Source organism: Streptomyces sp. NPDC001848 (genome assembly GCF_042891915.1).
In the GTDB taxonomy this organism is placed as follows: Bacteria; Actinomycetota; Actinomycetes; order Streptomycetales; family Streptomycetaceae; genus Streptomyces.
In genome coordinates, this window is record NZ_JBIATP010000011.1 from 192,033 (window position 1) to 247,061 (window position 55,029).

At 72.2% G+C, this 55,029-nt stretch carries 54 protein-coding genes and 2 pseudogenes (1 of these 56 cut by a window edge); 28 read left to right on the plus strand and 28 right to left on the minus strand.

Going from position 1 to position 55,029, the window contains the following annotated elements:
- Positions 1-148 precede the first annotated feature (148 nt).
- A complete protein-coding gene (locus ACFYZJ_RS23665) occupies positions 149-1,435 on the minus strand; it encodes a phosphoribosyltransferase family protein (protein ID WP_388571017.1) in 1,287 nt (428 codons plus the stop codon).
- Between the two features lie 12 nt (positions 1,436-1,447).
- Positions 1,448-1,759, minus strand: a complete 312-nt coding sequence (locus ACFYZJ_RS23670) for a dsRBD fold-containing protein (RefSeq protein WP_388571019.1) — start codon at positions 1,757-1,759, stop codon at positions 1,448-1,450.
- A gap of 134 nt (positions 1,760-1,893) precedes the next feature.
- Between ACFYZJ_RS23670 and ACFYZJ_RS23675 the strand changes: the two genes are divergently transcribed.
- Positions 1,894-2,265 carry a YchJ family protein gene (locus tag ACFYZJ_RS23675; RefSeq protein ID WP_388571021.1) on the plus strand — a complete coding sequence of 124 codons (372 nt, stop codon included), beginning with the start codon at positions 1,894-1,896 and terminating at the stop codon, positions 2,263-2,265.
- Positions 2,266-2,281: 16 nt separating this feature from the next.
- Here the strand turns inward: ACFYZJ_RS23675 and ACFYZJ_RS23680 are convergent, their stop codons facing one another.
- Positions 2,282-2,983 (minus strand): FadR/GntR family transcriptional regulator, encoded by a 702-nt coding sequence (locus ACFYZJ_RS23680; RefSeq protein WP_388571023.1) that lies wholly within the window; start codon positions 2,981-2,983, stop codon positions 2,282-2,284.
- Between the two features lie 130 nt (positions 2,984-3,113).
- Here ACFYZJ_RS23680 and ACFYZJ_RS23685 point away from each other — a divergent pair, with 130 nt between their 5' ends.
- The 4 genes from ACFYZJ_RS23685 to ACFYZJ_RS23700 all read left to right on the plus strand — a co-directional run bounded on the left by ACFYZJ_RS23685 (position 3,114) and on the right by ACFYZJ_RS23700 (position 7,015).
- The gene (locus tag ACFYZJ_RS23685) at positions 3,114-3,653 is read left to right on the plus strand and encodes a gluconokinase (RefSeq protein ID WP_388571220.1); all 540 of its coding nucleotides are present in this window, start codon (positions 3,114-3,116) and stop codon (positions 3,651-3,653) included.
- A gap of 134 nt (positions 3,654-3,787) precedes the next feature.
- Positions 3,788-5,185 carry a GntP family permease gene (locus ACFYZJ_RS23690; RefSeq protein ID WP_388571024.1) on the plus strand — a complete coding sequence of 466 codons (1,398 nt, stop codon included), beginning with the start codon at positions 3,788-3,790 and terminating at the stop codon, positions 5,183-5,185.
- Between the two features lie 13 nt (positions 5,186-5,198).
- A complete protein-coding gene (locus ACFYZJ_RS23695; RefSeq protein ID WP_388571026.1) occupies positions 5,199-5,960 on the plus strand; it encodes an SDR family oxidoreductase in 762 nt (253 codons plus the stop codon).
- Positions 5,961-5,983: 23 nt separating this feature from the next.
- A complete protein-coding gene (locus ACFYZJ_RS23700; RefSeq protein WP_388571221.1) occupies positions 5,984-7,015 on the plus strand; it encodes an L-idonate 5-dehydrogenase in 1,032 nt (343 codons plus the stop codon).
- On the opposite strand, the gene ACFYZJ_RS23705 is transcribed toward ACFYZJ_RS23700, so the two are convergent.
- The gene (locus ACFYZJ_RS23705; RefSeq protein WP_388571027.1) at positions 7,012-7,362 is read right to left on the minus strand and encodes a MerR family transcriptional regulator; all 351 of its coding nucleotides are present in this window, start codon (positions 7,360-7,362) and stop codon (positions 7,012-7,014) included. The genes ACFYZJ_RS23700 and ACFYZJ_RS23705 overlap by 4 nt on opposite strands.
- Before the next feature lie 59 nt (positions 7,363-7,421).
- Here ACFYZJ_RS23705 and ACFYZJ_RS23710 point away from each other — a divergent pair, with 59 nt between their 5' ends.
- Entirely contained in the window at positions 7,422-8,327 is a 906-nt protein-coding gene (locus ACFYZJ_RS23710; protein WP_388571028.1) for an NAD(P)-dependent oxidoreductase, read from the plus strand.
- Here ACFYZJ_RS23710 and ACFYZJ_RS23715 read toward each other — a convergent pair.
- From ACFYZJ_RS23715 to ACFYZJ_RS23735, 5 genes are all read right to left on the minus strand, one after another.
- Positions 8,281-8,916, minus strand: coding sequence for a cytochrome b/b6 domain-containing protein (locus ACFYZJ_RS23715; RefSeq protein ID WP_388571029.1), 636 nt, complete (start codon positions 8,914-8,916; stop codon positions 8,281-8,283). The two genes, ACFYZJ_RS23710 and ACFYZJ_RS23715, sit on opposite strands and share 47 nt — an antisense overlap.
- Positions 8,900-9,649 carry a molybdopterin-dependent oxidoreductase gene (locus tag ACFYZJ_RS23720; protein WP_388571030.1) on the minus strand — a complete coding sequence of 250 codons (750 nt, stop codon included), beginning with the start codon at positions 9,647-9,649 and terminating at the stop codon, positions 8,900-8,902. The genes ACFYZJ_RS23715 and ACFYZJ_RS23720 overlap by 17 nt, the downstream gene beginning before the upstream one ends.
- Positions 9,650-9,776: 127 nt before the next feature.
- Positions 9,777-11,327: an APC family permease gene (locus tag ACFYZJ_RS23725; RefSeq protein WP_388571032.1), complete on the minus strand. Its 1,551-nt coding sequence runs from the start codon at positions 11,325-11,327 to the stop codon at positions 9,777-9,779.
- Positions 11,328-11,462: 135 nt separating this feature from the next.
- A complete protein-coding gene (locus tag ACFYZJ_RS23730) occupies positions 11,463-12,422 on the minus strand; it encodes a hypothetical protein (RefSeq protein WP_388571034.1) in 960 nt (319 codons plus the stop codon).
- Between the two features lie 206 nt (positions 12,423-12,628).
- Complete coding sequence (locus ACFYZJ_RS23735) at positions 12,629-14,284, minus strand: FAD-binding dehydrogenase (RefSeq protein WP_388571036.1); 1,656 nt, start codon at positions 14,282-14,284, stop codon at positions 12,629-12,631.
- Between the two features lie 368 nt (positions 14,285-14,652).
- Between ACFYZJ_RS23735 and ACFYZJ_RS23740 the strand changes: the two genes are divergently transcribed.
- From ACFYZJ_RS23740 to ACFYZJ_RS23770, 7 genes are all read left to right on the plus strand, one after another.
- Positions 14,653-15,546, plus strand: a complete 894-nt coding sequence (locus tag ACFYZJ_RS23740; protein ID WP_388571037.1) for a DMT family transporter — start codon at positions 14,653-14,655, stop codon at positions 15,544-15,546.
- Between the two features lie 128 nt (positions 15,547-15,674).
- Entirely contained in the window at positions 15,675-16,193 is a 519-nt protein-coding gene (locus tag ACFYZJ_RS23745; RefSeq protein WP_388571038.1) for an NUDIX hydrolase, read from the plus strand.
- A 38-nt stretch (positions 16,194-16,231) separates the two neighbouring features.
- On the plus strand, positions 16,232-16,624 hold the full coding sequence (locus tag ACFYZJ_RS23750) for a YidH family protein (RefSeq protein WP_388571040.1): 393 nt from the start codon (positions 16,232-16,234) through the stop codon (positions 16,622-16,624).
- Entirely contained in the window at positions 16,621-16,944 is a 324-nt protein-coding gene (locus ACFYZJ_RS23755; RefSeq protein ID WP_388571041.1) for a DUF202 domain-containing protein, read from the plus strand. The genes ACFYZJ_RS23750 and ACFYZJ_RS23755 overlap by 4 nt, the downstream gene beginning before the upstream one ends.
- Positions 16,945-17,067: 123 nt before the next feature.
- Positions 17,068-17,979, plus strand: coding sequence for an MBL fold metallo-hydrolase (locus ACFYZJ_RS23760; protein WP_388571042.1), 912 nt, complete (start codon positions 17,068-17,070; stop codon positions 17,977-17,979).
- A 175-nt stretch (positions 17,980-18,154) separates the two neighbouring features.
- Positions 18,155-19,177: a phosphotransferase family protein gene (locus ACFYZJ_RS23765; RefSeq protein WP_388571044.1), complete on the plus strand. Its 1,023-nt coding sequence runs from the start codon at positions 18,155-18,157 to the stop codon at positions 19,175-19,177.
- A gap of 6 nt (positions 19,178-19,183) precedes the next feature.
- On the plus strand, positions 19,184-20,407 hold the full coding sequence (locus tag ACFYZJ_RS23770; RefSeq protein WP_388571046.1) for an acyl-CoA dehydrogenase family protein: 1,224 nt from the start codon (positions 19,184-19,186) through the stop codon (positions 20,405-20,407).
- A gap of 58 nt (positions 20,408-20,465) precedes the next feature.
- Here ACFYZJ_RS23770 and ACFYZJ_RS23775 read toward each other — a convergent pair whose 3' ends face one another.
- From ACFYZJ_RS23775 to ACFYZJ_RS23785, 3 genes are all read right to left on the minus strand, one after another.
- Positions 20,466-21,059, minus strand: a complete 594-nt coding sequence (locus ACFYZJ_RS23775) for a TetR/AcrR family transcriptional regulator (RefSeq protein WP_388571048.1) — start codon at positions 21,057-21,059, stop codon at positions 20,466-20,468.
- Positions 21,060-21,219: 160 nt separating this feature from the next.
- Positions 21,220-22,869 carry a class I adenylate-forming enzyme family protein gene (locus ACFYZJ_RS23780; protein ID WP_388571050.1) on the minus strand — a complete coding sequence of 550 codons (1,650 nt, stop codon included), beginning with the start codon at positions 22,867-22,869 and terminating at the stop codon, positions 21,220-21,222.
- On the minus strand, positions 22,866-23,630 hold the full coding sequence (locus ACFYZJ_RS23785) for an SDR family oxidoreductase (RefSeq protein WP_388571052.1): 765 nt from the start codon (positions 23,628-23,630) through the stop codon (positions 22,866-22,868). The genes ACFYZJ_RS23780 and ACFYZJ_RS23785 overlap by 4 nt, the downstream gene beginning before the upstream one ends.
- 292 nt (positions 23,631-23,922) lie before the next feature.
- Between ACFYZJ_RS23785 and ACFYZJ_RS23790 the strand changes: the two are divergent.
- Positions 23,923-24,339, plus strand: a pseudogene (locus tag ACFYZJ_RS23790) (DUF1343 domain-containing protein); the annotation flags it as partial.
- A gap of 81 nt (positions 24,340-24,420) precedes the next feature.
- On the plus strand, positions 24,421-25,767 hold the full coding sequence (locus ACFYZJ_RS23795; protein ID WP_388571054.1) for a serine-threonine protein kinase: 1,347 nt from the start codon (positions 24,421-24,423) through the stop codon (positions 25,765-25,767).
- 91 nt (positions 25,768-25,858) lie between these two features.
- On the opposite strand, the gene ACFYZJ_RS23800 is transcribed toward ACFYZJ_RS23795, so the two are convergent.
- A complete protein-coding gene (locus ACFYZJ_RS23800) occupies positions 25,859-28,660 on the minus strand; it encodes a penicillin acylase family protein (RefSeq protein WP_388571056.1) in 2,802 nt (933 codons plus the stop codon).
- A 278-nt stretch (positions 28,661-28,938) separates the two neighbouring features.
- Here ACFYZJ_RS23800 and ACFYZJ_RS23805 point away from each other — a divergent pair, with 278 nt between their 5' ends.
- Positions 28,939-29,541, plus strand: a complete 603-nt coding sequence (locus ACFYZJ_RS23805) for a hypothetical protein (protein WP_388571058.1) — start codon at positions 28,939-28,941, stop codon at positions 29,539-29,541.
- 102 nt (positions 29,542-29,643) lie between these two features.
- Here ACFYZJ_RS23805 and soxR read toward each other — a convergent pair whose 3' ends face one another.
- Positions 29,644-30,108 carry a redox-sensitive transcriptional activator SoxR gene (soxR, locus tag ACFYZJ_RS23810; protein ID WP_388571059.1) on the minus strand — a complete coding sequence of 155 codons (465 nt, stop codon included), beginning with the start codon at positions 30,106-30,108 and terminating at the stop codon, positions 29,644-29,646.
- 115 nt (positions 30,109-30,223) lie between these two features.
- On the opposite strand from soxR, the gene ACFYZJ_RS23815 reads away from it, so the two are divergent.
- Positions 30,224-30,685, plus strand: a complete 462-nt coding sequence (locus tag ACFYZJ_RS23815) for a MaoC family dehydratase (protein WP_388571222.1) — start codon at positions 30,224-30,226, stop codon at positions 30,683-30,685.
- A 37-nt stretch (positions 30,686-30,722) separates the two neighbouring features.
- Here the strand turns inward: ACFYZJ_RS23815 and ACFYZJ_RS23820 are convergent, their stop codons facing one another.
- From ACFYZJ_RS23820 to ACFYZJ_RS23830, 3 genes are all read right to left on the minus strand, one after another.
- Positions 30,723-31,349, minus strand: coding sequence for a TetR/AcrR family transcriptional regulator (locus ACFYZJ_RS23820; protein WP_388571061.1), 627 nt, complete (start codon positions 31,347-31,349; stop codon positions 30,723-30,725).
- Between the two features lie 69 nt (positions 31,350-31,418).
- On the minus strand, positions 31,419-31,706 hold the full coding sequence (locus ACFYZJ_RS23825; RefSeq protein ID WP_103839144.1) for a YiaA/YiaB family inner membrane protein: 288 nt from the start codon (positions 31,704-31,706) through the stop codon (positions 31,419-31,421).
- 60 nt (positions 31,707-31,766) lie between these two features.
- On the minus strand, positions 31,767-32,918 hold the full coding sequence (locus ACFYZJ_RS23830; RefSeq protein WP_388571064.1) for an acyl-CoA dehydrogenase family protein: 1,152 nt from the start codon (positions 32,916-32,918) through the stop codon (positions 31,767-31,769).
- A gap of 86 nt (positions 32,919-33,004) precedes the next feature.
- Between ACFYZJ_RS23830 and ACFYZJ_RS23835 the strand changes: the two genes are divergently transcribed.
- From ACFYZJ_RS23835 to ACFYZJ_RS23845, 3 genes are all read left to right on the plus strand, one after another.
- Positions 33,005-33,646, plus strand: coding sequence for a TetR/AcrR family transcriptional regulator (locus ACFYZJ_RS23835; RefSeq protein ID WP_388571066.1), 642 nt, complete (start codon positions 33,005-33,007; stop codon positions 33,644-33,646).
- Positions 33,647-33,724: 78 nt separating this feature from the next.
- Positions 33,725-34,507 (plus strand): ArsR/SmtB family transcription factor, encoded by a 783-nt coding sequence (locus ACFYZJ_RS23840; RefSeq protein WP_388571068.1) that lies wholly within the window; start codon positions 33,725-33,727, stop codon positions 34,505-34,507.
- Complete coding sequence (locus ACFYZJ_RS23845; protein ID WP_388571224.1) at positions 34,507-35,439, plus strand: DMT family transporter; 933 nt, start codon at positions 34,507-34,509, stop codon at positions 35,437-35,439. The genes ACFYZJ_RS23840 and ACFYZJ_RS23845 overlap by 1 nt, the downstream gene beginning before the upstream one ends.
- Before the next feature lie 13 nt (positions 35,440-35,452).
- On the opposite strand, the gene ACFYZJ_RS23850 is transcribed toward ACFYZJ_RS23845, so the two are convergent.
- The 7 genes and pseudogenes from ACFYZJ_RS23850 to ACFYZJ_RS23880 all read right to left on the minus strand — a co-directional run bounded on the left by ACFYZJ_RS23850 (position 35,453) and on the right by ACFYZJ_RS23880 (position 43,845).
- Complete coding sequence (locus ACFYZJ_RS23850) at positions 35,453-36,538, minus strand: Zn-dependent alcohol dehydrogenase (protein WP_388571225.1); 1,086 nt, start codon at positions 36,536-36,538, stop codon at positions 35,453-35,455.
- A 5-nt stretch (positions 36,539-36,543) separates the two neighbouring features.
- A complete protein-coding gene (locus ACFYZJ_RS23855) occupies positions 36,544-37,941 on the minus strand; it encodes an aldehyde dehydrogenase family protein (protein WP_388571070.1) in 1,398 nt (465 codons plus the stop codon).
- 97 nt (positions 37,942-38,038) lie between these two features.
- The gene (locus tag ACFYZJ_RS23860) at positions 38,039-39,259 is read right to left on the minus strand and encodes an MFS transporter (protein WP_388571072.1); all 1,221 of its coding nucleotides are present in this window, start codon (positions 39,257-39,259) and stop codon (positions 38,039-38,041) included.
- Positions 39,260-39,501: 242 nt separating this feature from the next.
- A pseudogene (locus ACFYZJ_RS23865) lies at positions 39,502-40,065 on the minus strand (SLC13 family permease); the annotation flags it as partial.
- 125 nt (positions 40,066-40,190) lie between these two features.
- On the minus strand, positions 40,191-42,431 hold the full coding sequence (locus ACFYZJ_RS23870; protein ID WP_388571074.1) for a molybdopterin oxidoreductase family protein: 2,241 nt from the start codon (positions 42,429-42,431) through the stop codon (positions 40,191-40,193).
- A 112-nt stretch (positions 42,432-42,543) separates the two neighbouring features.
- Complete coding sequence (locus ACFYZJ_RS23875) at positions 42,544-43,164, minus strand: TetR family transcriptional regulator (protein WP_388571227.1); 621 nt, start codon at positions 43,162-43,164, stop codon at positions 42,544-42,546.
- An 84-nt stretch (positions 43,165-43,248) separates the two neighbouring features.
- The gene (locus ACFYZJ_RS23880; RefSeq protein WP_388571076.1) at positions 43,249-43,845 is read right to left on the minus strand and encodes a hypothetical protein; all 597 of its coding nucleotides are present in this window, start codon (positions 43,843-43,845) and stop codon (positions 43,249-43,251) included.
- Between the two features lie 185 nt (positions 43,846-44,030).
- Here ACFYZJ_RS23880 and hmgA point away from each other — a divergent pair, with 185 nt between their 5' ends.
- The 3 genes from hmgA to ACFYZJ_RS23895 are packed head-to-tail and all read left to right on the plus strand — an operon-like array spanning position 44,031 to position 47,297.
- Positions 44,031-45,347, plus strand: a complete 1,317-nt coding sequence (gene hmgA / locus ACFYZJ_RS23885; RefSeq protein WP_388571077.1) for a homogentisate 1,2-dioxygenase — start codon at positions 44,031-44,033, stop codon at positions 45,345-45,347.
- 27 nt (positions 45,348-45,374) lie between these two features.
- Positions 45,375-46,124 (plus strand): GntR family transcriptional regulator, encoded by a 750-nt coding sequence (locus tag ACFYZJ_RS23890; RefSeq protein ID WP_388571079.1) that lies wholly within the window; start codon positions 45,375-45,377, stop codon positions 46,122-46,124.
- 12 nt (positions 46,125-46,136) lie between these two features.
- Positions 46,137-47,297 (plus strand): type ISP restriction/modification enzyme, encoded by a 1,161-nt coding sequence (locus ACFYZJ_RS23895; protein ID WP_388571080.1) that lies wholly within the window; start codon positions 46,137-46,139, stop codon positions 47,295-47,297.
- Positions 47,298-47,307: 10 nt separating this feature from the next.
- Here the strand turns inward: ACFYZJ_RS23895 and ACFYZJ_RS23900 are convergent, their stop codons facing one another.
- Entirely contained in the window at positions 47,308-48,021 is a 714-nt protein-coding gene (locus tag ACFYZJ_RS23900) for a TetR/AcrR family transcriptional regulator C-terminal domain-containing protein (RefSeq protein WP_388571081.1), read from the minus strand.
- Positions 48,022-48,084: 63 nt separating this feature from the next.
- Here ACFYZJ_RS23900 and ACFYZJ_RS23905 point away from each other — a divergent pair, with 63 nt between their 5' ends.
- The 3 genes from ACFYZJ_RS23905 to ACFYZJ_RS23915 are packed head-to-tail and all read left to right on the plus strand — an operon-like array spanning position 48,085 to position 51,046.
- Entirely contained in the window at positions 48,085-49,029 is a 945-nt protein-coding gene (locus ACFYZJ_RS23905; protein ID WP_388571083.1) for an ATP-binding cassette domain-containing protein, read from the plus strand.
- Positions 49,026-49,805 carry an ABC transporter permease gene (locus tag ACFYZJ_RS23910; RefSeq protein ID WP_388571084.1) on the plus strand — a complete coding sequence of 260 codons (780 nt, stop codon included), beginning with the start codon at positions 49,026-49,028 and terminating at the stop codon, positions 49,803-49,805. Before ACFYZJ_RS23905 ends, ACFYZJ_RS23910 begins: the two co-directional genes overlap by 4 nt.
- Before the next feature lie 44 nt (positions 49,806-49,849).
- Positions 49,850-51,046, plus strand: coding sequence for a CaiB/BaiF CoA transferase family protein (locus ACFYZJ_RS23915; protein ID WP_388571085.1), 1,197 nt, complete (start codon positions 49,850-49,852; stop codon positions 51,044-51,046).
- Between the two features lie 30 nt (positions 51,047-51,076).
- Here ACFYZJ_RS23915 and ACFYZJ_RS23920 read toward each other — a convergent pair whose 3' ends face one another.
- The 3 genes from ACFYZJ_RS23920 to ACFYZJ_RS23930 form a co-directional block, all read right to left on the minus strand.
- On the minus strand, positions 51,077-51,346 hold the full coding sequence (locus tag ACFYZJ_RS23920; RefSeq protein WP_388571087.1) for a hypothetical protein: 270 nt from the start codon (positions 51,344-51,346) through the stop codon (positions 51,077-51,079).
- A gap of 126 nt (positions 51,347-51,472) precedes the next feature.
- On the minus strand, positions 51,473-52,297 hold the full coding sequence (locus tag ACFYZJ_RS23925) for an anti-sigma factor domain-containing protein (protein WP_388571089.1): 825 nt from the start codon (positions 52,295-52,297) through the stop codon (positions 51,473-51,475).
- Positions 52,294-52,836, minus strand: coding sequence for a sigma-70 family RNA polymerase sigma factor (locus ACFYZJ_RS23930; RefSeq protein ID WP_388571091.1), 543 nt, complete (start codon positions 52,834-52,836; stop codon positions 52,294-52,296). Before ACFYZJ_RS23930 ends, ACFYZJ_RS23925 begins: the two co-directional genes overlap by 4 nt.
- Before the next feature lie 205 nt (positions 52,837-53,041).
- Here ACFYZJ_RS23930 and ACFYZJ_RS23935 point away from each other — a divergent pair, with 205 nt between their 5' ends.
- Both ACFYZJ_RS23935 and ACFYZJ_RS23940 read left to right on the plus strand, forming a co-directional pair.
- On the plus strand, positions 53,042-54,568 hold the full coding sequence (locus ACFYZJ_RS23935) for a DUF4331 domain-containing protein (protein ID WP_388571092.1): 1,527 nt from the start codon (positions 53,042-53,044) through the stop codon (positions 54,566-54,568).
- A 101-nt stretch (positions 54,569-54,669) separates the two neighbouring features.
- A protein-coding gene (locus ACFYZJ_RS23940) for a tetratricopeptide repeat protein (RefSeq protein WP_388571093.1) crosses the window boundary here: on the plus strand, positions 54,670-55,029 show its start. It continues 1,359 nt past the right edge of the window; only the first 360 of its 1,719 coding nucleotides appear in the window; it begins with the start codon at positions 54,670-54,672; its stop codon lies off the right edge, out of view.

Consider the following 55,029-nt stretch of genomic DNA (forward strand, 5'->3'; position numbering starts at 1 on the left):
GTGGGTGGCGCCGGGGACGACCGCGAGGTGGTTCTCGCAGCGCAGCCGGGCCTGGGCCTGCCGGTTGAGGTCGAGGACGAGCGGGTCGGCGCCGCGTGCACTGTTCCACGCTAAGGCGGTCGGCGACGCCGCGCGAAGGGGCCGGGCGCTACACGTGCGCGGGGGCCATGTGGTCGGTGAACCAGTCGCGGGCCAGGTCGGTGACCGCCTCCAGGGCGCCCGGTTCCTCGAACAGGTGGGTGGCGCCGGGGACGACCGCGAGGTGGTTCTCGCAGCGCAGCCGGGCCTGGGCCTGCCGGTTGAGGTCGAGGACGAGCGGGTCGGCGCCGCCGACGACGAGCAGCGTGGGTGCCGTCACCTCGGGCAGGCGCGCTCCGGCGAGGTCGGGCCGGCCGCCGCGGGAGACGACGGCGGCGATGCGCGTCCCCGGCTCGGCGGCCGCCCACAGCGCGGCGGCGGCACCGGTGCTGGCGCCGAAGTAGCCGACGGCGAGCCCTTCCGTCTCCGGCCGGGTGCGCAGCCAGGCGGTGGTGTCGGCGAGCCGCCGGGCCAGCAGCCCGGTGTCGAACACGTTGGCCCGGTCGCGCTCCTCGTCCTCGGTGAGCAGGTCGAACAGGAGCGTGCCGAGCCCGGCCCGGTTCAGTCCCTCGGCCACGAACCGGTTGCGCGGGCTGTGCCGGCTGCTGCCGCTGCCGTGGGCGAAGACGACGATCCCGGTCGGGTCCTCGGGCACGGTCAGCCGCCCGCCCAGGCCTACGGCACCGGCGGCCACCTCCACCTCCTGGTCCACGGTCCCCCTGTGCCCCGCGGCCCGTTGCAGGCAGGCGGCGACTTCCGCGTCGTCGACCTGGGCGAAGTCGGCGTAGAACTGACCGACCGCGAAGAAGATCCGCGGTGTGTCGAGGCAGACCAGTTCGTCCGCCTCGTCGGCGAGCCGCTCGGTCCAGTCGTGCGGCGCGACGGGCACCGCCAGCACGATCCGTGCCGCTCCCCGGGCCCGGGCGATCCGGCAGGCGGCGCGTGCGGTGGACCCGGTGGCCACCCCGTCGTCGACGACCACCACGGTCCGCCCCTCGACGGGCGCGGGTGAGCGCCCGCCCCGGTAGCGCCGGGCCCTGAGTTCCAGGACCTCGCGCTCGCGCTCCTCGACCTGTGCCAGTTCCTCCGGGGTGACGCGGGCCTCCCGCACCACCGCGTCGTTGATCACGCGCACGCCGTCCTCGCCGATCGCCCCCATCCCCAGCTCCGGCTGGAAGGGCACGCCCAGCTTGCGGACCAGGCACACGTCCAGCGGTGCCCCGAGCGCTTCGGCCACCTCGGCGGCGACCGGCACCCCTCCTCTGGGCAGCCCCAGCACCACGAGGTCCCGGCCCCTGAGGTGCCTGAGGCGGGCGCCCAACTGCCGTCCGGCTTCGAGACGATCGGTGAAGACCACGATGCGGCCTCCTCACTCCCGGGGGGACCAGAGCGGTGCGGGCGGGGGCTCCTCGGGTGCCCCCGCCGCCGTGATGTCGCCGGCGGCGGCGCGGACCAGCCGGCGGCCCAGGGCGATCAGGGCCCGTCCGGCGGCGAGTTCGTCACCGATCTCGGGCACCGCCGTGTCGCACGGGCTGCGGTGGGCCTCCGCGTGGCTCTCGAGCACGTTCTCGCCGGTGTCCAGGACGGCCCGGGCCGTGGTCGCCGGGTCGTGTTCGGACAGGTACAGGTGCAGCGTCCACTCCTTGGCGGACACAGGCCGGCTGTCGGCGGCTTGGGTCATCGTCCGTCCCTCCTCACGCGGGTGCGAGGCAAGAGGACTGAAAGGGATGCGGCCCTCTTCCACTGTGACTCCGATGGGCGCCCGGCGCACAGGTGCCCGCGGCGTGCTTCGCCGCGCCGGGCACAATGGCGGTCATGACCACGCGTTCCTGCCCGTGCGGGCTGCCCGAGGCGTACGAGAACTGCTGCGGCCGCTACCACGCGGGGGCCGCCGCGCCGACGGCCGAGGCGCTCATGCGGTCCCGGTACAGCGCCTTCGTCAAGGGGGACGCGGGGTACCTGCTGCGCACCTGGCATCCGCGGACCCGGCCGACGCGGCTGGACCTCGATCCGCGGACGCGCTGGACGGGGCTGGAGGTGCTGGGGACGACGGACGGGTCCGCGTTCCACGCCACGGGGACCGTGACGTTCCGCGCCTCCTACCGGGGCGGCTCGCTGCACGAGCGCAGCCGGTTCGAGCGGGTGGACGGGGCGTGGGTGTACGTCGACGGGGACTTTCTCGACTGACCGCTCCCGGCGACCGCTACGGCGCCAGGATGTCCAGTTCGTGCAGCGCGCCCACGGTGATCTCGCGGGTGAGCTGCTCGGCGCGGGCCGCGTCGCCCTCCCGGACCGCCTCCGCGACCTGGACGTGCAGGGTGACCGCGGCCGGGTCGGGGTCCTCGAACATGACGTCGTGGTGGGTGCGGCCCGACAGGACCTCCGCGACGACGTCGCCGAGGCGGGCGAACATCTCGTTGCCCGACGCCTGGAGGATCACCCGGTGGAAGGCCACGTCGTGGATCAGGTAGGCCTCCAGTCTGTGGCCGCGTGAGTTGGCCACCATCCCGAGGGCGCACTCGGTGAGTTCGGCGCACTGTTCGGCGGTGGCGTGACGGGCGGCCAGGCCCGCCGCGACCGGTTCGACCGCCGAGCGCAGCACGGTCAGCGAGCGCAGCTGCCGCGGGCGGTCGGCGCCGGCCAGCCGCCACCGGATGACCTGGGGGTCGTAGACGTTCCACTCGGAGGGGGGCAGGACCGTCACGCCGACCCGGCGGCGCGACTCCACCAGGTGCATGGACTCGAGGACGCGCACGGCCTCGCGCATCACGGACCGGGACACCTCGAAGTGCTGGGCGAGTTCGTCGGTGCGCAGGACACTGCCCGGCGGGTACTCGCCCGCGGTGATCGCGGGGCCGAGGGTGTCCAGTACATGGCCGTGCAGCCCCCGGCCCGGTGTGCTCATGCACTCAGCGTACGAGGAAGGTCACGACAAGAAAAAGTCAGACTTATATGTCACAGAGTCTTGAATTCGTCGTACCTAATCGGTTTCAGTGACGTCGACACCAGATGTCGAAGAAGACAGCGAGAGCACGATGCAGCATCTGCGCACCCCCCACGTCGTCGTGGTCATGGGCGTCGCCGGCACGGGCAAGACCACCATCGGTCCCCTGCTTGCGACCCGGCTCGGCGTTCCCTACGCCGAGGGCGACGACTTCCACCCCCCGGCCAACATCGCCAAGATGTCGGCCGGTATCCCGCTCGAGGACCAGGACCGGTGGCCCTGGCTGGACGCCATCGGCGCCTGGGCGCACGAGCGGGCGGGGCTCGGCGGGGTGGTCAGCAGTTCGGCGCTGAAGCGGGCGTACCGCGACCGGCTGCGGGCCGCGGCTCCCGATGTCGTCTTCGTTCATCTGACGGGCGACCGCAAGCTCATCGAGGAACGGATGGCGCACCGCCAGGGGCACTTCATGCCCACGGCGCTGCTGGACTCCCAGTTCGCCACGCTCCAGCCGCTGGAGCCTGACGAGCGGGGAGTCGCGGTGGACGTCTCGGGCAGCCCCGAGGAGATCACCGCCCGCGCCGTCGACGCCCTGCGCGACCTCGAGCGGTCCTCCGCGCGGTCCTCGCAGTAACTCCCCCGCCCTCGGCTCGGGGTCCTCCCCCAGGGGCCGCGGCCTCGGCACGCCCTCTCCCCAGGGGCGACGGCCGACGAGGGCTTCCTCACCCGAAACCGAGAGTTCCTCTCCTCACTCCTAGGGAACACCCCGTGACCAGACTCAGCGTCGAGATGCTGGCAGCGGCCCCCGTCGAGCCGATCACATCGGCGGGCCACGCTCAACTGGGCATCGCGGCGGTGGCGGGCATCGCCGTCATCGTGCTGCTCATCACCAGGTTCAAGCTCCACGCCTTCCTCGCCCTGACCATCGGCTCACTCGCGCTGGGCGCGTTCGCCGGGGCACCGCTCGACAAGGCGATCACCAGTTTCACCACCGGGCTCGGCTCGACCGTGGCCGGTGTGGGCGTCCTGATCGCGCTCGGCGCGATCCTCGGCAGGCTGCTCGCCGACTCCGGCGGCGCGGACCAGATCGTCGACACGATCCTCGCCAAGGCCAAGGGCCGTGCGATGCCGTGGGCGATGGTGCTGATCGCCGCGGTGATCGGACTGCCGCTGTTCTTCGAGGTCGGCATCGTGCTGCTGATCCCGGTCGTGCTGATGGTCGCCAAGCGCGGCAACTACTCGCTGATGCGGATCGGCATCCCGGCGCTCGCGGGCCTGTCCGTGATGCACGGTCTGGTCCCGCCGCACCCCGGCCCGCTGGTCGCGATCGACGCGGTCAAGGCGAACCTCGGTGTGACGCTGGCGCTCGGCGTGCTGGTCGCGATCCCCACGGTGATCATCGCCGGTCCACTGTTCTCGAAGGTCGCGGCCCGCTGGGTGGACGCCCCCGTCCCCGACCGCATGATCCCTCCTGGCGCCTCCGAGGACCTGGAGAGGCGCCCCGGGTTCGGCCCCACGCTGGCCACCGTGCTGCTGCCGGTCGTGCTGATGCTGGCCAAGGCGCTGGTGGACATCGTCGTCGACGACCCGGCCAAGATGGTGCAGCGCGTCTTCGACGTGATCGGCTCGCCGCTGATCGCACTGCTCGCGGCCGTGATCGTGGGCATCTTCACCCTGGGCCGCCCGGCCGGCTTCGGCAAGGAGCGGATCTCCCAGCTCGTCGAGAAGGGCCTCGCACCCATCGCGGGCATCCTGCTCATCGTGGGCGCGGGCGGCGGGTTCAAGCAGACGCTGATCGACTGCGGCGTGGGTCAGATGGTCCTGGACATATCGAAGCACTGGTCGATCCCCGCGCTGCTGCTGGCCTGGCTGATCGCGGTGGCGATCCGGCTCGCGACCGGTTCCGCGACCGTGGCGACCGTCTCGGCCGCCGGTCTGGTCGCGCCGCTCGCGGCCGACATGTCGACCACCCACACCGCCCTGCTGGTGCTGGCCATCGGCGCCGGCTCGCTCTTCCTCAGCCATGTCAACGACGCGGGGTTCTGGCTGGTCAAGGAGTACTTCGGGCTCAGCGTCGGCCAGAACCTGAAGACCTGGTCGGTCATGGAGTGCATCATCTCCGTGGTCGCCGGCGGACTGGTCCTCCTGCTCTCCCTCATCATCTAGGAGTGGTACGGCGATGACGGCTCACCCCCTCTTCGACATCGGCGGCCGTACGGCGCTGGTGACCGGCTCCAGCCGGGGCATCGGGCTCGCGCTCGCCCGCGGGCTGGCTCAGGCCGGCTGCACGGTGGTCCTCAACGGGCGCGACGCCGACCGGCTCACCAAGGCGGCGGCGGAACTGCCGGGCGAGGTGCACACGGCCGTGTTCGACGTGACCGACGGCGCCTCGGTCCCCGCCGGGATTGCGGATGTCGAGGAGCGGGTGGGCCCGCTCGACATCCTGGTCAACAACGCGGGCATGCAACTGCGCGCCCCACTGCTGGAGTTCACCGACGCCGACTGGTACCGGATCCTGGACACCAATCTGACCAGCGCGTTCCTGGTCGGCCGTGAGGCCGCCCGGTACATGACCGAGCGCGGCCACGGGAAGATCATCAACATCTGCTCGCTGCAGAGCGAGGTGGTGCGCCCCGGGATCGCCCCGTACGCGGCGACCAAGGGCGCGCTGAAGATGCTCACCAAGGGCATGTGCGCGGACTGGGGTCCGCAGGGCGTGCAGGTGAACGGGCTCGGCCCCGGCTACATCGAGACGGAGCTGACCCGGCCGCTCGTGGAGGACGAGGAGTTCAGCGCCTGGGTGCGCAGGCGCACTCCGGCCGGGCGCTGGGGGCGTACGGAGGACCTGGTGGGCGGGGTGCTGTTCCTCGCCTCGCCTGCGGCGGACTTCGTCAGTGGGCAGGTGCTGTACGTCGACGGCGGCATGACCAGCGTGCTGTGAGGGGAGAGATCGAGATGTCCGCGATGCTGGGATGTGTCATCCACGGGCAGGGTGACCTGCGCGTCGATGAACTGCCGGTCCCGCAGCCGGGGCCCGGGCAGGCGCTGGTCGCCGTCCGCTACGGCGGGGTGTGCGGCTCGGATCTGCACTACTGGCGACACGGTGGGGTCGGGGACTTCCGGCTCAGGGAGCCGATGGTGCTCGGTCACGAGGTGGTCGGGACGGTGGTCGGCTACGGTGGCGGGGCGTCAGGTCCCGCCGTCGGCGCGGCGGTCGCCGTGCACCCGGCCACTCCGTGCGGGGTGTGCCCGGAGTGCGCGGACGGGCGGCGCAATGTGTGCCGGGACACCCGCTACCTGGGCAGCGCGGCCCGTTTCCCGCACGTGCAGGGCGGCTTCGCGGCGCGGATGGTCGTCCCGGCCGCGCAGCTGAGGCCGCTCCCGGCCGGTCTTGAGCTGCGCCGGGCCGCGCTCGCCGAACCGCTCTCCGTGGCGCTGCACGCGGTGCGCCGGGCCGGGGAGGTGGCCGGCCGGCACGTGCTGGTGACCGGTGCGGGCCCCATCGGCTGCCTGGTGGTGGCGGCCGCGAAGGCGGCGGGCGCGGCGCGGGTCACCGTCACGGACCTTCTGCCCCGGGCGCTGGAGTTCGCCGCGGCGGCGGGCGCCGACACCCTCGTACGGGCGGACGACCCGGACGATGCGGGGTGGCCCGCCGAGGTGGACGTGGCGGTCGAGGCGTCGGGGGTCGCCGCCGGCCTCGACACCTGTCTGCGGCTGGTCCGCCGGGGCGGGGTCGTGGTCCAGCTCGGCATGCTGCCGCCGGGACAGACCCCCTTCGCGGGCAACCTGCTGGTGAGCCGGGAGATCGACCTGCGGGGCGCGTTCCGCTTCGACACGGAGTTCGACGACGCGCTGGGGCTGCTCGCCTCAGAGCCGACACTCGACGCGCTGATCAGCGAGGTGGTCCCGGTGCGCGAGGCGGAGTCGGCGTTCGCGCTGGCGGCGGACCGAAGCCGGTCGTGCAACGTGCTGCTGGACTTCGGGCAGCCCGCCTAGAGAGGGCGCCCCACCAGCGAGTCGAGGATGTCACGGGCGTCGGTCAGGTCGTCGATCGCCGCCGTGATCCGCGCACGTTCCTTCGCCAGTCCTTCGAGGAGCTCAGGGCACCTGCCGGCCAGGACGACGTTGTCGTCCTGGACACAGGGCACGATCTCGGCGATGACGGACGTGCCGAGTCCCGCCGAGAGCAGGACCTGGATGCGCCGCACGGTCGTCACGTCCCGCTCCTCGTACTCGCGGTATCCGCTCGGCCGCCGCAGCGGGGACAGCAGCCCCTGCTCCTCGTAGTAGCGCAGGGCGCGGGGGCTCGCCCCGGTGCGGCGCGAGAGTTCGCCGATCCTCATGTCGTCGAGTACAGCAGGGACTTGACTCTCACGCCAATGTGAATGTCTAGCGTCGCGCCATGACGAACTCGACCACGCGCGCCTCTGTTTCCGTTCTCGGCCTCGGGCCCATGGGCCGGGCCCTCGCCTCCGCCTTCCTGACCGCCGGCCACTCGCCGACCGTGTGGAACCGCACCCCGGGACGGGCCGGTGACCTCCCCGAACGGGGCGCGACCGTCGCGTCGTCGGCCGAGGACGCCGTGCGTGCCGGGGAGGTGGTCGTTGTCTGCCTGCTGGACTACGACGCCGTACGCGCCGTGTTGCCGGCGACGGGCTGGGCGGGCCGCACGCTGGTCAACCTCAGCAGCGGGGAGCCCGCGCAGGCCCGGACCATGGCCGAGTGGGCGGCCGGCCACGGCATCCGCTACCTGGACGGAGCCGTCCTCACCCCCACCCCGGCGATCGGCACCCCTGCCGCCGCGGTCCTCTACAGCGGTGCGCGGGACGCGTACGACGCGGTACGGGAGTCGATGGCGGCGCTCGGCGGTACCGGCAGTTATCTCGGCGCCGACCCGGGACGTGCGGCGGCGTACGAGGTGGCGCTGCTCGACCTGTTCGCCACCTCCGTGCACGGAGCGGCGCACGCCTTCGCTCTCGCCTCGGCGGAGGGCATCGCGCCCGCGGATCTCGCGCCGTTCGCCGTCGGGATCAGCGGTCTGCTCTCCGAGCTGGTCCCCCGGTGGGCCGAGCAGTTGCGGACCGGCCGATTCCCGGGAGAGCGCTCCACCGTGGCATCGGCGGCGGCGACGCTCACCCGGCTGGTCGAGGCCGCTTCGGCGCACGGCCTGGACACCGGTGCCCTGGCGGCGGCGAAGCGGGCCGCCGACCGGGCCGTCGCCGCCGGGTACGGTGAGGACGGGCTCGCGCGGCTCGTGGCGGCTACGGGCGCCACAGCGGGTGTTCCCGCTCCGCCCAGTCGCGGCTGACCAGGCCGGTGCGCAGGCCCCGGCGGGACTCCGGGTCGCCGAGGGCCATGCCGATGTGGCCGGCCAGGACGACGCCGATGGTCAGGGCGAGCCAGTCGTGGACGAACGTCGCGGAGGTGCGCCACATCAGCGGGGTGAGGTGGGTGAACCACATCAGCAGTCCCGTGCCGAGCATCACCAGCGTGGCGCCCGCGATCCACGCCGCGTACGTCTTCTGTCCCGCGTTGAACTTGCCCGCCGGCCGGGACGCGCGGCGGTGGTCACGGCGCAGGGCCGCACGCAGCCAGACCCGGTCGTGCGGCCCCCAGCGGTTGAGGTGGCCGAGGTCCGCGCGGAACGCCCGGGAGGCGAGGCCGAGCAGGACCGGTACCGGCAGCAGCACGCCCGCCACCTCGTGGACCCTGACCACCAGTTCGCGGCGTCCCACCAGTTCCGCGAACGCGGGGACGTAGAGGCAGGCCGCCGTCACCACGCACACGCCCATCAGGGCGGCCGTCGTGCGGTGCACCCAGTGCTCCGCGCGGGTGAAGCGGCGTACCCGGGCCGGGGCGGCGACGGGCGGCTGCGGGGCGTCAACTCGTGGGGGCATCGTCGCGTCCGTTCGACCGGCCGACCCAGGCATCGACGTCATAGCCCCGTTCCTCCCAGTAGCCGGGGCGCACCGCCCGCGTGACGGTGATGCCGCAGAGCCACTTGGCGGACTTGTAGAAGTACATGGGGGCCACGTAGAGGCGGACCGGGCCGCCGTGGTCGTGGGTGACCGGCTTGTCCTGCATCTTCAGCGCGACCAGGACGTCGTCACGGCGCGCCTGGTCGAGGGTGAGGCTTTCGGTGTACGCCCCGTCGAAGCAGGTGAAGCGGACGGCGCCGGCGGAGGACCGCACGCCCGCGGCGTCCAGCAGTGCGGACAGCCGTACGCCTTCGAACGGTGTCTTCGGCACCCGCCAGCCGGTCACGCACTGGACGTCGTGCACGAGCCGGGTCTGCGGCAGGGCACGCAGGTCGGCCAGCGTGTACGTCTTCGGGCGGTCGACCAGGCCGTTGACGGTGAGGCGGTAGCTGGTCTCGCCGAGGTGCGGGACGGACGCGGTCACCGAGTAGTAGCGGAAGCCGCCGCCGTTCGGCAGCAGTCCGGTCAGGCCCGTCGGGTCCTTGCCGGCGACGCCGCCGAGGAAGGACTCCAGGCCGCGCTGGAGCGTGGGCGCGGCGACCACGCCGAGCGCGCCGAGCCCCAGGGTGCCCAGCAGCACCCGGCGGCCGATCGGGGTGCCGGTCGCCGGGGGCTGCGGGGCGTCCCGCTCGTCCGGTGGTTCAGGGTTCACACAACGATTCGAGCACCCGGCACCCCCTCGATGCCAGGGGTGCGGGGTGCCCGTCAGGATTCCGTAACCACTTCTCACCGGGTTCTCAGGAAGTGGATCAACGGCGTGGATCAGCGATGTGCGCCGGTCACGCCGTCGACTCCGCGGCCCTTTCCAGCTGGAACGCCTCGTTGCCCAGGCCGATGCGGGCGTGCGCCTGGGGCTTGCGGGAGCGCAGCAGCAGGCCCTGGGCCAGGCCGAGCACCAGGGCCACGCCGATGATCGCGGGGAGCAGCCATCCGAGTGCCGAGTCCGGGCCCGTGCCGACGAGGACGTCGAAGTCCTTGACCGTGTAGCCGGCGATCACCAGCAGGGCGAGCCCGGCCACCGCGGAGGTGACCAGCCGCCAGGCCTGGGCGCGGGCGGAGCCACGACGGGCGAAGAAGACGATCACCGAGGCGGAGGCGGCCACCATCAGCACGGTGACGCCGAGCGCTCCCACGCTGCCGAACCAGGTGAACAGGTGCAGCACGGGCGCGGTCGGGTCGCCGTTCGGCTTGTCGTCGGCCACCGCGAAGGCGACCACGATCACCGCGGACACCGCGCTCTGCAGCAGCGAACCCGTGCCGGGGGCCCCGCTCGCGCCGGTCGTCCGCCCGAAGGCGGCCGGCAGCAGTCCCTCGCGCCCCATGGCGAACGCGTACCGGGCGACCACGTTGTGGAAGCTGAGCAGCGCCGCGAACATGCCGGTCACGAACAGCACGTGCAGTACGTCCGTGAAGGTGTGCCCGAGCAGGGACTCGGTCAGCCAGAACAGCAGATCCGCGCTCTGCTTCTGCGCGGCCGGGACGATCTGGGACGGCCCTGCGGCGACCGTCAGCGCCCATGAGCTGATCGCGAAGAAGACGGCGACGAAGCCGATCGCGAGGAACATCACCCGGGGCACGAGGACGTGCGGGCGGCTGGTCTCCTCGGCGTAGACCGGTGCCTGCTCGAAGCCCGTGAAGGCGGCGAGGCAGAAGCACAGCGCGGTGCCCACGCCCGCCCCGGTGAGGGTGCCCGGGTCGAAGGCGTGCAGGGACAACCCCTCCTTGGAGGGGTCGGCGACGGCCGCCGCGTCGAAGACGACGACGAGTGCGACCTCGATCAGCAGCAGGATGCCGAGCAGGCGCGCGTTGACATCGATCTTGAGCCAGCCGAGCGCGCCGACGACGAGGACGGCGGCCAGTGCCGGGATCCACCAGGCCATCTGCACGTCCAGATAGGTGGCGAACAGGCCGGACACCTCGAAGCCGAAGATGCCGTAGATCCCGAACTGCAGCGCGCTGTAGGCGACGAGGGCGACGGCGGCGGCCGCCGCTCCCGCCGTGCCCCCGAGGCCGCGGGAGATGTACGCGTAGAACGCGCCGGCGTTGTGGACGTGGCGGCTCATCTCGGCGTATCCGAAGGAGAACAGGGCCAGCACCACGCCGAGGACGACGAACAGCAGCGGTTGGCCGACGACGCCCATCACCCCGAATGTGGTGGGCATGACACCCGCGACCACCATGAGAGGGGCGGTCGCGGCCAGCACGGACAGCAGCAGGCCCGTCGTGCCGAGCCGGTCGGCGCGCAGGGCGCGTTCCTGACCCTTGAAGGTGCTGATGCTGCCGCCGTCGGCGGAGGCCGGTCTGCTCGTGCTCGAACTGCCGGTCGTCATCGCGTGGTTGTCCTTTCGGATGCCTTGAACGGGACTTGCGGGACTGTCGGGACTTGCGGGGCCGTCAGACTTGTGGGACTTGCGGGGCCGTCAAACCTTGCGGGACTGATGGGGCCTGGGGGGCAGTGGGTGTCGTCACGCCGTACCCAGCGCCGTTTCGCGCGCGGTACGGAACGCCGTGTACGGGTCGCGGTCGGGGTACGACCACGGCGCCGGGGTCGCGTACGACCCGATGCGGAGGAACAGGGCGGCGGCCTCGGCACCCCGGCCCTCGCAGTACTTGGCGTGGGCCAGGAAGTTGAGGTCGACATGGCGGCGCGGATGGTCTTCGCGCTCCCACTCCAGCCACCAGTCGAACGCCGCCTTCATCACCTGGCGGGCGCGCCGCCCCACCCAGTGCCCGGAGGCGACGGGGTCGGGCGGCTCGCTGCCCGCGGCGGCGAGCACGCGGTAGCGCTCGGCGTGCGCGACGACCGGGAGGATGGCGAGCGGCGAGTCGGCGGGTGCCTGTTCGGCGGCCCAGTTGGCGAAGTCGTAGACCTCGTGCAGCGGGTCCTGGCCGGCGTCGGCGCGGCGCTCGGCGAGCCGGGCGACCACCAGGTGGTGCGCGTGGTGATGGTCCGGGTAGCGGGCGCGCACCTCGTCGAAGAGGCGGACCACGTCCTCCTCGGTGCCGAGCGACCGCTCCAGGATCAGCAGACCGAGCCAGGGCGTCGGGTCGGCGGGGGCGAGCGCGGCGGCGGCCCGGCAGGCCTCGCGGGCGTCGTCCGGGCGTTCCTTGCCCTGGAGGGCGCGGTGGACGACGGCGTGGGCGACGAGGACGGCGGCAGGGGCCGAGTCGGGTTCGGCGAGCTGCCATTCACGCGCCCAGGCGAGGGCGGCGGGCTCCTGGGCGAGGACGGTGACGCGATGGCCTCGGCGGTCCCAGTCGTCATGGGTCGAGGCCAGCAGGGCACGCACGGTCGCCCATCGTCCGCGGGCGAGCGAGGCCCGGGCAACGATGAGTTCGGTGTCGTCGAGCGCGGCGTCGAAGAGCCGGTCCACGCGCTTGCGGGCACGGCCGAACGCCGGTGGGGGTGGGGGTGGGGGTGGCACCGCGGTGATTCCTTACCGAACGCGGCTCGTCAGAGTGCGGTCACGCACAGCAAACCCTCCGCCACCTGTGTGCGTCAAGGGCGTTCCGGATGCGCTACACGTGTCAAGTGGACCATCGCGTCAGGGTGTTGAACACGAAACGGTGCGAGCGGGCACGGCGGGGCGGTGGCTCACGTGCCGCCGTCCCGCGTCCGCTCAGCGTCCGCTCAGCCGACCGCCTGCGCCGCCGCCCGTCCGGCGATGCGTCCGGAGAACAGGCAGCCGCCGAGGAACGTGCCCTCCAGCGAGCGGTAGCCGTGCACCCCGCCGCCGCCGAAGCCCGCCGCCTCCCCGGCCGCGTACACGCCCGGCAGCGGGTCGCCGCCCTCGGTGAGCACGCGCGAGGACAGGTCGGTCTCCAGGCCGCCGAGCGTCTTGCGGGTGAGGATGTTGAGGCGCACCGCGATCAGCGGGCCCGCCTTCGGGTCGAGGATGCGGTGCGGGGCCGCCGTACGGATCAGCCGGTCGCCGAGGAAGCGGCGGGCGCCGCGTATCGCGGTGACCTGCAGGTCCTTGGTGAAGGGGTTGAGGATCTCCCGGTCGCGCGCGACGATCTCGCGGCGCAGTTCGGCCTCGTCGATGAGCGGTTCCTTGGTGAGCGCGTTCATGCCGCGCACCAGCGCGCCGAGGTCCTTCTCGACGACGAAGTCCACCCCGTGGTCCATGAACGCCTTGACCGGGCCCGGCACGTCCGCGCGGGCCCGCACGATCACGTCCCGGACCGACTTCCCGGTGAGGTCGGGGTTCTGCTCCGAGCCGGAGAGCGCGAACTCCTTGCCGATGATCTTCTGGTCGAGCACGAACCAGGTGTGGTCGTACCCGGTCTTCATGATGTGCTCGAGCGTGCCGAGGGTGTCGAAGCCGGGGAAGAGCGGGACGGGCAGCCGCCGGCCGCGGGCGTCCAGCCAGAGGGAGGACGGGCCGGGCAGGATGCGGATGCCGTGGTTGTCCCAGATGGGGTTCCAGTTGTGGAGCCCCTCGGTGTAGTGCCACATCCGGTCGCGGTTGATCAGGCGGGCGCCCGCCTCCTCGGCGATGCCGAGCATCCTGCCGTCGACGTGCGCGGGCACGCCGGAGACCATGCGCTCCGGCGGGTTGCCCAGGCGCTTCGGCCAGTTGGCGCGGACCAGGTCGTGGTTGCCGCCGATGCCGCCCGAGGTGACGAGCACGGCCTGGGCCCGCAGCTCGAAGGCGCCGGTGACCGTGCGGCTGCTGGCCTTGCCCCGCGGCGCGTCCGAGGGCTCCAGGATCTCGCCGGTGACGGTGTCGACGGTGCCCGCGCTGCGCGCGAAGCCGGTGACGCGGTGACGGAACTTCAGTTCGACGAGGCCGCGCGCGACCCCGGCGCGCACCCGCCGCACGAACGGGGCGATCACCCCCGGCCCGGTCCCCCAGGTGATGTGGAAGCGGGGGACGGAGTTGCCGTGCCCGGTGGCGTCGTAGCCGCCGCGTTCGGCCCAGCCGACCACCGGGAAGAAGCGCACGCCCTGCCCGTGCAGCCAGGCCCGCTTCTCGCCGGCCGCGAAGTCGACGTACGCCTCGGCCCACTTGCGCGGCCAGTGGTCCTCGGGGCGGTCGAAGGCGGCCGTGCCCATCCAGTCCTGGAGGGCGAGCGCGTGACTGTCGCGGATCCTGAGGCGGCGCTGTTCCGGGGAGTCCACGAAGAAGAGGCCGCCGAAGGACCAGAACGCCTGACCGCCCATCGACTGTTCGGGTTCCTGGTCGAGCAGGATGACCTTCCGGCCGGCGTCCACGAGTTCGGCGGTCGCGGTGAGCCCGGCGAGGCCTGCCCCGATCACGATGACATCAGCGTCGTAGGCCATGCGCCCGTCCTCTCGCGGTGACGACCGGTCCGTCTCCTTGTTACTGACGGGTCAGATCCTTCGGCAGAAGAGTGACGGCGTCAACCGCATGTTTCCGGGTACTCGCCGCTGTCGGCAAACTCACGCGGTCCGCCGCGCGGACGCGTGCGCCGCCGCGCGGCAGCGGGTGGTCACCTGGGGCGGAAAGGGGCCCCTGGCAGGGTTGTTGGGGTCTTCCCGGTGTCGGACGGAGGCGTGGGACATCCGGCGTGACGTACGAGCGCGAGCGTGCCGAGAAGTTGTCAAGCACGGGCGGGTCACAGCCGGGAGCGCTACAGTCAGCGTGATACGCATCCCGTGACCCCGCTGAGATCATTGAGGTACGCAGCGTGTCGGTACTGGTTCTGGCTCTCGCCGTGAGCGCGGCCTTCTGTCTGGGCACCGGGTTCGTGCTGCAGCAGAACGCCGCCCAGCAGGCACCGCTCAGCGACTTCCTCTCCCCCCGGCTGCTGCTGGACCTGATGAGGGTGCCGCGCTGGCTCGGCGGTATCGGCCTGATGGTGGCCGGCATGATCCTCAGCGCGGTCGCGCTGTCCCAGGGCGAGGTCTCGCTGGTCGAACCGCTGGTCGCCACGAATCTGCTGTTCGCGCTCGCCCTGTCCCGCCGGCAGACCAGACAGCCGCTGGGCCGCCAGGGCTGGACCGGTCTGGTGCTGCTGGCCGGCGGTGTCACGGCGTTCATCGTGGCGGGCCGGCCCAGAGCGGGCGACGCGGTCACCGATCCGGTACGGCACTGGGTGATCATCGGGGTGATGGTCGGCGGCGCGCTGCTGCTGACGACGTATGCGAAGAAGTCCCGGCTGATCATCGGACCGGTGCTGCTGGCGCTGGCGGCGGGTCTGCTGTACGGCGTGCAGGACGCGCTCACGCGGGTCAGCGGGCAGCGACTGACGACGGGCGGGTGGACGGAGTTCGTCACCGGCTGGCAGCCGTACGCGGTCCTGGTGCTCGGAGTGAGCGGACTGGTGCTGGTGCAGAGCGCGTTCGAGACGGCGCCGCTGCGGATGTCCCTGCCGGCGCTCACCGCGGCCCAGCCGCTGGCCGGGATCGCCTGCGGGGTGGGCTTCCTGGGCGACCGCCTGCGCACCGACACGGGAGCACTCGCCTGGGAGGCGGCCGGTCTCGCGGCGATCGTGCTGGGCATCGTGCTGCTGGGGTTGCACCCGGCGATGCCGCGGGGGTTGGGGGAGATGGAGCGGGAGAAGGACCTGCAGCCGCGGTGACGCCGCGGTGTCGGCCCCTTGCGGCGGGACTCTCGCCGCCTTGCGGTGGGGCTGTCGTCCCCTTGCGGTGGGGCGAAGAGCGGGAGCCTCGGCGGTCGGCGGGCGGGAGTGCCTGGTTGGATGGCCGCATGAGTGCCGCTGATGAGCTTCTTGACATCGTGGACGAGGACGACCGGGTCGTCGGGCAGTCGCCGCGTGGTGAGGCCTACGCGCGGGGGCTGCGGCACCGGTGCGTGTTCGTACTGGCGCGCGACGGCGACGGGCGGGTGTTCGTGCACCGCCGCACCCCGACCAAGCTCGTCTTCCCCTCCCTCTACGACATGTTCGTCGGCGGCGTCGTCGGTGCCGGGGAGAGCTACGACGACGCCGCCCTGCGCGAGGCCGAGGAGGAACTCGGCGTCCGCGGCCTCCCCCGGCCCGAGCCGCTGTTCAAGTTCCTGTACGACGACGGCGCCGGCCGGACCTGGTGGTCCTCGGTCTACCAGGTGCGCTGCGACCTGCCGGTGAACCCCCAGGCGGAGGAGGTGGCCTGGCACGCCTTTGTGCCGGAGGACGAGGTGGAACGGCGGCTGTCGCAGTGGGAGTGGGTCCCGGACGGGCTCGACGCGTACCGCCGGCTCAAGGAGTACCGCCGGTCCACGCACTGAGCGCGGCCCGGCACGGCGCCCCCGGTAGGGTCCTGTCCGTGATCGAATTCGTACGGAACGTCCGGCTGTGGTTCGCACCCCAGGAGGTCCGCCAGGAAGGCCGTACGCCCGACTACCGCTTCTCCCTGGCCAACGAGCGCACCTTCCTGGCCTGGCTGCGCACCGCGCTCGCGCTGATCGGCGGCGGCTTCGCCGTGGACCAGTTCCTGCCCGGACTGCGCTGGGCCTGGCGGGTGGGGCTCGCCCTCGCGCTGCTCGGCTCCGGGGTGCTGTGCTCCCTGCGGGCCATCAACCACTGGGTGCGCTGCGAGCGGGCGATGCGGCGCGGCGAGGACCTGCCCGCCTCCCGGTTCCCGGCGGTGCTCAGCCTCGCCGTCGCCGTGGTGGCCGTCGCCATGGTCGTGGTCGTCCTCGTCGGCTGGGCCGGATGAGCGCCCCGGCGGACCGGCGTGACCCGGGGCTCCAGCCGGAGCGCACCCGGCTCGCCTGGCGCCGTACCACTCTGTCCTGCACGGTGGCCGCCGTCCTGGCCGCGAGGACCGCACTGCGCGGCAGGACGACGGGCGGCTTCGTCGCCGTCGTCCTGTGCTGCCTGCTCTGGCTCGGCTTCCTGGTGCTCGCCGGTCGCCGCATCCACGCCCTCGAGACCGCGGAGCCGGGCCGGCCCCCGCGGCTCACGCCCCGCCACGCCGCCGCCGCCACCCTGTGCACGGCCGCCCTCGCGGTGTGCGCGGCGGCCCTGGTGTTCTGAGGGCACACACGCAGGGACGCCCCCGAGAAGCGCGCCGAGGGCCGTGCGGGGAACCCCCGCTACCGCGGGCCCGTTGTCGACTGGCAGGCTGTCCCGCACCAGTTGACAGCAACAGGGGGTTCCATGGCCGCGGCGGATCCGTACACGGTCGCACTCGCCGACGACGTACACGCCTACGTCCAGCCGGACGGCGGCTGGTGTCTGAACAACGCCGGGTTCGTGAGCGACGGGTCGGCCACTTTGCTGGTGGACACGACCGCGACCGAGCGCCGCACCCGTGCCCTGGGCGCGGCGATCGCGGCGACGGGGGCGCCGGCGCCGCGGATCGTGGTCAACACCCACCACCACGGCGACCACACCTACGGCAACGCCTTCTTCGCGCCGACCGCGATGATCGTCTCGCACGCCGACTGCCGCCGGGAAGCGCTCGCCGCCGGACACAACCTGCCGCTGATCTGGCCGACGATCGACTACGGGGACGTCCGGGTGCAGGGTGCCGACCTGACGTACCGGGACCACACGACGGTGCACGCGGGCACGGTGGAGGCCGAGGTGGTCCACCCCGGCCTCGCGCACACCGTCGGCGACTCGGTGGTGTGGCTGCCGCACCGGCGCGTGCTGTTCACCGGCGACCTGGTCTTCGAGGGCGGCACACCGTTCTTCCTGATGGGCTCGCTCAGCGGCTCGCTGCGCGCGCTGGAACGGCTGCGCACGTTCGGCGCCGAGACGGTGGTGCCCGGGCACGGGCCGGTGACCGATCCGTCGGCGTTCGACCGTACGGAGCGCTATCTGCGGTTCGTCGCCGAGGTCGCGCAGCGGCACCACGCGGCGGGCCTCACGCCGCTCCAGGCGGCACAGGCCACGGATCTCGGGGAGTTCGCCGAGTGGCGGGAGAGCGAGCGGCTGGTGGCCAACCTGCACCGCGCCTACGCCGAGCTGGACGGCCTGGCCGAGGGAGCGCCCCTCGATCCGCTGCCCGCCTTCCGGGACATGGCGGTCATGAACGGCGGGGAGATGATGGCCAGCCACGCGTGAGCGCCGCATCGGACCACGGTGGCGGCGCCCCGCCGCCGTGACGCCCGCAACCGATGGCACCACGATGGCACCGTGGCGCCGATCACGTTCGCTCCGCGCACTGGACGACATACCGACCGGTCGGCATCATGAGGCAGGTTCTGTTTTCCACGCACGTCGCACGTGAGGAGCAACGATGAGCCCAGACCACCCGCCGGGTCTCGATCTCGGCCGGCTGCGCGGCCTGCTCGACGCCGAGCGGCCCGGCCTGGTGACCGGCCCCCTGACCGGGCGGCTGATCGAGGGCGGGCGGTCCAATCTCACCTACGCCGTCTCGGACGGCACGGTGCGGTGGGTCGTACGCCGTCCCCCGCTCGGCCACGTCCTGGCCACCGCGCACGACATGAGGCGCGAGCACCGGGTGATCAGCGCGCTGCACCCGACGCCGGTGCCGGTGCCGCGCCCGGTGCTGCTGTGCGAGGACGAGTCCGTCCTCGGTGCCCCCTTCTACGTGATGGACTTCGTCGAGGGCACCCCCTACCGCACCGCCGAACAGCTGGCGCCGCTCGGTCCGGAGCGCACCCGGAACGCGATCCTCGGCCTGGTGGACACGCTGGTCGAGCTGCACGCGGTGGACCCCGAGGCGGTGGGCCTCGCGGACTTCGGCCGCCCGGAGGGCTTCCTGGACCGTCAACTGCGCCGCTGGGGCAAGCAGTTGGACGCGTCCCGCAACCGCGAGCTGCCCGGCATCGACGAGCTGCACGCGGCGCTCGGCCGCGCGCTGCCCGACTCCCCCGCGCCGGCCGTGATCCACGGCGACTACCGCCTGGACAACGTTCTCCTCGGTGACGACGACAGGATCACCGCCATCCTGGACTGGGAGATGTCCACGCTCGGCGACCCGCTGACCGACCTGGGCCTGCTGGTGATGTACAGCGTTCCGCTCGGCACGCCCGACTCCCCCGTCTCCACGACCGCTGAGGCCCCGGGTCACCCCGATCCGGCCGAGCTGATCGAGCGGTACGCGGCCCGCTCGGGGCGCGATGTCTCCGCCGTCTCCTGGTACACGGCGTTCGCCTGGTTCAAGCTGGCCGTGATCCTCGAGGGCATCCACTACCGCTACACGCTCGGCCAGACGGTCGGGCGGGGCTTCGACCGCATCGGCGAGCTGGTGCCCGTGTTCATCGAGCACGGCCTGACCACCCTGCAGGAAGGCTGATCCGTCATGGACTTCGCGTTCGACGCGCGCACCGAGGAGCTGCGCGCCAAGCTGCTCGCCTTCATGGACGAGTACGTCTACCCGGCGGAGGCCGTCGCCCACGAGCAGCGCGCCCGGCTGGCCTCGCCGTGGGACACCCCGCCGGTCGTCGAGGAGCTGAAGGCCGAGGCGCGCCGGCAGGGCCTGTGGAACCTCTTCCTGCCGGACGCCGAGTACGGCGCCGGGCTCACCAACCTCCAGTACGCGCCGCTGGCCGAGATCACCGGCCGCTCCCCGCAGCTCGCGCCCACCGTGACCAACTGCGCGGCCCCCGACACCGGCAACATGGAGGTGCTCGCCCAGTTCGGCGACGAGCAGCAGAAGAAGCAGTGGCTTCAGCCGCTGCTGGCCGGGGAGATCCGCTCGGCGTTCGCGATGACCGAGCCGGAGGTGGCCTCCTCGGACGCCACCAACATCACCACGCGCATCGGGCGCGCCACCGACGGCACGGACGAGTACGTCATCACCGGCCGCAAGTGGTACATCTCCGGGGCGATGAATCCGGACTGCAAGATCTTCATCGTGATGGGCAAGACGGACCCGGACGGTCCGGACATCCGCCGCCAGCAGTCCATGGTGCTGGTGCCCCGCGACACCCCGGGCGTCACGGTCAGGCGCGCGATGCAGGTCTACGGCTACGAGGACCACTACCACGGCGGCCATGCCGAGGTCGTCTTCGACCACGCGCGCGTGCCGGTCGCCAACCTGATCGGCGAGGAGGGCGGCGGGTTCGCCATCGCCCAGGCGCGGCTGGGTCCGGGCCGTATCCACCACTGCATGCGGCTGATCGGCATGGCCGAGCGGGCGATCGAGCTGATGTGCGAGCGGGCCGTCTCGCGCACCGCCTTCGGCAAGGCGCTGGCCCAGCAGGGCGTGGTGCACAACTGGATCGCCGACGCGCGCGTGACCGTGGAGCAGCTGCGGCTGCTGGTGCTGAAGACCGCGTGGCTGATGGACACCGTCGGCAACAAGGGCGCCCACACGGAGATCCAGGCGATCAAGATCGCTACGCCCCGCGCGGTCGTCGACATCATCGACAAGGCGGTCCAGCTGCACGGCGCGGGCGGGGTGAGCCAGGACTTCCCGCTGGCCGAACTGTGGGCGGCGGCCCGTACCCTGCGGCTCGCGGACGGCCCCGACGAGGTGCACCAGCGGTCGCTGGCGCGGCGGGAGCTGAAGAAGTACCTGTGAGACATGGGTGAGGGGCGAACGCCCTGGCGTCCGCCCCTCACCCATGTGCGCCGATCGGCTACGGCCGCAGCGCCCTCAGCAGCAGGTCCGCCAGGTGGTCGGCGACCTCCCGGGGGCTGAGGGGGCCGTCGGGGCGGTACCAGGTCGACAGGTGGTGCACCGAGCCGAAGTGGTAGTCGACGACCAGGTCGGCGGGCGTGGCGGTGGAGAACACGCCCGCCTTCTGGCCCTCCTCGATCAGCGCGCGGAACCGCTCGTGGTAGCGGCGCCGCTCCGCGCGTACCTGCTTGTTCTTCTCCGGGCTGAGGTGGTGCATGGACCGGAAGAAGATCATCGCGTCGTCGAGGTTCTCGATCGTGGTCACGACGACGTCGGCCGCCGCCTCCCTCAGGCGCTTCTCCACCGGCTCGTCGGCGTCCGCGAAGGCGTCGAGCCGCTCCTGCTGGATGCGCAGCACGCGCGCGTACACCTCGTGCAGCAGATCGTCCTTGGAGCCGAAGTAGTGGTACAGCGCGCCCTTGGTGACGCCGGCCGCCTCGACGATCTCCTGTACGGACGTGCGGTCGTAGCCCTGCTCGGCGAAGAGCCGCGTGGCGGCGGCCAGGAGCCGCTGCGGGACCGGCGTCCCGTCCCCGTCTGTCGTTCTGGGCACTGCCGCCACCTGCCTTTCCGATGATGACTACTGGGGCGTCCGCCCCTCTTCTCGGGTCGTTCGCCTCCGGAGCGCTCAAGCCGGTGTCGAGATCCCGACCGTGCTCAGCCCTGCGGGCCTCAGCGCGGTCGCGCTCCGGACACCGGCGCGCCCCTTCGGCTCACGCCCGGCGGGAACGCAGTTCCCGACGCAGGATCTTGCCACTCGCCGTCTTCGGCAGCTCGGGCAGGATCTCCACCTGGCGCGGGTACTTGTAGGCGGCCAGTCTCTCCTTGCAGTACGCGGCCAGCGCGTCGGGGTCCGTCTCGGCGCCCGGGCGCAGGCTGATGTACGCCTTGACGGTCTCGCCGCGGTAGCCGTCGGGCACCCCGACGACGGCCGCCTCGCGCACCGCCGGGTGCGTGTAGAGCACGTCCTCGACCTCGCGCGGCCAGACCTTGAAGCCGGAGGCGTTGATCATGTCCTTCTTGCGGTCCACGACGTACAGCCAGCCCCGCTCGTCCATGAACCCGATGTCGCCGGTGCGCAGCTCGCCGTCCGGGAAGGTCTCGGCGGTGGCCTCCGGGCGCCGCCAGTAGCCGGGCACCACCTGGGGACCGCGGACCACGATCTCGCCCTGTTCGCCGAACGGCACCTCCTCGCCCCGGTCGTCGACGATGCGGACGACCGTGTCCGGCCCGGGCACGCCGACGGCGAGGGTCCCGGAGACCGGGTCCACGGGCGCCTCCAGGCCGGGCGGGACCGAGGCGCAGGGCGCGGTGCACTCGGTGAGCCCGTAGCCGTTCTTGATGTACGGCCCGAAGCCGGCCCGGAACTTCTCCACCAGGGCCGGCGGCAGCGGGGCGCCGCCGGAGGAGATGACCCGGAACGAGGAGAAGTGGTCCGGGGTGACGGACGGGTGGGCGGCGAGCGCCATGAAGGCGGTCGACGGGCCGACGGTGAAGTGCGGGCGGTATTCGGCGAACGCGTCGAGCACGACACCCGCCTCGAAGCGGTAGGCGAGGACGAGCGTGCCCCCGCCGGCGAGACAGGCCGCCAGCTCGCACACCATCCCGGTGATGTGGAACAGCGGTGCCAGCGCGAAGTAGACGGGCGCCTCGGGCAGGCCGAGGCCCGTGCGCTGCCGCTCGGCGTTGTACATGATGTTGCCGTGCGTGTTGGTGGCGCCCTTGGGGGTGCCGCTGGTGCCCGAGGTGTAGCTGATCAGCGCGATGTCGGAGGGTGCGGGGTCCCGGTCCGCGGGCGCCTTGTGGCCCTGCCGGGCGACGGTCACGAGGTCGTCGGCGTCGGTGGCCTGCGCCGACCGCTCGAAGTTCAGCACGCGCGCGTCGTCGCGCGTCTGCAGGTCCAGCTCGCAGGCGGTGAGCACGATCCGTACGGGCGAACCGGCCGCCGTGTCGCGCAGATACGACTCCCAGGCGCGGTCCGCGCACACCAGGGCGGTCACCTCGGCGTCCCTCAGGACGTGCGTGACCTCCCCCGACTTGTACATGGGGTTGACGGGTACGACGGTGGCGCCGGCCTTCCAGGCGGCGAGCAGGGCCAGCACGAAGTGCGGGGAGTTCTGCAGCAGGATCGCGACCCGGTCGCCGCGCTGCAGACCGCGCGAGGCGAGGAACCCGGCGACGGAGTCGGACAGCGCCTCCAGTTCGGCGTAGCTGATCCGGCCGTCGAAGTAGGCGAGGGCGGTGCGGTCCGCGGGGACTGCGCGCAGGGCGTGCACGAGCGAGTCGGCGGGGCTGACCGGGGCGCGCTGGGCGTCGTTCAGGAGGGCGAGCCAGGGCTTGGCGGCGTAACGGGAGGTGGTCACCGGCCGGCCTCCCACTTCTGCTGGATGTGGTTCATGCTCGTCAGCCAGCGGTCCGGGTCGGTGGCGCGCGCCTGATAGTACGCGGCGGCCTCGGGGTGCGGCAGGATCAGGAACCGGTCCTCGGCGATGCCCTTGAACAGCGCGTCGGCGACGTCCTCGGGCTCGATCGCGGTCGGGGCGAGCACCAGGTCACCGGCGGTGCCGGAGGCGGTCAGCATGTCGGTGCGCACGCCCTGCGGGCAGATCGCGTGGACCTTCAGGCCGCGGTGGCGGTAGGTCAGCGACAGCCACTCGGCGAAGGCGTACGCACCGTGCTTGGTGACGCTGTAGGGGGCGGCGCCGATCATGGTGAGCAGTCCGGCGGCGGAGACCGTGGAGACGAACCGGCCCGCGCCGCGCTCCAGCCAGGCGGGCAGGAGTTCCCGCGCCGCGCGGACGTGGGCCATCACGTTCACGTCCCAGGCCCGCGCCCAGACCTCCTCGTCGGCGGCCTCGGTGCCGCCGGAGCCGAGGCCCGCGTTGGCGCAGTAGACGTCGACGGTGCCGCCGAGCGCGTCCCGCGCCTCACTCACGACCGCGGAGGCGTCGCCCGGGACCGCGATGCCGCCGATCTCCTCGGCGACGGCCTTCGCCTTCCCGGCATCCAGGTCGTTGACGACGACCCGGGCCCCCTCGGCGGCGAAGCGGCGGGCCAGGGCGGCCCCGATGCCGCCTCCCGCCCCGGTGACGACCACTCCCGCATCCTGCACGGCTTCCACCATCGGTCTCCTTCGACGCGACACGCACCGGCTCTGCTGCCGTCGGCTCTGTACGGCCGACAGACTAACCAGTCGGTATGTAACGAGGGAAGGGGTGCCGTCGTTGGCCCACATGAGCATGACAGCCGACCCAACCCCGGAGGTCACCACATGAAGCTGTCGAGACGAGGGCTGCTCGCCGCCACCACGGCGGCGACCGTGCCGTTCCCCGCAGTGTCCGGGGCCGGCCGCAGCAGATCGCTGCGCACCGGCTTCGAACGGCTGGCGGCGGACGGCTACGCGCCGCTGGAGGGCAGCGGAGGGGCGCGGCACCACCCGTCCCTTCGAACTCCTCGGCGCGGAGGGCGTCGACGGCCGGTGGGCGGCGGAGGCGGAGCGACTGGGGCTGCCGGGCGTGCACTCCAGGGAGGCCTGCTTCGCGCCCACCTTCTCCAAGTTCCAGGGCAGGACCGTCGGCGGTGTGCAGATCCATGTCCACGACCGGGCCGCCTACGACCCCGTCCGCACCGGGATCGCGCTGCTGGTGACCGCGAGGAGGGTGTGGAGCGATTTCGCGTGGCGCTCGGACAACTGGATCGACAAGCTCACGGGCTCGGCGCGGGTGCGCACGATGATCGACGCCGGCGCCACGGCCGACGAGGTGGTGGCCGCGTGGCAGGACGAGCTGGCGGCCTTCCGGCGGATCCGTCGGCAGTACCTGTTGTACGGATGAGTCGTGACGTATGGCCAACCCTGCCTGTTGGCAGGACGATGCGCGCACAGCGCACTCGACCTCGGGGCAAGGGGGCCCGTCATGGCGGTACCGGCAGTGAGCGTGAGTCCCTACTGGGAGCTGACCTTCGACGCGGACGGCGACGTGGACGGGCCGGAGCGGGACCGGCTGCTCACGGAGGTGTCCCGGCGCGGCGTGCGGGAGCTGCTGGTGTTCGCGCACGGCTGGAACAACGAACGCTCCGGCGCGACCCGGCTCTACAGCAGCTTCTTCGCGCCGGTGCCCTCGCTGGCGCCCGGGGCCCGCCTCGGGTACGTGGGCGTGATCTGGCCGTCGATGATGTTCGCGGACGAGCCGATCCCCCACTTCCCGCCGTCGGCCGCGGCCGGCCTGCTGCCGCCGGCCCCGCGGCTGGACAAGGACAGCCGGCACGCGCTGCTCGAGGTGTTCCCCGGCCGCGCGACCGTGGTGGAGCAGCTCACGCGGCTGCTGGAGCAGCACCCGGACGACGGCGCCTCGTTGGAGGAGTTCGGGCGGCTGGTACGGCTGCTGGTGGAGGTGCGGCCGCAGGGGCCGCAGGCCGTGTTCGCCGCGGACACCCTGGCGCAGGGGACGCCGGAGAGCGAGCCCGGGATGCTGACCGGGGACACGGCTGGTGTGTGCCGGAGCTTCGCGCGGGCGCTGGAGCAGGTCGAGTCGGCCGACGGGCGGTCCGCGGAGGGGTTCTCGTTCACACCGAAGGGGATGTGGGACGGGGCGCGCGAGTTGCTCAGACAGGCCACGTACTACGCGATGAAGCGACGCGCGGGCACGGTCGGCGAGCGGGGGCTCGGGCAGGTGATCGGGCAGCTGGCGCAGGCTGCGCCGGATGTCCGGGTGCACCTGGTCGGGCACAGCTTCGGCGGGCGGCTGGTCTCGTTCGCGCTGCGCGGGCTGCCGCAGGGGGTGCGCACGGTGAAGTCGGTGACACTGCTGCAGGGCGCCTTCTCGCACTACGCGTTCGCGTCCCGGCTGCCGGACGACCCGCACACGAGCGGTGTGCTGGACGGGCAGCAGAACCGGGTCGACGGTCCCCTGGTGTGCTGCTACTCCCACTTCGACTCGGCGCTCGGCACGTTCTATCCGCTGGCGTCCCGGATGGCGGACGACGACCGGTCGCTGACCGGGGACTTCGCGGCGGACTTCGACATCGGCCGGCTCCTCGGCGCGCGGTGGGGAGCGATGGGCCACGACGGGGTCCAGGCGGTGGACGGCACCCGGAGCCTGGCACTCGCCGACGCGCTGAACGGCGGACTTCCGGCGTCCGGATGCGTCAACGTGGACGCCTGCGCGGTGGTGTGCCACGGTGGCCCGCCGTCGGGCGCGCACAGCGACATCGTGCATCCGGAGCTGGCCCGGGTGGTGCTGGCGGCGGGCCGGGTGAGCTGACCCACCGCCACTCGTCACCCATCCGGGCTACCGGGCTACCGGGCTACCGGGCTACCGGGCTACCGGGCTACCGGGCTACCGGGCTACCGGGCTACCGGTGCGAGGTGTACTCCACGACCTGCTGGAACGTCGGCCGGTTCTGCCAACTGATCTTGCCGTGCTTGATGCCGCCCAGGGTGCGCTGGACGATCGAGTCGGCGCACCACTGGTCACCGGCCGAGCACTGGTCGTCGCCGGGGTAGACCTGGGACGCCGTCATGCCCGCGGCCTGCTTCAGCGTGCTGATCAGGACGTCCCGGCAGGAGCTGAGGCTGCCGCCGCCGCAGTACTTCTGCGCCGGCGGGCCCTGCACCGACTCGCCGAGGACCGCCCGGATGTCCTTGTCGACATAGCTCCACCAGCCGTACTGGAAGGAGCTTCCGGCGTGCGATCCGGTCGGGCCGTGCGCGGCCGACGGGGACTCGTCGATCGGCAGGTTGTTGCCGAAGGCCGTGTACAGGTCGCTGCCGAGACCGGGCTGGAACTCGGCCTTCACCAGCAGCGGCCACCAGGCGTCCAGGATGCGGATCGCGTCGGCATCGGCGTACGTCTTCGAGCCGGCCGAGGTCTCCGTGCGCTTGGCTCCCGCCGAGACCCAGGCCTGCAGCTTGCTCACCGCCGCCGCGGCCGTGGAGTCGGTCACCGCCGAACTGCCGATGACCTGCAGCAGCTTCGGCAGCACGTCCTCGGCGCGCAGGTCGGCGAGGGCCGCGTCGGCCATGGCCTTCACGAGGGACGACCTGGTCACCCCGCCGGCCGCCACCAGCTTCTTCACCCGGTCCTCCAGCAGGTTGCCGCGGTGGACCGAGCCCTCGCCCCAGGGTGCGGCCGTGTAGTCCTTGGCCTGCTTGTTGTTCCAGGAGATGTAGTAGTCCTGATCGATGGAGTTGGGGTGCTGGGACGGCGGCGTGTAGTCGGACGTGTTCGTCGTCGGGTCCCAGTTCCGCCACTCGTACGCCGCCTGCGCCCACACCGGGAACTCGGCGTCGACACCGCTCGCGCGCACCGGGTTGTCGCCGCTGTTGTAGTACGCGGTGTGCTGGGAGTCGGCGTAGAACCAGTTGAAGGTGTAGTTGATGTGCTGGACAGCGCTCTGGAAGTCCTTCGGGCCCTTGACGTAGTCGGGGTCGTTCAGCATCTGGAAGCCGATGATCGAGTCGGCCTCGTGCAGGTAGGACGAGCGCAGGGTGGTGTAGGCGACTTTCTTGCCGCCGACCGTGGCGCGGTACTCCACGGGCCCGTACTTGGTGCGCCACACCCGCATGGTGTAGGAACCGGCGGGTGTCGAGTCGGCGGTCGTGGGTGACCAGGAGTTCTTCTGCTCGACCTTGTCCATGGCCGTGCAGGTGCCGTGGTAGAGGTAGTGGTAGTCGTCCTGGCACAGCTCGACCGCGTAGGTGTCGATGATGTCCTGGCCGGAGGTGGTGGCGCTCCAGGAGTAGTCCTGGCCTCGGCCCAGTTCGACGTACATGCTCAGGCCCGCGAAGGACGCCCCACGGGCGCTGATGCCCGGGCCCTGGATCTCCTGGAGCATGAGCAGCTGGGGGGCGAAGTAGCCGGTCTGCGGGCCGAAGACGGCGATGGGGTGGCCGCTCGCGGTGTACTTGCCGCTGACCACGAGGGCGTTGGACATGCCGCGCTTTGCGGAGGTCAGGGCCGTCTTCGCGGCGGTGGTGGAGGCGCTGCCGGCACTCGATGTGGCCGCGCTGCCGGACCGGTCGTAGACGAGCGGCTCCTGGGCCACGGAACCGGCGTCGGGCAGCGCCTCGCCCTGCGGGCTGTCGGGCCTGGACGCGTACGGGAAGCTCTCGCCGTTGTGGACGGTGAGGACGGCCTCGGGGTCGTTGCGCTCGCGGAAGGACTCCCAGACCTTGGTGCCCTCCTCCACGCCGTACTTGGACTGGGCGGCCAGCAGGGAGATCGCGTTGTTGACCTCGCCGCCCCCGCCGGAGCCGAAGAGCGCGCCGATGACGGAGGCGAGCGCGACCAGGTCGGTGAGCTTGAAGTGCTCGATGGTGCCGGCGTTGGTGATGGCGTCCTTGTGGCCGGTCAGGACGTACTCACCGGGGAAGTAGCGGCCCGAGTCGGAGGCGTCGATGTAGGCGTTGATACCGGCCAGGTAGGCGTTCACGTCGACGAGGGCCTGCTTGCCGCGGTCGCCAGCGGCGGCCACCGCGTTGTCGATCTGGGCCTGCAGATCGGCCTCGGTGTAGGGCGCATTGCGCCAGAACTCCTGTTCGAGGCCCTGGTTGGAGGCGGCGCCGCCCGCGAAGGAGGTCAGCTGCCCACGGCCCACGTGCCGGAAGACGTCCATGAGCCACAGCCGGTCCTCGGCGGCGGCATACCCGGCGCCGAACTCGGTGCCGTACCTGGTGGTACCGGTGATGTGCGGGACGCCCGTCTTCTTGTCGCGGACGATCGTCACGTCGCCGCGGCCCGCGGGCTTCTCGGTGGAGGCGACTTGATCGGAAGGGACGCCGAACGACGCGTCATTGAAGAAGTTGTTGATCTTCGCGTCGGTGAGCGTGGAGTAGCCGGTGGCCAGGTTGGCGTACGGGCCGAGCTGGTCCTCGGCATGGTCGGGCTGGGTGCCGAAGGCCTGGTTGAGGAGGATCTGGGCGAGGGTGGCGTTGCCGTTCTCACCGGGCGGGAGGATGTCCGAACACCGGCCGCCGCAGTAGTCGTTGGGCGCGGCCACCTGCGCGGCGCCCGTGGCCGCCTGAGCGGTGACCGCGGCCGTCGGGGACAAAAGCCCCGCGAGGAGGACGCATATCGACGCGGCCTTGAGGAACTTGGGGGATCTGCGAGGAGTTCTCAGTCTGTCGAGGGCGGTGCGTGGGGTGCGCCATGGCATGGCAGCTCCTCCCGACGATGGGGGTCCCCCTGCTCGAGCGAAGCCGAGAGCTTGGGGGAGGGGGCGGCGGGACGTTACCGCCGGTATCCCCGCGATTGAAGATGAACATGCGTCAGTTTTTCAACCGTCCGGCGGGTGGCTTATGGAGGTCATCGGAAATCCGATGGAGCCGAATCGCGTGTCGATACGTCTATTCGGCGACGTCGCGCGAAGTCCGTACGACAACGACGCCGAAGTGACCGAAGTAACAGGTGCAGGTGTGACGGAGGTGCAAGGCGATGGCCGGTTTCCGGAGTCTGGCGAGACAGGTCCGTGATCCGAGGTGCGATCTGGCACTGCGGCGCTACTCACTGCGCAAGTGCCTTGAGAAGTTCGCCCCCTACGGGCATCGGGCGACTTGGGACCATCTGTGCTCCCGGGCCGGGTTCGGTCCCGAGGACCGCTCCCCCGATCCGGCGCGGCTCGTGGCCGCACTGGAAGAACTGGAGGAGGCCCGGTCCGTCTGGCTCACCTACGAGGCCGAGTTCACGCAGCGCCGGAAGAAGGAGAAGCACGACGGGCTGCGCCGGCCGGGCAGTGTGGACGACTGGCACCGGCTGACCTGGGGCGGTTTCGGGGTCGCATGGTGCGACGACCCGCGGGTCCACCCGCACGAGCCGCTGGCCGAGGTGCTGCGCCGGCTCATCGCCGCACTGGAGCGCGAGCCGGGATCGTCATGCCCGGTGTGCGCCGGCGAGCGCCTGATCTGGAGATACGACCTGGCCCATGAGCCGTCGTCGGGCCCGGTCTGCACGGACTGCGGCATCCTGGTGCCGACTCCCGTGCTGACGCCCGCGGCCCTGGCACGGACCAGGCGCACGCGGCTGCTCGTGTCGGCCTAGGGCCGTGATCGTGGGGGTGCGCCGGGGGATGCCGCACCCCCCGTTGTCAGCGGCGACCACCCGTGCCGCCCAGGGGTGGCACGAACGCCCGCAGCAGGGCGGCTATCGCTTCCGGCGTTCCACCAGCAGGCGGGAACCCGACTGCCTCTCGCCGAAGACATCGTCCGGGTTGGACAGGACGCACGTCTCCAGGGACAGGCAGCCGCAGCCGATGCAGTCGGTCAGGTGGTCACGGAGGCGGCTCAGCTGGTTGATCCGTTCGTCCAGTTCGGAGCGCCAGGCCGCGGAGAGGCGGGCCCAGTCCTCCCGGGTGGGTGTGCGCTCCTCGGGGAGCTGCGCCAGCGCCTCGCGGATCGTGGTCAGCGGGATGCCCACCCGCTGCGCCGCCCGTACGAAGGCGACCCTGCGCAGTGCGTCCCGGGTGTAGCGGCGCTGGTTGCCCGACGTGCGGCGGCTCCTGATCAGCCCCTTGGACTCGTAGAAGTGCAGGGCGGAGACGGCGACGCCGCTACGGGCCGACAACTGGCCGACGGTCAGCTCGTGGATCTTCTCGGGGATCTGGGGCACCTCCCAGAGCCTACCCACCGCGGCACGGGCGCCGTCCGTTGACACCGGCGCCTCACCCGGCCATGCTAAGCAGTCGCTTAGGTATGGTGACTTCGTGACGCGAGAGGCCGGGAACATGGCAGAGCCGAGGATCTTCACGTCCGCCGACGAGTTGAAGGCGGCGGTGGGCGAGCAGCTGGGGTACACCGACTGGCTGGAAATCGACCAGAAGCGGATCGACCTGTTCGCGGAGGCGACCGGGGACCACCAGTGGATCCATGTGGATCCGGAGAAGGCGGCCGAGGGACCCTTCGGGACCACCATCGCGCACGGCTACCTCACGCTGTCGCTGCTCCCGCTGTTCGGACCGCAGCTGATCAAGGTCGAGGGCGTGAAGATGGGCGTCAACTACGGCACCAACAAGGTCCGTTTCCCCGCCCCGGTCCCGGTCGGTTCCCGGCTGCGCGCGACCGCGGCGATCTCCGGCGTCGAGGAGGTGCCGGGCGGCGTGCAGGTGAGCGTCGCCTTCACCGTGGAGCGGGAAGGCGGCGACAAGCCGGTGTGCGTCGCGGAGTCGGTCGCGCGCTACTACCTCTGACCCCGCACCGCGGACCCCCGACCCAGGGCCCGAGGGGCTACTTCCGCGCCCCCACCATGCGCAGCACGAGGTCGGCGTAGAGCGCGCCGACCTCCTCGGGCGTCCGGGGTCCGTCGACGTTGAACCAGCGGGCGACGTCGATGCACAGGGAGAGGATCGCCAGCGTCGTCCCCTTCACGTCCAACACGTCGAACTCGCCCGCGGCCACACCGTCCTCGACGATCCCGCGCACCTCGGCGTCCACCTGGCGGCGGAGCGCGAGGATCTCGGCACGGGCGTCCGGGCCGAGGGCGTCCAGTTCGTACTGCACGACCCGCGCGGTGGTGCGCCGCCCGGCGTGCCAGCGGACGAAGGAGCTCACGGCGTCGGCGAGCCGCTCGGTCGCGCTGCCCTCGCGCCGGGCCGCCGTGCGCAGGATCTCCAGGGCCTTGTCGTGGCCGATGCGGCTGATGCGGTGGAGCAGCTCTTCCTTGGTCTTGTAGTGGATGTAGAGGGCGGCCGGGCTCATACCGGCGCGTCCCGCGATGTCACGGGTCGTCGTGGCGTGGTAGCCGCGCTCGGCGAAGGCCTCGACCGCGGCGACCAGCAGCCGCCGGGCCGCGTCCGGGGTCACCTCGGCCCACGGCTCCATCTCGCCGCCGGCTGTCTCCTCCGCCGTACTCATCGCTCGCCCCTTCCACTGGCAGGACGAACACCATACCTCCGAAGGTGAGCGGGCGCTTAGAGTGCCCGCTCAGAGCTTTTCGAAAGGATCGTGCTCGGCGAGCAGTTTCTCCAGCCTGGCCTGGTCGACCCGGCTGACGATCTGCCCGGCCTCCTGCCGGTCCCGGATCACCTTGGCGAGGGTGAAGGCGGACGTCACCAGGTACAGCACGGCGATCCCGAGGAAGGCCCGCACCCAGGCGTCGGCGTGCAGTTGGAAGATCCCGACGGCGGTGGCCACCAGGGCGATGGCGAAGGACGCCACGGCCTGACCGTAGAAGGCGGCCGTGTTCTGCTGTCTGACCGGAGTCTCACTCATGTGCACCAGGGTCGGCTGACGGCGCCGCCCGGACATCCGTACCCGTACTCACAGCGGTACTCAGAACGCCGAAACCCCCGTCAGCGCCCGCCCGATGACCAGTTTCTGGATCTGGCTGGTGCCCTCGTACAGGGTCATCACCCGGGCGTCGCGCAGCAGTTTGCCCACCGGGTACTCGTCGATGTAGCCGTAGCCGCCGAAGACCTGCAGGGCGTTGTTCGCGGCGCGGACGGCGGCCTCGGAGGCGAACAGCTTGGCCTTGGAGGACTCGACGGCGAAGGGCAGTCCGCGGTCGATCAGGTCGGCGACCCGCCAGGTCAGCAGCCGGGCCGCGTCCACGTCGACGGCGATGTCGCTGAGGAGTTCCTGGACGAGCTGGTGGTGGGCGATGGTACGGCCGAACTGCTCGCGCTCGCCGGCGTACTTCACGGCCTCCTCCAGCGCGGCCCGGGCTATGCCGACGCAGCCCGCCGCGACCGACATCCGGCCCTTGGCGAGCGCGGACATGGCGACGGAGAAGCCCTTGCCCTCCGGGGCCAGCATCGCGGAGGCGGGGACGCGGACGTCCTCGAGGACCAGTTCGGCGGTCGCCTGGCCGCGCAGGCCGAGCTTGCCGTGGACGGGGCGGCGGGTCAGGCCGGGCGTGTCGGTCGGGACGAGGAAGGCGGAGACGCCCTTGTGGCCGGGGGCGTCGGTGGAGCGGGCGAAGAGGAGGACGACATCGGCCCAGGTGCCGTTGGTGATGAACATCTTGGTGCCGTTGATCACGTAGTGGTCGCCGTCGCGTACCGCCCTGGTGGCGAGGTTGCCCGCGTCGGAGCCGGTGCCCGGTTCGGTGAGCCCGAAGCAGCCGACGTGGTCCCCGGACGTCAGCCCCGGCAGCCAGCGGCGCTTCTGCTCCTCGCTCCCCCAGGCGGCGATGGTCTTGGCGACCAGGCCGAGCGAGACGGACACGATCCCGCGCACGGACGAGTCGCCGCGGCCCAGTTCCTCGGTCACCAGGCAGTACGCGAGGTGGTCGCCGCCCGAGCCGCCGTACTCCTCGTCGATGGTGAGCCCGAGGAAGCCGACCTCGCCGAGCTTCTTGACGATCGAGCGGTCCACCTCCTCGGCCCGGTCCCAGGCGACGACGTGCGGGGCGATCTCGCGGGTCACGAACTCCTCGGCCAGCCGTCGCACGGCCACCTGATCCTCGCTGAGCTCCAGGTTCACGACGCGTCACCCCTCGGCAGGTCATTGAATGCGGCACATTTAAATTAGCAGTGCTAGTTTCGAGCCGCAGCCCTACTATGTGCGCCATGGCCCGACCGCGCAAGCCCCTCCTGAGCACCGACCGCATCGTCGCCACGGCGCGGGCGCTGGTGGACGCGGAGGGCCTCGGGGCCGTCTCGACGCGCCGGCTCGCCGCCGAACTGGGGGTCAGCGGACCGTCGCTGTACAACCACTTCCGCACGAAGGACGAGATCCTCGAGGCGGTCGCCGACTCGGTGAGCGCGCAGGTCGACCTGTCGATGTTCGAGGACGGCCGGCCCTGGCGGACGGCGCTGCACGACTGGGCGGTCTCCTACCGGGCCGCACTGCGCGACCACCCGAACATCGTCCCGGTGCTGGCCCGTGGGCCCGGCCGCCGCCCGGCCGCGCTGCGGCTCGCGGACGCGGTCTACGGGGCCATGGTCGACGCGGGATGGCCGCCGGCGCAGGCCACCTCCATCGGCGCGCTGATGCGCTACTTCGTGATGGGCTCCGCGCTCGGCTCGTTCGCGGGCGGCTTCGTCGACGACGCGACGGCGTACGACCCGGCCGACTATCCCCACCTCGGGCAGGCCCACCTCCTCGCCGAGCAGCAGGAGAAGATCGACGAACGGGCCTTCGAGACGGGGCTCGCCGCTCTTCTGGACGGACTGGAGCGGCAGTACGAGCAGGTGAAGCGCCCCGTCTAGAGCAGGCGGGGCACTCGGCGCAGGGCAGCCGGGCATGCTTCGGTGGGCGCCGAAGTGTCCGTGGTCGATGCTGGACGCATGACGACGCGGAAGGACGGCACGGCGGCGGGGCTCGCCCGGCTCGCGGGGATGATCGCCGACGAGACGCGGGCCACCTGCCTGCTGGCGCTGCTGGACGGCCGGGCGTGGACCGCCGGTGAGCTGGCGCGGCACGCCGGGGTGGCCGCATCGACGCTGAGCGAACACCTGGGCAAGCTCGTCGCGGGCGGCCTGCTCGCCGAGGAACGGCAGGGGCGGCACCGCTATGTGCGGCTCGCCGACCCGCGGGTCGCCCAGATCGTCGAGGATCTCGCCGCGCAGGTGGCTCCGGACGTCAGGGCCGAGCCTCCGCGCACGCTGCGGGAGGCGAGCGCCGGGTCCGCGATGGCCCGCGGGCGCACCTGCTACGACCACCTCGCGGGGCGGCTCGGCATCGCTGTCACCGATGCGCTGACCACGCGGGGGCTGCTGCGTCAGGACACGGGGTTCGCCCTCACCGAAGCCGGCCTGGCCTGGTTCGACACCGCCGGTATCCGCCTCGACCGCAAGGGCCGCCGGCCTCTGGCCCGTGCCTGCCTCGACTGGACCGAGCGCCGCCCCCATCTCGCGGGTGTCGCGGGCGCCGCCCTGTGTCGACACGCCCTGGACGCGGGCTGGTGCGTACGGATCGGCTCCGAGCGGGCCGTGAAGGTCACGGACGAGGGCGAACGCGCCCTGTCCCGGCTGCTGGGGATCGAGGCGGCGACGCTGCGCCGACCAGCGCCGTCCCATCCGAAATCCTCGAGCGCCACCTCCCCTGTCCACCTAGCCTCTGGAGCATGATGAACGCCTCCCCCTCCCGTCCGGCCGCCGGCGCGGCCGCCGTCACCGTGCTGCTGTGGGCCTCCGCCTTCGTCTCGATCCGTAGCGCGGGTGCCGCGTACGCGCCGGGCGCGCTGGCGCTCGGACGGCTGCTGGCCGGGTCCCTGGCGCTCGGGGTGATCTGCCTCCTGCGGCGGGAGGGGTTGCCGCCGCGTTCCGCGTGGCGCGGGATCGCGATATCCGGGCTGCTGTGGTTCGGCTTCTACGTGGTCGTGCTCAACTGGGGCGAGCAGCAGGTCGATGCCGGGACCGCCGCGCTGGTGGTGAACATCGGGCCGATCCTGATCGCGCTGCTGAGTGCGCGGCTGCTCGGGGACGCCATGCCGCCGCGGCTGCTCGCGGGCATGGCGGTGTCGTTCGCCGGTGCCGTGACCGTGGGCCTGTCGATGTCGGGTGACGGGGGTTCCTCGGTGCTCGGGGTCGTGCTGTGCCTGCTCGCCGCGGGCGCCTACGCGGCCGGGGTCGTCGCGCAGAAGCCCGCGCTGGGGGCGGCGAGCGCGCTGCAGGCGACGACGTTCGGGTGCCTGGTGGGCGCGGTCGCCTGTCTGCCGTTCGCCGGGCAGCTGGCGCACGACGTGGCCCGCGCGCCGGTGTCCGCCACGCTCAACATGGTGTACCTGGGCGTGTTTCCGACCGCGCTGGCCTTCACGACCTGGGCGTACGCGCTGGCCCGTACGACCGCGAGCCGGATGGGCGCGACCACGTACGCCGTGCCCGCGCTGGTCGTCCTGATGTCCTGGCTGTTCCTCCAGGAGGTCCCGGGACCGGTGACGCTCGCAGGTGGCGTGCTGTGCCTGGCGGGAGTGGCGGTGTCGCGGTCGCGCCCCCGCACCTCGCCCCCGACCCCGGAACCGCACGCCACGCCCGAAGAGGTACCCGCCGCCGACTCCTAGGCCCCAACCGGCACTAGAACACGACCAGCGCCCGGCCGCCCTTGCCCGCCAGCATGTTCTCGAAGGCGGCCGGGATGCCCTCCAGCGCGATCCGTTCCGTCACCAGCGCACCCAGGTCCAGGCGGCCCGCCCGGACGTGCTCGGCCAGGACCGGCAGGTCCTCGGCCGGGTTGGAGTTGCCGTAGACGCAGCCCGTCAGGGTGCGGCCCCAGTGGAAGATCTCCAGGGCGTTGAAGGTGACCTGCTGGTCCTTGCCGCCGATGCCGACGACCGTCGTACGGCCGCCGCGGCGGGTGGAGTCCCAGGCGGCGCGGATGGTGGCCGCCCGGCCCACGCACTCCACCGCCACGTCGACGCCCTGCTTGTCGGTGAGACCGCGGATCTCCCGGGGCGTGGTGTCGGAGGCGAGCAGGAAGTCCGTCGCGCCCGCCCGGCGCGCCAACTCCTCCTTCACGGGGGACACGTCCACCGCGACGATCCTCTCGGCGCCCGCGATCCGCGCCGCCTGGAGGGTCGCCAGGCCCACCCCGCCGACACCGAACACGGCGACCGTCTCCCCCGGCCGCACCTTGGCCGCGTGGTGCACGGCCCCGTATCCGGTGAGGACGGCGCAGCCGAGCAGGGCCGCGTCGGTCAGCGGCACGCCCTCCGGGGCCGGCAGCACGCAGGACGCCGCCACCACGGTCTCCTCCGCGAAGGCGGCCACGTTCAGGCCGGGGTGCAGGTCCGCGCCGTTGTCCGCGCGGTGGGCGTAGACGTCGGCGGCGCCGGTGAGGGCGTTCGCACACAGCCACACCTCGCCCAGTGCGCAGGCGTGGCACCTCCCGCAGGACGGCGCCCAGTTGAGGACCACGCCGTCACCGGGGGCGACATGGGTGACGCCCTCGCCGACGGACACCACCGTGCCCGCACCCTCGTGACCGAGGACGGCGGGCACCGGTACCCGCATGGTGCCGTTGGACAGGGACAGGTCGGAGTGGCAGACCCCGGCGGCGGCCAGCCGGATCCGGACCTGGCCGGGGGCCGGCTCGGGCAGCTCGATCCCGGTGACCTCCAGCGGGGCGTCGACGGCGGGCAGGACAGCGGCACGGACGACCATCTGGCTCAACGCTCCTGGAACTGGAGGGACTTGGTCTGCAGGTACTCGGCGAGGCCGTGCGCGCCCAGCTCGCGGCCGACCCCGGACTGCTTGTAACCGCCGAAGGGTGCGAGGGGGTTGAAGCGTCCGCCGTTGATGTCGACCTGTCCGGTCTCCATGCGCCGCGCGAACGCGACCGCCTCCGCGTCGTCCCCGGCCCATACGGCGCCGGCCAGCCCGTACACCGTGCCGTTGGCGATCCGCAGGGCGTCCTCCTCGTCCTCGTAGGGGAGAATCACCAGCACGGGGCCGAAGATCTCCTCCTGTGCGATCGTCATCTCCGGGGTGACGTCGGCGAAGACGGTCGGCTGCACGAAGTAGCCGCGTTCCCGGGGTGCATCGGGGCCGCCCGCGACCAGCCGGGCGCCCTCCGAGATGCCCTTCTCGATGTAACCGCGCACCCGCGCCTGCTGCCTGGCGTTCACCACCGGGCCGATGCGGTCCCCGTACTTCGCCGCGGCGGTCGCGGCGAGCTCGACCGCCTCCTCGTACCGGTCCCGGTGCACCAGCATCCGGGTCCACGCGCTGCACGTCTGGCCGGAGTTGGACATGACGTTCGCGACACCCACGTTGACCGCCTTGGCGAGGTCCGCACTCGGCAGAATGACGTTAGCGGACTTGCCGCCCAGTTCCAGGGCGACCTTCTTCACGGCCGCTCCCGCCGTGGCACCGATCTGCCGGCCGACCGCCGTGGAGCCGGTGAAGGAGACCAGGTCGACGCCCGGGTGCTCGGCGAGCGCCTGCCCGGCGACCGGGCCGAGACCGGTGACCAGGTTGAAGACCCCGGCCGGTACGCCCGCCTCGTGGACGGCCCGAGCGAAGAGCCGGGCGGTCAGCGGGGTGTCCTCGGCCGGCTTGAGCACGACCGTGCAGCCCGCCGCCAGCGCCGGAGCGACCTTGGCGACGATCTGGTGCAGGGGGTAGTTCCAGGGGGTGATGGCGCCGACGACGCCGACCGGCTCCTGGTAGACGGTGGAGTTGCCGACCTTCTCCTCGAAGGGGTACGCCGCGGCCAGGTCGGCGTACGATCCCGCGACCGCGATCGGCAGGCCGACCTGCACGTTCTGTGAGAACGGGAGCGGGGAGCCCAGCTCCGCCGTCACGGTCTCGGCGATCTCGTCCCGGCGTGCGAGGAGCACGTCCCGCAGGGCGGTGAGCCGGGCGGCCCGCTCGACCGGGGTGGTGGCGGCCCATGCGGGGAGAGCGGCGCGGGCGGCGCGTACGGCGGCGTCGACGTCCTCGGCGGTGCCCGCCGGGACGTGGCCGATGACCTGCTCGTCGGCCGGGTTCACGACCTCGATGGTGTCCGCGCCGACGGCGGGGCGCCAGGCGCCGTCGATGTACAAGCCGTCATGTGCCTTCATCGTCTTCCTCCCGGGCGGGCAGCGTCGTCCGCGCCCCAAACTAGCGCCGGTAGTTTTGCCGCGCCAGGGGGCTCCGGCAGTGAGACCGGAGGCCGTTTCAGGTCCGGCCGGCCGCGGTGCCCCGCCGCACGGACGAGTCCGCTCCGTGCGGCTCTCTCGCGGGCGAGCGCACTCCGATCCCCGCGGAGAGCAGCAGCAACGCGCCGAGCATCACGAACGGCGCGGCCACACCGGCCACCCCGGCCACCAGGCCCGCGGCGGCGGGCGCGGCGACCTGGCCGAGGCGGTTGCCGGTCAGCCGCAGGGCGAGAGCGGTGGAGCGCGCGTCGTCGGGCGCGGCCTGCACGACGGTCGTCATGGACAGCGGCTGCCCGACGCCCAGACAGAACCCGAGGACGGTGAGCATCGCGCCGAGCGCCCAGACCGGCACCGGCAGCGCGATCCCGGCGCACAGCAGCGCCGCCACCAGGCAGGTCAGGGCGAGCAGAACGGTCCGGCCGAGCAGTCGCAGCAGCGGGGTGAGGACCAGGCGGCAGGCGATGGTGGCCGCCGCGCGCAGGCTCAGCAGCACACCGACGACCGAGGGGGCGATACCGCGGTGGTCGCCGACGACGGGTAGGTACGCGGTGAGGATGTCCGTCGCCGACAGCACGGCGAGGCTGATGAAGATGCCGGCCGGTACGCCCCGGGCGCGCAGGATGCCGCGCAGGGGGACGCGGTCGCCGCGCGCGGTACGGGCCGTCGTGGCCGTACCGCGCTCGATGCGCCACAGGGAGGCGAACGCGACCGCGGCGCCCGCCCCCGCCACCAGCAGGGCGAGCGCGCTGGTGGCCGCCCGGTCCGGGCCGTGGATCAGGGCACCGGCGGCGACGGGACCGACGAGCTGCCCGAGGGAGGCGCCGATGGTGAAGTGGCCGAAGTTCCGGTCCTGTTCGTGGGGCTCGGACCGGCGGGCCACGATCGACTGGGCCCCGATGACGAAGCAGAGGTGGCCGAGGCCCATCACCCCGCTCCACGCCGCCATCGCGCCGAGGGAGTCCGCGACGCCGCTGAGCACGCAGCCTCCGGAGATCAGGACCACCCCGGTCAGCAGCAGGGGCGTGCACCGGCCGTGGTCCGTACGGCGGCCCAGCGGTACGGCGGCGAACAGCGGCAGCAGCGCGTACACACCGGCGATGACACCGACCGCCCGGTCGTCGGCGCCCAGCGCGAGGGCCCGGTAGGAGACGGCGGGCCGGGCCATCGACACCGCCCCCTGCGCGAAACCGAAGGCGATGACGAGGCGGAGCAGCCAGCCGCGGTTCCCACCGGGCCCCATGCGACGTCCTCCAAGGAGTGATCGGACGAATGACCGGACGAGCGACCGGACGGATGATCGGACGGATGATCGGACGGATGATCGGACAGCGAGTGATCAGATGATGCCGAACAGGATTCCTGCCCCGAGGACCACCAGCGATGTCAGCGCGGCCCACTTGACCACGAACCGCGTGTGCTCGCCGAACTCGACCTTGGCCATGCCGACGAGGACGTAGACGGCGGGCACCAGCGGGCTGGACTGACGCCCAGCAGGCCCACGGCGAGGGCCGGGATCATCGGCACGAAGATGTCACTGGCGTCCAGCTTCAGCGCGGTCGCGGCGCGGGCGGTGGGGCCGCCCCAGGGCAGGGTGTTCATCACGCCGTTGGTCATCGCGGCGACACCGTTCATCACGACGAGGCTCATCTTCAGGCGCTTGTACAGCGGGTACATCGCCGAGACTGTGATCATGAAGGTGGTCGAGCCGTCACCGTCCAGCGAGACGATCGCGGCGAGCACCGCCGTGCCGACGACGACGCGGAGCGGGTCGGCCTCGCAGAAGCGCAGGATGCCCCGCACGACCGGGTCGAAGAGACCGACGTCGATCATCACACCGAAGTAGACGATCGCGAACATCAGCATCGCCGCGGTGGGAGCGAGGCCGGTGACGCCGTCGATGACGCGGTCGCCGAGCTTGGCGCCCTTGCCGACGAACACGCAGAACAGCGCGGGGATCAGCACGAGCGCCGCGATCGGCGACATCTTCTTCATCGTGATCAGGACCAGGAAGGTCGCGATCATGACGAAGCCGAGGATGGTCAGCACGAGTGGATTACCTGACGTTCGCCCTTGAACTGCCCCGCGGGGGCCGGGAGTGGCGTTGACGTCAAGTGCGGTCAAGAACGGTTAACAAGACGTTGACATGCGAGCAATAAGCGCAAAATTCGTGGTCAGCGCGGTGTGGGCAGTGCAGCGAGCTCGACGGGCACGCCGTTGAGCACCGCGTTGCCCGACAACGGGTCGAGCAGACTGCCGTCGAGGAGCTGGTTGACGTTCACGCCGGGGTCCAGGGCGGCGTGGCTCATCCGGGTGCCGGGCCGGTCGTGGCCCCAGCCGTGCGGAAGGCTGACGACACCGGGCCGGATACCGTCGGTGATCTCGACGGGCGCGGTGACCGCTCCTCCGGCGCCCTTGACCCGTACGGGTGCGCCGTCGACGAGTCCCAGCCGCTCGGCGTCCTCGGGGTGGATGTGCAGGGTGCAGCGGTTGGAGCCCCCGGTGAGGGCGGGCACGTTGTGCAGCCAGCTGTTGTTGGACCGCAGATGGCGCCGCCCGACGAGGACGAGCCCGTCGGCGCGCTCGCTCAGTGCCTGCCGCAGGCGCGGCAGGTCGTCCACGATGGGCCCCGGCAGCAGCTCGACCCTGCCGCTGACGGTCTTCAGCGGCTGCGGCAGCCGGGGCTCGAGGGGGCCGAGGTCGATGCCGTGCGGGTGGGCGAGCAGCTTCTGAAGGGTGAGCCCGTCGGGCCGGGCGCCGAACCCGTCGCCGTAGGGGCCGAGGCGCAGCATCATGTCGAGCCGCCGCTCGGGGCCGCTCTCGCCGCTGAGCTGCGCGGCGAGCTCCTGCGGGTCCCGGCCGTGGACGGGCGAGTGGGCCTCGGTGACGGCCTTGCCGAGGGTCTGGCCGATGACGAGGTCGTCGACGGCGGACGGGTCGGCGCCATGCATGCCCGTAGCGGCGAGGATCAGCCGGGCGAGGATCTCGGTCTCGGCCATGCGGCCGGGTTCCAGCGGGACGGCGGCGCGGGTGTAGCGGACCTGGTTGCGCACGGCGAGGGTGTTGAAGGCGAAGTCGAAGTGCGGCGCCTGGGAGGGCGGGGGCGGCGGCAGCACGACGTGCGCGTGGCGCGAGGTCTCGTTCAGGTACGGGTCGACGCTGACCATGAAGTCGAGCGAGCCGAGCGCCTTGTCCAGGCGGTCGCCGTCCGGAGCGGAGAGCACGGGGTTGGCGGCGATCGCGATGACGGCGCGGATCGGGCTGCCCTCGTCGGTGGCGGTGTCGATCTCCTCGGCGAGCGCGGAGATCGGCAGCTCGCCCTTGGCCTCGGGGTGCCGGCTCACCCGGGAGTGCCAGCGGCCGAGCGCGAACCCGCGGCCGGGTCCGGCGGGCCGGGGCGTCCTGTCGGTGGCCGACAGCGGGAAGAGAGCGCCACCGGGCCGGTCGAGGTTGCCGGTGAGGACGTTGAGGACGTCGACGAGCCAGCTGGCGAGGGTGCCGTGCGGAACGGTGCAGCTGCCGATGCGGCCGTATACGGCGGCGGTGGGGGCGGCGGCGAGCTCGCGGGCGAGGGTGCGGATGGTGCCGGCGTCGACGTCGCACGCCGTGGCGGCGACCTCGGGGGTGAAGTCCCGTATGGCCGCGGCCAGTTCGTCGACTCCCTGGACATGCGGGGCGAGGTCCTTGAGGTCGACCAGATCCTCCTCGAACAGGACGTACGCCATCGCCGCAAGCAGCAGCGCGTCGGTGCCGGGGCGGATCGCGACGTGCCGGTCGGCGAGCCGGGCGGTGCGGGTGCGGCGGGGGTCGATCACGGTGAGGGTGCCGCCGCGGGCCTTGAGGGCCTTGAGCCGGCCGGGGAAGTCGGGGGCGGTGCACAGACTGCCGTTGGATTCGAGGGGGTTGGCGCCGATGAGCAGCAGGTGGTCGGTGCGGTCGAGGTCGGGCACCGGGATGGCGTTCGCGTCGCCGTAGAGGAGCCCGCTGGAGACGTGCTTGGGCATCTGGTCCAGCGTGGAGGCGGTGAAGACACTGCGGGTGCCGAGCCCGGCGAGCAGGACCGGCGGGTAGAGACCGCCGGCCATCGTGTGCACGTTGGGGTTGCCCAGGACCACGCCGACGGCGTGCGGCCCGTACCGCTCGGCGACCGGCCGCAGCCCGGCGGCGACGGCGTCGAACGCCTCCTCCCAGGTGGCCTCGCGCAACTCCCCGTCCCGGCGCACGAGGGGCCCGCGCAACCGGTCCGGGTCGCCGTCGGCGGCCCCGAACGAGGCGCCCTTCGGGCAGACGAACCCCTTGCTGAACACGTCCTCCCGGTCGCCGCGGGCGCCGGTGACCCGGGTGCCCTCGATGGTGAGCGTCAGCCCGCAGGTGGCCTCGCAGAGGGGGCAGATACGCAGGGCGGTGCGGGGCACGGGTCCTCCCGGTGGGACGGCGACGGCGGTGACGCACGAACGGGGTGAGCATACCGACCGGTATGCACGCTGGGGAGCCCTCGGGCCGCACGGTGACGCCCACCACAGTGGGTCAGTCCAACGCCTTCCCCAGATACGCCCGCAGCAGCTCCCGCATCTCCGCGATGATCCCTCCGTCTCCCTCCGGGGACACCCGGAAGGCCAGGTGGACCAGGGTGTCCGCGGTTTCCACCGCGACCAGCAGCGTGCGGCGCAGGGCCTCGTCCGGTTCCCGGCCGAGGTATGCCGACAGCAGTTCGGTCAGGCGGTCGGCGACGCGGTGGTTGGGTTCGGCGTGGCGGGTGCCGACCGGGATCTGGTTGCCGAAGTCGACGAGGGAGAACCCGGGCGCCGTGCGCTTCATGTCCAGGTACTCGTCGAGCATGGCGTCCATGGCGGTGCGCCAGCCGCCCTCACCGTCCGCCTCGGCCAGGCGGTGGGTGACGCGCTCGGTGTAGCGCTCCAGATTGCGTTCGGCCAGAGCGTCGACCATGGCCCGCTTGTTGCCGAAGAAGCGGTAGACGGAGCCTATGGGGACGCCCGCGCGCAGGGCCACGGCCCGGGTGCTGAGGTCGTCGTAACCGACCTCGTCGAGCAGGTCGGCGCAGGCGTCGAGGATTCTGGTCAGTCGTTCGGCGCTACGGCGCTGGACGGGCGCGCGGCGCAGCGATGTCGCGTGGGGCACGGGCTTCATCATGCCTTTCCGCCGGGTGCAGGTGAACCTCGCCTCTGTGTACGGGATTCGGTGGCCTCTGCACTCATCGGAGGTACGCGGGGTTCATCCCGTGCGCGCGCGGCCCGCTGGGTGCCTCGCGCCGGACGGCGGGCCCGACGTGCCCTCCGTGGCGGACGCCGGGCGCCCCGTCGCCCCGGTCCCCTCCGCCCCGGAGGCCGTGATGTCCGCCGTGCTCTCCACCGGCTTGCCGTGCACCGCCCACACCGTCTGGTCGTCCGCGTACAGCCGGGCCGTGACGTGGTGTGTGCCGCGCGGCACCAGCCGGCCGGGCAGGTGGTAGTCGGGGGTGCGCAGCCGGGTCAGCGCGCGGCCGTCCAGGTAGAGCCGGGCCGTACCGCGTCCCGCCACGGCCACCGGGCGTGCACCGGGAGCGGAGAAGTGGAAGCGGCGGACCGTCAGCCGCACGTCCCAGGTGCCGCCGGAGGCCGGCTGTACCTCGACCCCCACCTGGGGCGCGTCCTTCTTGTCGATCTCACGGTAGTGCCGCCCTTCCTCGTCCGTGTCGTCCAGCACCTTGCCCACCGGCGAGGCCGACACCTCGCCCTTGCGCTCGTGCGCCTCGCTGGAGGCGCAGCCCGCCGAGCCGCCGAGCAGGGCACCCACCGCGAGCGCGACGAGCAGTCCGCGCGTCCACGACATGCCGGAGAGCGTATTGCGCCCTCGGCGCGCCCGGATCCCCCTCAAGTCGGGTTCTCGTGTCCCCCGACGGTTGCACTCGGCCCGGCCTCCACCCGCCGCACCACCTCCGCTCCGCCCCTCCCCCTTGCGCACCCGTCCGCCGAATCCTACGGTGATGCATAGGAATCAGTGACGAAGGAGCGGTGATGAGCGGGGACGCGAGGAAGACCGCGGAGGGGCTGTCCTATCTCTCCGGGTTCGGCAACGAGCACAGCTCGGAGGCGGTCCCGGGCGCCCTGCCCGAGGGCCGCAACTCGCCGCAGCGCGCCCCGCTCGGGCTGTACGCGGAGCAGCTGAGCGGTACGGCGTTCACCGAGCCGAGGGCACACAACCGCCGCTCGTGGCTGTACCGGATCCGCCCCTCGGCGGCGCACCCCGCGTTCACCCGCACGGACAACGGCACGATCCGCACGGCACCCTTCACCGAGACGGTGCCCGACCCGAACCGGCTGCGGTGGAACCCGCTGCCCGGGCCGGAGCCCGGCACCGACTTCCTGGCCGGCCTGTGGACCCTCGGCGGCAACGGGGACGCCACCCAGCGCACCGGCATGGCCGTGCACCTGTACCACGCCAACGCCTCCATGGAGCGGGTCTTCAGCGACGCGGACGGCGAGCTGTTGATCGTCCCGGAGCGGGGAGGACTGCTGCTGCACACCGAGTTCGGGCTGCTGCATGGGGAGCCCGGCCATGTGGCGCTGATCCCGCGTGGGGTGCGCTTCCGTGTGGAGCTACTGGACGAGTCCGCCCGTGGCTATGTCTGCGAGAACTACGGCGCATCCTTCCGCCTCCCCGACCTCGGCCCGATCGGCGCCAACGGCCTCGCCAACGCCCGGGACTTCCGGGCGCCGGTCGCCGCGTACGAGGACGTCGAGGGTCCGGTGGAGGTGGTGAACAAGTTCTGCGGCAACCTCTGGACGGCCACCTACGACCACTCACCGCTCGATGTCGTCGCCTGGCACGGCAACCATGTGCCGTACATATACGACCTGCGCCGTTTCAATGTGCTCGGCACCATCTCGTACGACCACCCGGACCCGTCCATCTTCACGGTGCTCACGTCCCCGTCCGACACTCCCGGCCTGGCGGGCGTCGACTTCGTGGTCTTCGCGCCCCGCTGGCTGGTGGGTGAGGACACGTTCCGGCCACCGTACTTCCACCGGAACGTGATGAGCGAGTACATGGGCCTGATCGAGGGCGCCTACGACGCCAAGGCGGAGGGCTTCGTGCCGGGCGGTGGCTCGCTGCACAACATGATGTCGGCGCACGGCCCGGACCGGGAGACGTTCGAGAGGGCGAGCGCCGCCGAGCTCAGGCCGCAGAAGGTCGACGACGGGCTGGCGTTCATGTTCGAGACGCGCTGGCCGGTCACCCTCACCCCGCACGCGGCCCGGGCGGAGCACCTGCAACGGGGGTACGACGAGGTGTGGCAGGGCCTCGAACGCCACTTCCGCCCCTTGCACTGAGGATTCCCTACCGGTACGGATGGGCCCGTGACCTCCTTCGCCCCCGACTCGATCGTCCTGAACCGCAAGCTGCCGCTCTGGTACCAGGTGTCGCAGTCGCTGCGTGCCTCGATACTCGGCCGCTCGCCCGGGGACCCGCTGCGGCTGCCCACCGAGGAGCAGTTGGCGGGGCACTACGGGGTCAGCGTGCTGACCATGCGGCAGGCGTTGAAGGAGCTGGAGGACGAGGGGCTGATCACGCGCCACCGCCGGCGCGGCACGTTCATCGAGCCCAGCGCGCACAGGGGCGCCCCGGTGCGGCTGCTCGGCTCGGTGGACGCGATCGTCGCCCAGCAGTCCGGCATGACGACGGAACTGCTCGACCACGGCGGGCGCCCGGTGCCGGGCGAACTCACCGAGTACTTCCCCGATCTGGGGGAGGTGGCGACGTACCACCGGCTGCGCAGCGACGAGAAGACGGGTGAGCCGACCAACCACGCCCGCAACTACGTCCGTCCCGAACTGGCCGAGCGCATCGACCTGGACGACCTGGTGCGCTGGCCGATGACCAAGGTGCTGCGGGACGTCGTGGGCGTGGACATCAGCCGCATCACGGACACCGTGGAGGCCCGGCTCGCCGACCCGGAGACGGCCCAGCTCCTCCAAGTCCCGCTGCTCAGCCCGATCCTGCACTACACGGGGGTGACCTACGACGGCGACGGGCGCGCCTTGGACGTGGCCGTCATCCACTACCGGGGGGACCGTTTCTCCTTCACGGTCACCCTCGAGGCCACCTGACCGCGTCGTACGATGCCCAGCGTGACGCACGACGACGCTCCGCTGCTCGCGGACCTCATGCCGTGGTCCGTCGCACCCCTGCGGCCGGGCCGTGCCTGGCCGTCGGCCCCCGACACGGCGTCCCTCAAGGCACGCTGGGACGCCCTCATGAAGGCCGACGGCCCCGACCGTGAGGCTCTGTTCGAGCCGACGCGCTCGCGCACGCTGCACTCGGCGGTCGGCCGGCTGCCGGGCCAGACGAGCGGCACGGAGAAGCTGGTGCGCGCCTCGGGGCCCTGTCCGGAGCCGATCCGTGTGCTGTCCGCCCCCTTCGACGAGCAGTGGCTGATCCCCGACCACCGCCTGATCGACGCCGCCCGGCCCGAGCTGTGGCGGGTGGCGGACGAGCACCAGATCTTCGCCGTGGAGACGGCCGCGGACTGCGGTGGGCCCCTCCTGCTCGCGACGTCCCTCCTGCCGCTGCTCCGCGCCGGCCGCATCCGCCCGTTGTACCGCCGCCCCGGCGCCGAGGAACCCAACCTCGCCCCCGGCCTGCTGGAGTACCTGGCGTCCCGCCTCGGCCACTCCCCCGCTCCCGTGGACGTCCTGGCCTGGATCGTCGCGACGGTGCGCCCCGGGCTCACCGTCCCCCTCACCGGGGACCTCGATCTCTGGACGCGGGGCGTCGAGGTGGGCCGGCGCGTGCTGTGGCTGATGCGCCGCGACGGCGAACGCCCGAAGCTCCCGGGCGGGCGCCGCCCCTACGTCCGCGCCCCACTCCCCTCCCGGCCGCTGACCCTCCACTACGACCGTACCGAGGAGACCCTGCATCTCGACGAGGGCCGCATCGCACCGGTACCACCGGAGGCCTGGGACTTCGAGGTGGCCGGTGTCCGAGTGCTGGAGCAGTGGTTCGCGGCCCGTACGGCGGAGGGGGAGCCGGGCGCGCTGACGGCGATCCGCCCGGCGACCTGGCCGCAGACCTGGACGTCGGAGCTGCTGGAACTCATCACGATCCTGGCCCTTCTGGCCGAAGTACGGCCGCGACAGGCACAGTTCGGCGTCACGGCACCCATCACCGCCGGCGAACTGCGCGAGGCGGGGCTGCTCCCGGTACCGGAGGCGGCGCGCCGCCCGGCCTCCGTGCTGGACCACCACGAGGAGGGCCCGGAGGGACAGTTCGCGCTGATCTGACGTCCGGCCCCTAGGGTCTTGCTTCGAAGGCGTCGAGCACCCGTTCCACCACCCGCTGGAACACCTCGTCCAGGTCGACCTGCCCGGCGGCCTGCGTCAGGGCCGCGGCCAGGCGTGGATAGGCGCCGGTCGCGAGCTGTCCGCCCAGGTAGGCCATGCGGACCGCCTGCTCCTGCTCCGCCGACCACGGCAGGGTACGGGCGCGCTCGGCCGCGGAGAGCTCGTTGGCGACGGCCGTCGTCACCACGCCGTTCACCATCGCGATGAGCTCCAGCTTCGTCCCGGCACTCGCCTCCAGCGGCTCCAGGGAGCGCAAGCAGTGCTCGAGGTAGCGCAGCGCATTGGGACTGAAGCCGTAGTGGCCGGAGATCAGGCGCGGCAGCCAGGGGTGCCGGTGCATGAGGGCACGGGTCTGGTGAGCCATGAGCAGCATGTCCGCGCGCCAGTCGCCCGACGGCTCCCACAGCTCGTGCTCCCCGCCGACGGCGTCCATCATCAGCTCGTACAGGTCCTCCTTGCGGGGGACGTAGTTGTACAGGGACATCGTGCCGCAGCCCAGTTCGGCGGCGACGCGTCGCATCGAGACCGCGTCCAGGCCCTCGGCGTCCGCGACGCGCACCGCGGCGGCCGCGATGTCGGACCGGGTGTACGCCGGTTTCGGCCCGCGGCCCGTGCGCTCGGGGCGCGCCCAGATCACATGGGGTTCGGCCGCTCGGCCCGCCATCGTGCATCACCTCGCCCACCATCGTAGTTACGTACGGCGTACGTAGTGCGCTATGGTCGACCCATGACTACTACGTACACTGTACTTAGTGAGGGCCTGGAGAAGCGTTTCGGGCAGGTGCACGCTCTGCGCGGCCTCGACCTCGCGGTCCCCGAGGGAACGGTCTGCGGGGTGCTGGGGCCGAACGGGGCGGGCAAGACGACGGCCGTGCGGCTGCTGACCACGCTGCTGCGCCCGGACGCCGGGTCGGCGCGGGTGGCGGGGCACGACCTGGTGCGCGAGCCCGCGGCCGTACGCCGAAGGATCGGCGTGACCGGGCAGGACACCTCGGTCGACGGAGACCTGACCGGGCGACAGAACCTGCGGCTGTTCGCCCGGCTGCACCGGGTGCGGGACGCGGCGGCGCGGGCCAACGAGCTGTTGGAGCGGTTCGGGCTCGCCGAGGCCGCCGACCGACCGGCGTCCGGCTACTCGGGGGGCATGCGGCGGCGGCTGGACCTGGCGGCGAGCCTGGTGCGCCGGCCCGACGTGCTCTTCCTGGACGAGCCCACCACGGGTCTGGACCCCGCCAGCCGCAACCGCATCTGGGACGCCGTGCGCGCTCTCACCGCCGAGGGCACGACGGTCCTGCTCACCACTCAGTACCTGGAGGAGGCCGACCAACTCGCCGACAGCATCGCCCTGGTGGACCGGGGGCACGTCGCGCACACCGGCTCACCGGCCGAACTCAAGGCGCTCATCGGGGTGTACGCGGAAGTCGTCGTCATGGACACGGACCTCATGGAGAAGGCGGCGGGCGTCCTCGACCGGCTGACCGGGGCCGAGCCGTCGCTGGACCACGAGCGAGGCGCCGTCGGCGCCGTCACCCGGGACCCGACGCTCACCCTGCCCCACCTGGTGCGCGCACTCGACACGGCGGGCGTGCCGCTGCTCGACGCGAGCCTGAGGCCGCCGACCCTCGACGACGTCTTCCTCCACCTCACGGACAGCAAGGAGCTCGCGGCATGAGCACACTGACGTACGACGGCACCGCGATGCTGGGACGGCAGCTGCAGCGGATCCGCAACAACCCGGGCCTGGTGGTCCTCACGCAGACGATGCCGATCACCATGCTGCTGTTCTTCGGGTACGTCTTCGGCAGCGCGGTCGCGATGCCCGGCGGGCAGTACCGGTCCTTCCTGGTCCCGGGGCTGCTGGCGGCCACGGCCGCGGGCGGGGTGACCACGGGGATGCTCCAGGCCTCCCAGGACGCGCACCGGGGAGTGATGGACCGGCTGCGCACGCTGCCGATGAGCCGGGCGGCCGTGCCGCTCGGTCAGGCGGTCGCCGACCTGGTCGTCTCGGCGGTCGGCATGGTGCCGCTGCTGCTGGTCGGCCTCGCGGTGGGCTGGCGCGTCGAGGGATCGGCGGCCCGGGCGGCGGGCGCGCTCGGCCTGTTGCTGCTGTTCCGGTTCGCCTGCACCTGGGCCGGTATCCTCCTCGGGCTGCTGCCCCGGAACGAGGAGGCGGCCGGCCAGCTGGCCAGCATGACCTTCGTGCTGCCGCTGTTGTCCAGCGCGTACATCCCCGCCGACGGCATGCCCGGCTGGCTGCGCACCCTGGTCGAGTGGAACCCGATCAGCGCGGTCACCACCGCCCTGCGGGACCTCTTCGGGAACGCCCCCGTCCCGCCCGGCGCCGCCTGGCCGGTGGCGCATCCGGTCGCCGGAGCGCTCGCCTGGTGCGCGGTGCTGATCGCGGTGTTCGCACCGCTCGCCGTCCGCCGGTACGCACGTCCCCGGTGACCGCCTGCTGACAAGGCCACCGCCCGCGGGTCATGATCCACCCCATGGACCTGCTCCCGCCGCCCCTGGAGGGCATCACCGTCGTCGCCGTCGAACAGGCCGTCTCGGCCCCCTTCGCGACCCGCCAGCTCGCCGATCTCGGCGCCCGGGTCATCAAGGTCGAGCGGGTCGACGGCGGCGACTTCGCGCGTGGCTACGACACCGCGGCCCGGGGCCTGGCCTCGCACTTCGTGTGGTGCAACCGCGGCAAGGAGTCGATCGCGCTGGATCTGAAGGACCCGCGCGGGCTGGACGTCGTACGGCGCCTGGTCGCGGACGCGGACGTGTTCGTGCAGAACCTCGCCCAGGGGGCCGCGGCCCGGCTCGGCCTGGACGCGGCCACGCTGTGCGCCGCCCATCCGCGGCTGATCGCCGTGGACATCTCCGGGTACGGCTCCTTCGGGCCGTACGCGGACAAGCGGGCCTACGACATGCTCGTGCAGTGCGAGGCAGGGCTCGTGTCCGTGACGGGGACGCCCGAGCAGCCGGTCAAGGCGGGGATCCCGGCGGCCGACATCGCGGCGGCGATGTACGCGTTCTCGGGCGTGCTCGCGGCGCTCGTGCGGCGGGGCGCCACCGGGCGCGGCGGGCCGGTGGAGGTCTCGATGCTGGAGGCACTGGCGGAGTGGATGGGGCATCCGCTGCACCACGCGATGCACGACGGCACTCCCCCGGCGCGTACCGGTCTCGCGCACGCGGTCATCGCACCGTACGACGCCTATCCGACGGCCGACGGCGGGCGGGTGCTGCTGTCCGTGCAGAACGACCGGGAGTGGCGGCGGCTCGCCGAACAGGTGATCGGGCAGCCTGAGCTGGCGGACGACCCGGCGTACGCCACGAACGCGGCGCGGGTCGCGCACCGGGACCGCACGGACACGCTCGTCGGCAAGGCGCTGGGCACGCTGGACGCCGACGAGGCGATGGCCCGGCTGGAGGGCGCGGGCATCGCCTGCGCGCGCCTGAGGGACCTGTACGAGGTCGCGGAGCACCCACAGCTGGCGGCCCGGGAGCGGTGGCGGGAGGTGGGGACGCCGGTGGGGCCGCTGCGGGCGCTCCTGCCGCCGATCACGCTGCCGGGCGGTACTCAGGCGCGGATGGGGGACGTGCCCGCGCTCGGGGAGCACACCGAGGCTCTGCTGCGTGCCGTGGGGATGACGGACGAGGAGATCGCAGCGCTGCGCCGGGACGGTGTGGCGGCCTGAGCGCGGGCCCTGAAGGAACGCGGGTGACGCTCAGCGCCCGCCGAACAGCGAACGACGCAGCCGGCGCAGCGGCGCGAAGAGCGAGACACCACTCATGCGTCCGCCCCTGCTGCTGCGGCCGTGCGCGGCGTCACGCGCGGTGAGCTCACGCATCAGCAAAGTCGCCTCGGCCGTCTCGCGCTGCGGGACGGCGGGGCCGGCCAGCACCGAGAGATGGCGGTCGAGGCGCGAACTGGTCGCACTGCTCCCGCAGGTGATCGCAGGGACCCTGGCCCTGCTGCGCACTGTTATCTGTTCCATGTCACTCCCCACCCGTACGAGTCCACCCGGCCCGGGCAGAGTAACCCTATCGCTCTCTCGTGGCACCCGTGTATCGAGGGCACGGGATTCACCTTCCCCGTAAGGGCGTTGACGAACCGTTGACGACTACCCTCCGAAACCGATGGATTGCAGGGCGAGTTGGACAACGGGCTGGCCAGTGGGCTGAGGTGACCCACCATCGGGTTCGACGGTCACGGCGAGTGACGTCGCCGACTTGGTCAGACCGCTCGCGACCAGCGGCGTGTCGCCCTGGAAGAGCCCCAGGGAGCGCGGTGGCACGCCCGGGCGCATCAGCCAGAGCTGGTGCACCCGGCCGCCGGGCGGTGCGCCCAGTCCGCGAAGGGTGACGACGGCGCGCCCCTCGGATGCGGAGGCGATCACTCCGATTCCTCGGCCCCCGGCGTCCCGGTCGCTGATCGCGCGGGCGTCCGGGGCGGCGAGAACGTGGGCGATCTCACGTGACTGCGCACGCTCGGCGTCGAGTTGGCCCTGCGTCCGCGTGGCCTGCACGGCGAAGAGAGCGGCGACGACGAGGGCCGCCGCGGCCGTGGCGGTGGCCAGCGGGGCGAACAGGGGGCGTAGCCGGGGCGCACGGGTGCGCGGTGGCGGGGGCGCCGTGCCCCAGACGTGCGGGGGCAGGTGTCGTTCATGGGTGCGGGACGCTTCCTGCGCGGGCGCGGGGTCCTGCGGGGTGTTCCGTACGGCGGTCAGGACCCGGTCGCGCAGGCCGGGCGGGGCCGGAGCCGTGGTGGACCAGGCGAGTCGCACGGCGTCCTCGGACAGGTCCCGCACCTCTGCGGCGCAGCGGTCACAGCCCTTCAGGTGCCTCTCGAAGCGGAGGCGTTCGGCGGGCTCAAGGGCGTCCAGCGCGTAGGGCGCGGCCAGGGAGTGCAGGTCCTCGCGGCGCAGCAGTCGGCCGAGGATGCTCATGCGACGCCTCCCAGGCACTGGCGCAGCCGGGTGAGTCCGTCGCGCATCCGCGTCTTGACCGTGCCGAGCGGCAGCGAGAGCCGCTCGGCCACCTCACGGTACGTGTAACCGTCGTAGTAGGCGAGCGTGACCGACTGGCGTTGCAGGGCGGTGAGCCGGTCCAGGCAGCGGCGCACCCACTCGCGTTCCAGGCCGGCCTCCACCTCCTCGGCGACCTGGTCGAAGGCGGGGTGGTGGGCGCGGCGGGCCTCGCGCTGCTCGCGTTCGCCGGCCGCGCGGGCGCTGCGCACCCGGTCGACGGCGCGGCGGTGGGCGAGGGTGAGGATCCACGACAGGGCGCTGCCGCGGCCGGGGTCGAACTTCGGGGCGGAGCGCCACAGTTCGAGCAGCACCTCCTGCGCCACCTCCTCCGACTGCGCCGGGTCCCGCACGATCCGGCGGACCAGGCCGAACACCGGTCCGGACACCAGTCCGTACAGCTCCTCGAAGGCCTTCTGGTCGCCTCCGGCCACGAGCACCAGAAGTTCGTCCGCCTCCACTCGTACCCCCCTCACCGACGCCGTGCACGGCATGCTCGCTCCACTGGGCGTTCGCTGCTGACCCGCCTTCAGAGGGGATACGGATCAGCGGGGCCGAAACGCGGGTCCAGCAGGCACGAAAAGTTTTTTCAGATTCGACCAAGACGCCTGGGCCGTCGCTCCGTATCCCTCTGCGTCAGGCAAGTTGGCACCGAGGACGGACGGCATGACACCTATCTCCAGGAACGGCGTGAGTCGTAGGGGTATCGCGACCCTCATCTGTGGTGCGTTGGCCGCGGGCGGGCTCGCGGCCGCCGGCGTGACCGCGCTGGAACCGGGGGCGGCCTCCGCCTCCTCCCACCGGGAGGCCCCGCTGATCTCGGGGCAGCCGCAGTACGACAACACGGACCTGTACGCGTTCGTCAGCCCGGACAAGCCGGACACCACGACGATCATCGCGAACTTCGTCCCGTTCGAGGAGCCGGCGGGCGGTCCGAACTTCTACACGTTCGCGGACGACGCGCAGTACGACCTGCACGTCGACAACAACGGTGACGCACAGGACGACCTGGTCTTCCGTTACACCTTCAAGACCCACCGGAAGAACGGCAACACCTTCCTCTACAACACGGGTCCGGTGAAGAGCCTCGACGACCCGAACCTGAACATCACGCAGACGTACGACATCGATCTGCTCAAGCTGCGCAAGCAGAGGGTCGTCTACCGGACGAGGATCGCGGACGACGTTCCGGTGGCCCCGTCGAACGTCGGCAAGGCGTCGATGCCGGACTACGGCAAGCTGCGCGACCAGGCGGTGCACAAGCTCGCGGGCGGCGCGACGACGTTCGCCGGGCAGGCGGCCGACCCGTTCTTCGCCGACCTGCGCGTGTTCGACCTGCTGTACGGCGGGAACCTCTCGGAGGTCGGCAACAACACGCTCAAGGGATACAACGTCAACTCCCTCGCCCTCCAGGTGCCGAACGACCTGATCACCGAGTCGAAGTACCAGCCGGTCGTCGGCATCTGGTCGACGGTCCAGCGCAGGGACGCGCGGGGCTACTACTCGCAGGTCTCGCGGCTGGGCAACCCGCTGGTGAACGAGGTCGTCAACCCGCAGAAGGACAAGGACAGGTTCAACGCGTCCCAGCCCTACGACGACGCCCGGTTCCTGAAGAACGTGACGAACCCGGAGCTGCCGAAGCTCATCGAGCAGATCTACAAGATCAAGGCGCCGTCCGAGCCGCGCAACGACCTGGTGGAGGTCTTCCTGAAGGGCGTGAAGGGGCTCAACCAGCCGCCGAACGTGCGGCCGTCGGAAGAACTGCGCCTGAACACCTCGATCAAGCCGGCCGCGCAGCCGAAGCGGCTGGGCGTGCTGGACGGCGACAACGCGGGCTTCCCGAACGGGCGTCGGCTCACCGACGACGTGATCGACGAGGCGCTGCAGGTCATGGAGGGCTTCCTGGTCGGCCAGAAGACGGGCCTGAGCGACGGGGTCGACGTGAGCGACGGGAAGTTCGGGAACTCCTTCCCGTATCTGGCCGAGCCGAACTCCGGGTCGCGCGGTCCCCTGGCGAAGGGCAACGGCAACAACGTGCGCAGCCAGCTGGCCGACGGGCTGATGCCGACAGGCTCGAACGGCTCGAACACCACCCTCGTCGCGGCGTCCGCCGCCGGTGGCGTCGCGGGCGTCCTGCTGATCGGCACCGCCGTGATGTGGTGGCGCCGCCGCACCCGCTACCGCGCGTACTGACGGCCCTCGCCGTCCCCGAACCGGCGCGGCCCGTACTTCCCCGTCCCCCACGGCGCGGGCCGCGCCACCCCGTTTTCCGCCCAGCACATCGAGGAGAGGGCATGTCCCCGGGTACGAACGACAACGCGCCGGAGACCGGCCAGGGCGACCGCGAGCAGGCCGTCAGGGAGGCCTGGGAGCGCGCCTTCGGCGCCGGGGGCGCCGACGCGCCGGACGAACGAACCGACGACACGGGGTCGGCTCCGGCGCCGGCAGCCGAGTCCGCCCCCGACGACCAGCCGGTCACCGTACCGGCCGCGCCGAAGGCCGAGGGGGCGGCTGGGGCCGGTACGACCGAGCCGACGCCCGAGGAGAGCGCCTCGGCCGACGCGCAGGGCGGACGGGCCACGCCCTCCCCACCGGACGACGGCACCGCCGTGCCCTCTGCCACCTCACCGTCCGCAGGCGCAGCCGACGAGCGG

Coding starts and splice junctions, on each gene's coding strand:
- ACFYZJ_RS23670 (WP_388571019.1), bottom strand. CDS start 1,759: ATGACCCAAGCCGCCGACAGCCGGCCTGTGTCCGCCAAGGAGTGGACG.
- ACFYZJ_RS23675 (WP_388571021.1), top strand. CDS start 1,894: ATGACCACGCGTTCCTGCCCGTGCGGGCTGCCCGAGGCGTACGAGAAC.
- ACFYZJ_RS23680 (WP_388571023.1), bottom strand. CDS start 2,983: ATGAGCACACCGGGCCGGGGGCTGCACGGCCATGTACTGGACACCCTC.
- ACFYZJ_RS23685 (WP_388571220.1), top strand. CDS start 3,114: ATGCAGCATCTGCGCACCCCCCACGTCGTCGTGGTCATGGGCGTCGCC.
- ACFYZJ_RS23695 (WP_388571026.1), top strand. CDS start 5,199: ATGACGGCTCACCCCCTCTTCGACATCGGCGGCCGTACGGCGCTGGTG.
- ACFYZJ_RS23700 (WP_388571221.1), top strand. CDS start 5,984: ATGCTGGGATGTGTCATCCACGGGCAGGGTGACCTGCGCGTCGATGAA.
- ACFYZJ_RS23705 (WP_388571027.1), bottom strand. CDS start 7,362: ATGAGGATCGGCGAACTCTCGCGCCGCACCGGGGCGAGCCCCCGCGCC.
- ACFYZJ_RS23710 (WP_388571028.1), top strand. CDS start 7,422: ATGACGAACTCGACCACGCGCGCCTCTGTTTCCGTTCTCGGCCTCGGG.
- ACFYZJ_RS23715 (WP_388571029.1), bottom strand. CDS start 8,916: ATGCCCCCACGAGTTGACGCCCCGCAGCCGCCCGTCGCCGCCCCGGCC.
- ACFYZJ_RS23725 (WP_388571032.1), bottom strand. CDS start 11,327: ATGACGACCGGCAGTTCGAGCACGAGCAGACCGGCCTCCGCCGACGGC.
- ACFYZJ_RS23735 (WP_388571036.1), bottom strand. CDS start 14,284: ATGGCCTACGACGCTGATGTCATCGTGATCGGGGCAGGCCTCGCCGGG.
- ACFYZJ_RS23745 (WP_388571038.1), top strand. CDS start 15,675: ATGAGTGCCGCTGATGAGCTTCTTGACATCGTGGACGAGGACGACCGG.
- ACFYZJ_RS23755 (WP_388571041.1), top strand. CDS start 16,621: ATGAGCGCCCCGGCGGACCGGCGTGACCCGGGGCTCCAGCCGGAGCGC.
- ACFYZJ_RS23760 (WP_388571042.1), top strand. CDS start 17,068: ATGGCCGCGGCGGATCCGTACACGGTCGCACTCGCCGACGACGTACAC.
- ACFYZJ_RS23765 (WP_388571044.1), top strand. CDS start 18,155: ATGAGCCCAGACCACCCGCCGGGTCTCGATCTCGGCCGGCTGCGCGGC.
- ACFYZJ_RS23770 (WP_388571046.1), top strand. CDS start 19,184: ATGGACTTCGCGTTCGACGCGCGCACCGAGGAGCTGCGCGCCAAGCTG.
- ACFYZJ_RS23785 (WP_388571052.1), bottom strand. CDS start 23,630: ATGGTGGAAGCCGTGCAGGATGCGGGAGTGGTCGTCACCGGGGCGGGA.
- ACFYZJ_RS23795 (WP_388571054.1), top strand. CDS start 24,421: ATGGCGGTACCGGCAGTGAGCGTGAGTCCCTACTGGGAGCTGACCTTC.
- ACFYZJ_RS23800 (WP_388571056.1), bottom strand. CDS start 28,660: ATGCCATGGCGCACCCCACGCACCGCCCTCGACAGACTGAGAACTCCT.
- ACFYZJ_RS23805 (WP_388571058.1), top strand. CDS start 28,939: ATGGCCGGTTTCCGGAGTCTGGCGAGACAGGTCCGTGATCCGAGGTGC.
- ACFYZJ_RS23815 (WP_388571222.1), top strand. CDS start 30,224: ATGGCAGAGCCGAGGATCTTCACGTCCGCCGACGAGTTGAAGGCGGCG.
- ACFYZJ_RS23820 (WP_388571061.1), bottom strand. CDS start 31,349: ATGAGTACGGCGGAGGAGACAGCCGGCGGCGAGATGGAGCCGTGGGCC.
- ACFYZJ_RS23825 (WP_103839144.1), bottom strand. CDS start 31,706: ATGAGTGAGACTCCGGTCAGACAGCAGAACACGGCCGCCTTCTACGGT.
- ACFYZJ_RS23835 (WP_388571066.1), top strand. CDS start 33,005: ATGGCCCGACCGCGCAAGCCCCTCCTGAGCACCGACCGCATCGTCGCC.
- ACFYZJ_RS23840 (WP_388571068.1), top strand. CDS start 33,725: ATGACGACGCGGAAGGACGGCACGGCGGCGGGGCTCGCCCGGCTCGCG.
- ACFYZJ_RS23845 (WP_388571224.1), top strand. CDS start 34,507: ATGAACGCCTCCCCCTCCCGTCCGGCCGCCGGCGCGGCCGCCGTCACC.
- ACFYZJ_RS23850 (WP_388571225.1), bottom strand. CDS start 36,538: ATGGTCGTCCGTGCCGCTGTCCTGCCCGCCGTCGACGCCCCGCTGGAG.
- ACFYZJ_RS23855 (WP_388571070.1), bottom strand. CDS start 37,941: ATGAAGGCACATGACGGCTTGTACATCGACGGCGCCTGGCGCCCCGCC.
- ACFYZJ_RS23860 (WP_388571072.1), bottom strand. CDS start 39,259: ATGGGGCCCGGTGGGAACCGCGGCTGGCTGCTCCGCCTCGTCATCGCC.
- ACFYZJ_RS23875 (WP_388571227.1), bottom strand. CDS start 43,164: ATGAAGCCCGTGCCCCACGCGACATCGCTGCGCCGCGCGCCCGTCCAG.
- ACFYZJ_RS23880 (WP_388571076.1), bottom strand. CDS start 43,845: ATGTCGTGGACGCGCGGACTGCTCGTCGCGCTCGCGGTGGGTGCCCTG.
- hmgA (WP_388571077.1), top strand. CDS start 44,031: ATGAGCGGGGACGCGAGGAAGACCGCGGAGGGGCTGTCCTATCTCTCC.
- ACFYZJ_RS23895 (WP_388571080.1), top strand. CDS start 46,137: ATGCCCAGCGTGACGCACGACGACGCTCCGCTGCTCGCGGACCTCATG.
- ACFYZJ_RS23900 (WP_388571081.1), bottom strand. CDS start 48,021: ATGGCGGGCCGAGCGGCCGAACCCCATGTGATCTGGGCGCGCCCCGAG.
- ACFYZJ_RS23905 (WP_388571083.1), top strand. CDS start 48,085: ATGACTACTACGTACACTGTACTTAGTGAGGGCCTGGAGAAGCGTTTC.
- ACFYZJ_RS23910 (WP_388571084.1), top strand. CDS start 49,026: ATGAGCACACTGACGTACGACGGCACCGCGATGCTGGGACGGCAGCTG.
- ACFYZJ_RS23915 (WP_388571085.1), top strand. CDS start 49,850: ATGGACCTGCTCCCGCCGCCCCTGGAGGGCATCACCGTCGTCGCCGTC.
- ACFYZJ_RS23920 (WP_388571087.1), bottom strand. CDS start 51,346: ATGGAACAGATAACAGTGCGCAGCAGGGCCAGGGTCCCTGCGATCACC.
- ACFYZJ_RS23925 (WP_388571089.1), bottom strand. CDS start 52,297: ATGAGCATCCTCGGCCGACTGCTGCGCCGCGAGGACCTGCACTCCCTG.
- ACFYZJ_RS23935 (WP_388571092.1), top strand. CDS start 53,042: ATGACACCTATCTCCAGGAACGGCGTGAGTCGTAGGGGTATCGCGACC.